Here is a 49,250-nt window from a genome sequence, read left to right on the forward strand (position 1 = left end):
ATTTCGATTTACAGCGCTCTCGCGCGCTGCTCTATTCTCGGTCGGCGTCTGCGGGCGCCGGCGGGGCTCGGGCCCCCGGAGGTACAGACAGGCAGCGGGAACACCCGTTGCCTGCTCTCGTGCTTTTTGCGCTGCAGCGATAGTTGTTGCGGCGCAATGTATTGCTGTCTTTTTTGGAATACTGACAATTTTGATTGACACTGCCCGAAGAGGCGTGTGTTCTTCACACATGGGGAGCGACCAACGGTCGCATAAGACGAAAGGTGACCCCCATGCCGCACATGGACAAAGTCACCAAGCTTGGCTTCACTCTAGAGGCCACCGGCGAGTGCAGCGACGAACAGCAAAGCAGTTCGCTACCGCACCCCGGCGTTATCTTCTCCAACAACGGCAGTCATCATGGTGGGATCGCCGACACGATCTACACCATCGAAGCCGAAGTGATTCCCCGCCTGCTGATCTCGACGCGCGCATCCGCCCCGCGGACGCGGTCGAGCGTGCCGATCCCACAGTTGAAGGTGGCGCCGCGGCTCGAAACCGAGGTGCAGATCCTGACGCAGATCGTGCTGCTCGACGAGGCTCACGCCGCCTATAGCTTCGTGTCCTCGATGCGGGCACGCGGCGTTGGCCTCGAGTCGATCTTCCTCGACCTTCTGGCTCCGACCGCCCGCAATCTCGGCGAGATGTGGACGGCGGATCGCTGCTCCTTCTCCGAGGTCACCCTCGGTCTCTGCCGTCTGCAGCAGGTATTGCGTCAGCTCAGCACCGTCTTCGACGAGGAGCCGGAACCGGTGCCGAGCGTATCGAGCGTCCTCTTGACGCCGAATTCCCGGCGAGCAGCACACCTTCGGCCTGTTGATGCTCGAGGAGTTCTATCGGCGCGGTGGCTGGGACACGGTGCTGTTGATGCCCGGAGGCGAGCGCGAGATCTGCGATGCTGTTTCGCAGGACTGGTTCTCCGCCGCCGGCATATCGGTCAGTTGCAGCTTTTCGCAGGACGCGCTCCGTGCCCTGATCAGCGACATGCGGCGCTCGTCGCGCAATGCCGATATCGCGATCCTGGTCGGGGGACGGGCGTTCGGGGCTGACCAGGAGCTTGCATTAGCCGTCGGCGCAGACGCAACCGCGGTTGACGGACGAGAAGCGATCGTTCAGACACACCGGCTGGTGGGCGAAATGCGCCATGGGTCCGATCGTCGGTCTGGCTAGATCGCGTTGTAAGGGGTTGGCTCGGCCATGGAGGCTTCGGTCTCAGCTCGGCGCCCAAATGAATTCGCCGTCACGGAGACGTGGCTCGAAGCCCTCGACGCTTCGGCCGCTGCCAAGCTGATCGGCGTGGCGGCGGATGTGGCGTTCCTGCTCGACCGCGACGGCGTCATCCGGGATCTCGCCTTCACCGAGGAAGACGCCGGCGAGCCGATCGGCCGCCGCGAGTGGGTCGGCCGTCGCTGGGTCGAGACCGTCACCGTCGAAAGCAAGGTGAAGGTCGAGCAGCTCCTTCAGGACGCGGCGGCGCAGCGCGCCCCCGCCTGGCGCGAGATCAACCAGACCTCCTCGGAAGGCCGCGACATCCCGATCCGCTGCTCGGCAGTGGCCCTCGGCCCCGAGGGGCCGGTGGTCGCCCTCGGCCGCGACCTCCGTCCGACCTGGACCCTGCAGCAGCGCCTCGTCGAGGCGCAGCGCGCCATGGAGCGGGAGTACGCCCGCCTCCGCAACACCGAGACCCGCTACCGGCTGCTGTTCCAGCTCGTCTCCGAGCCGATCCTGATCGTCGAGGCGGCGAGCGGCCGCGTCGTCGAGGCCAATCCGGCCGCCGGACGCCTGCTCGGCACGACGACGCAGAAGCTCGCCGGGCGCGCCGTCGCCGAACTCTTCGAGCCGGCGAGCGCCGCGGTGGTGCAGGCCCTCGTCAACAAGGCCGGCATGGTCGGCCGCGCCGACGACACCCTGGTGCGCGTCGTCGGCAGCGACGCCGACATCCGCATCGGCGTCTCGCTGTTCCGCCACGAGGGCTCGGCGCACCTGCTGATCCGGCTGTCGCATCCCGATGCCGAGCCGCCTGCCGACCCCGCCCAGCTGCGGCGGGCGCAGGCCTACGAGATCGCCATGGGCATGCCCGAGGCGCTCGTCATCGTCGACGACAGCCAGCGCATCCTCGACGCCAACACCTCCTTCCTGGAGCTTGCGGAGCTCGGCTCGCTCGAGCAGGCCCGCGGCCAGCCGCTCGACCGCTGGCTCGGACGGCCCGGCGTCGACGTCCGCATCCTCGCCTCCAACCTGCGCGAGCACGGCTCGCTGCGCGACTTCGCGACGATCGTGCGCGGCGAATATGGCGGCCACGACGAGGTCGAGGTCACCGCCGTGTCGGTGCCGCACCAGCAGCAGCCCTGTGCCGGTCTGATCCTGCGCACCGTCGGCCGCCGCCCGGTGCCGCAGACCCCGGATGGCGGCGAGACGCGGTTGCCTTCGGTCGCCAACATCACCGAGCGTGTCGGCCGCGTGCCGCTGAAGGAGCTGGTCCGCGAGACCAGCGACATGATCGAGCAGATGTGCATTGAGGCGGCGCTGAAGCTCACCTCGGACAACCGCGCCTCCGCCGCCCAGATCCTCGGCCTCAGCCGCCAGAGCCTCTACGCGAAGTTGCGCCGCTACGGCATCGGCGACATCGACGACGACGCCTCCGACAATGACGCCTGAGCGTCGCCAGCGGCCTGCGTCTGCGTCCGTCTTACCGTAATCCCAGCCGTTCCGAGACCCCTTCAGCCGCCGCGTGGTTTTTCGCGCGCGGTGGCCGTTGCGCGTTAGCGCAGCCACCGACCCGTGCAATCTGGAACAGCCGCCCGCTCTTTTTCGCCTGTCAATTCGCCTAGACAGTCAGAAGTGTCGCATCTACTCTCTGCGGCATGAACGCTCCATCCGTCCCCGCCGTCGTCGAGCTTTTGAAGCCGATCACCTGGTTCGCGCCGATGTGGGCGTTCGGGTGCGGGGTGGTGTCCTCTGGCGGCTCCTTCGCCGACCACTGGCCGACGGTGTTCGCTGGCGTGCTGCTCTCCGGCCCGCTCGTCTGTGCCACCAGCCAGGCGGCGAACGACTGGTTCGACCGTCACGTCGACGCCATCAACGAGCCGAACCGGCCGATCCCGTCGGGGCGCATTCCCGGCCGCTGGGGGCTCTACATCGCTCTCCTGTGGACGGCACTGTCGATCGCGGTCGCGATCCCGCTCGGGCCGTTCGTCGTCGCGGCCGCGGTGGTCGGGCTGGCGCTCGCCTGGGCCTACAGCGCGCCCCCCTTCCGCCTCAAGCTGAACGGCTGGTGGGGCAACGCCGCCGTCGGCCTCTGCTACGAGGGCCTGCCCTGGTTCGTCGGCGCCGCCGTGATGTCGGCGACAATGCCGAACGGCTACATCCTGGCGCTCGCTGCGCTCTATTCGGTCGGCGCCCACGGCATCATGACCCTCAACGATTTCAAGGCCGTCGAGGGCGACATCCGCATGGGCATCCGCTCGCTGCCGGTGCAGCTCGGCGTCGACCGCGCCGCCCGCTTCGCCTGCCTCGTCATGGCGGTGCCGCAGATCGTCGTCGTCGCGCTGCTGATCGCCTGGGGCAAGCCGCTGTTCGGCGCCATCGTCGCCATGCTGCTGCTCGCGCAGGTGCTGCTGATGGGCCGCCTGCTCGCCGATCCGAACGGCAAGGCCGCCTGGTACAACGCCACCGGCACCACGCTCTACGTGCTCGGCATGCTCGTCTCAGCCATCGCCATCCGCTCGCTCGGAGCCGCCTGATGTCGGGCGCCACCCTCGGCTGGATCGGCATCGTCCGCCTCGGGCTGGTGCAGACCTCGCTCGGCGCGATCGTCGTGCTCACCACCTCGACATTGAACCGCGTCATGGTGGTGGAACTCGCCCTGCCGGCGATGCTGCCGGGCATCCTCGTCGGCCTGCACTACGGCCTGCAGATGCTCAGGCCGCGCTGGGGCTACGGCTCCGACCAGAGCCGCCGGCGGACGCCGTGGATCATCGCCGGCATGGCGGTGCTCGCCTTCGGCGGGGCGCTCGCCGCCGTCGCCACCGCCCTGATGGGCACCGCGCTCGCCGCCGGCATCGCGCTCGCGGTCGTGGCCTTCCTGCTCATCGGCATCGGCGTCGGCGCCTCCGGCACCTCGCTCCTCGTCATGCTCGCCGAGCGCGTCGAGACGGGTCGGCGGGCGGCCGCCGCGACGATCGTCTGGATCATGATGATCGCCGGCTTTGCGATCACCGCCACCACCGCCGGCCATTTCCTCGACCCGTTCACGCCGGCCCGCCTAGTCGCCGTCACCGGCACCGTCAGCCTCATCGCCTTCGTCGTCACCGTGCTGGCGCTCTGGCGCGTCGAGGCGAGCCTCGCGGCCGCCCCCCGCGCCGCTGCACCGAAGGCACCGGCCGAGCCGTTCCTGCGGACCCTCGCGGCGGTGTGGAGCGAGCCGCAGGCCCGCGCCTTCACCATCTTCATCTTCGTCTCGATGCTCGCCTACAGCGCCCAGGACCTGGTGCTGGAGCCCTTCGCCGGCACCGTCTTCGCCATGACGCCCGGCGAATCGACCCGCCTTGGCGGCCTGCAGAACGGCGGCGTGCTCGCCGGCATGATCCTGGTGGCGATCGTCGGCACCACCCGCCTCGGCCGCAGCGAGACGCTGCTGCGCGGCTTCATCGTCGTCGGTTGCCTCGGCTCGGCCGCGGCGCTGTCCGCCCTGTCGCTGGGCGGCGCCGCCGGCGAGGGCTTCCCCCTGCAGGAAACCGTCTTCGCGCTCGGCTTCTGCAACGGCGTCTTCGCCGTCGCGGCGATCGGTTCGATGATGGCGCTCGCCGGCAGTGGCTCGGGCGGGCGGCAGGGCACCCGCATGGGGCTGTGGGGCGCCGCCCAGGCGGTCGCCTTCGGCCTCGGCGGCTTCCTCGGCACCGTCGCCGTCGACCTCGCCCGCCATCTCGTCGGCTCGCCGGCGATCGCCTACGGCGCGGTGTTCGCGGTCGAGGCGGGGCTGTTCGTGGTCGCCGCCGGGCTGGCGGTGCGGGTCGCGCTGAAATCCGAGGCGGTCGCAAGCCGCCGCTACCGTCCGGCCCCGGCATCGGGGCTCGTCGCCGAATTCGAGGGGGAGATGTCGCGATGAGAGTGCCCGAGTACGACGTCGCCGTCGTCGGCGGCGGCCCCGCCGGCGCCACCGCCGCAGCCGATCTCGCCGAGGCCGGCCGCTCGGTTGTGCTGATCGACCGCGACGGCCGCATCAAGCCCTGCGGCGGCGCCATCCCGCCGCGCCTGCTGCGCGACTTCGACGTGCCGGAGAGCCTGCTCGTCGCCCGCGCCAAGGGCGCCCGCATCTTCTCGCCGAGCGAGCGGTCGGTCGACATGGGCATCGAGAACGGCTTCGTCGGCATGGTCGACCGCGACACCTACGACGAGTGGCTGCGCCAGCGCGCCGTCGCCGCCGGTGCCGTCCGCCGCACCGCCACCTTCGAGCGCCTGGAGCGTGAGCCCGACGGCGGCGTCGTCCTGCACCTGCGCCCGCCCGGCGCTGCGGCCGGCACGACCGAGCCGATCCGCGCCCGCGCCGTCGTCGGCGCCGACGGGGCGAACTCGGGCGTCGCCCGCGAGGCGATGCCGAAGGCCGGCCGGCCGCCCTTCGTGTTCGCCTATCACGAGATCGTCCGCACGCCCTCCGTGACACCGCAGGGCTACGACCCCACCCGCTGCGACATCCACTATCGCGGCGACCTGTCGCCCGACTTCTACGCCTGGGTGTTCCCGCACGGCGACACCGCCAGCATCGGCACCGGCAGCGCCCACAAGGGCTTCGGCCTTCGCCCCGCCGTCGCCGCGCTGCGCGAGGTCTGCGGCCTTGCCGGCGCCGAGACGGTCCGCCGCGAAGGCGCGCCGCTGCCGCTCCGGCCGATGAAGTGCTGGGACGACGGCCGCGCCGTGCTGCTCGCCGGCGACGCCGCCGGCGTCGTCGCGCCGGCCTCCGGCGAGGGCATCTACTACGCCATGCTGTCCGGCCGCCTCGCCGCCGATGCGATCGACGAACGCCTCGCCACCGGCGACGTGCGGGCGCTCGCCACGGCGCGCCGGCGCTTCATGAAGCTGCACGGCCGGGTGTTCTGGATCCTCGGCATCATGCAGTATTTCTGGTATTCCAGCGACAAGCGCCGCGAGCGCTTCGTCAGCCTCTGCCGCGACCCCGACATCCAGCGGCTGACGTGGCAGGCCTACCTGGAGAAGGAACTGGTCCGATCCGACCCGATGGCGCACGTGCGCATCATGATGCGGGACTTCGCCCACCTGTTCGGCGTCGTCTCGCCCTGGGAGAAGCGGGCTTGATCGCTCGCCGTCGCGCTTGAGCGCCGTCCGCACGACGCCTGTCCGCACGCGCGACTGGGTCATCCCGATCGTCGTCGCTGCCATCGCCGCGGCGGCGGTCGCGTCTCTCGGCGGGGCGCTGACCGAGCTCGGCCCCTGGTATCGCGGGCTCGTTCGCCCGTCGATCCAGCCGCCCGACTGGCTGTTCGGCCCGGCTTGGACACTGATCTTCACGCTCTGCGCCGTCTCCGCGGCCACCGCCTGGCGGTTCGCCCGAACCGGCCGGCAGCGGGCAATGGTGGTCGGCCTGTTCGCCATCAACGCCGTCTTCAACGTCCTGTGGACGGTGCTGTTCTTCAAGCTGCACCGGCCCGACTGGGCGGTGATCGAAGTGGTCTTCCTGTGGGCCTCGATCGTCGTGCTGATGGTGGCGCTGCGGCCGATCTCCCGCCTCTCCGCCTGGCTGCTCGTGCCCTATCTCCTGTGGGTGACGTTCGCCGGCATGCTGACGTGGCGGATCAGCGTGCTGAACGGGCCGTTCTGAACCAGGCCCCGCGCCGATGTCGACCTTCACCTACTTCGCCTATGGCTCGAACATGCTGGACGAGCGGTTGCGGCATCTGACGCGCTGCCCGTCCGCGCGCGTCCTCGGCACCGGCTCGGCGGCCGGCTGGCGCCTCGGCTTCGTGAAGCGCGGGGCCGACGGTTCCGGCAAGGCGACGATGCTGCGGTCTGCCCGCGCGAGCGACCGCATCCACGGCGTGCTGTTTACGATCGACCTCGCCGAGCGCGCTGTCCTCGACCGCGTCGAGGGCCCGGGCTACGAGCGCCTCGACGACCTCGCCGTTGATCGCGAGGAAGGCGTCCATACGCAAGCCTCAGTCTACGTCGCGCGCGAAAGCGCCATCGACCCGACGCTCGTCGCCTTCGACTGGTACCGCGCGCTGGTCATCGCCGGCGCCCACCGTCACGGGCTGCCCGCCGACGTCATCGCGGAAATCGCATCGGTGCCGGTGCTCCCCGATCCGAATCCCGCCCGCGAGCAGCGCCTCATCGCCCTCGAGCAACTCGCGGCGGCCGGCTGCACCGGTCTCGTCGACGGCGGCTGACCCCTACGAGGCCAGCCGTGCCCGGCGGGCGAGGAGGAAGGCGCGCACCGCCGCATCGTCGGTGAGCCCGGCCGCCTGCGCGTAGGCGGCCGCCGCGTCGGCACCCCGGCCAGCGGCAGCGAGGAGGTGAGCACGCGCGGCCCAGAAGGGCTGGTAGCCCTCGGCCGCCTCGGCCATGGCATCGAGCAGCGCGAGGCCGTGCAGCGGGCCGAAGGCGTCGCCGTGCGCCACCGCCCGGCCGACGCGGGCGCCGATCGTCGGGCTGAAGTGGACGAGCCCGTCATAGAGCGCCGCCAGCATCGCCGGATCGACAGGCCGGCCTGCGGCGCGGCCGGCGTGCAGCGACTGGATCGCCGCCTCGAGCTGGAAGCGGCCGGGTCGGCGGGCGTTCGCCGCCACCATCAGCTGCGCCTCCGCCTCCTGGATGAGGGGCGCCGTCCAGTCCGCCGGGTCCTGGTCCGACAGCGGCACGTAGGCGCCGGCGGCGTCGCGGCGGGCGGCACGGCGCGCCTCGCAGTGGAGCATCAGCGCGACGAGCCCGCGCGCCTCGGGCTCCGCTGGCAGGAGCGCCACCACCAGCCGGCCGAGAAAGATCGCCTCGTCGGCGAGGCCGGCCGCCGCCACCCCGGCGGCGGGATTGACGCCGTCGTCCCAGCCGGTGCCGAAGGCGGCGTAGATCGCCGACAGCACCGCCTCGAGGCGCGGCGCGAGCTCGTCGCGGCCGGGCACCTCGAAGGGGATGCCGCCGTCGCGCAGCTTCGCCTTCGCCCGCACCAGCCGCTGCCCCATCGCCGCAGGAGAGACGAGGAAACAGCCGGCGACGCGGGCGGCGTCGAGACCGAGCACGGTCTGCAGCATCAGGGGCGTGCGCACCCCCGCCTCGATCGCCGGGTGGGCGCAGGCGAACAGGAGCTTCAACCGGTCGTCGGGGATCTCCGCCATCTCCGCCTCCTGCCGCTCGTCGGCGATCAGTGCCAGCGTGCCGGCCGCCGCGGCCGCGACGCCGCGGTGGCGCCAGTCGTGGCCGAGGCGGCGGCGGGCCGCCGTCAGCAGCCACGCCTCCGGCCGCTCCGGCACGCCGCGCTCCGGCCAGGTCTCGAGCGCGATGCGGAAGGCCTCGGCCAGCGCATCCTCGGCCGCGGCGACGTCGCGGGTGCGCGCCACCAGGAAGGCGAGGAGCCGCCCGTAGGAGGCGCGCGCCGCCTGTTCGGCCGCCGCGCGCGCCGTCTCGGCGAGGTCTTCCGGCGGCGTTTGCGCGGGACCGCTCACCGCTGCGGCGGCGGCAGCACCGGGCGCACCTCCGCCGAGGCATAGGACGCCGCGGGGCTGCGCGCCGCCCAGGCGATCGCCTCGTCGAGCCCGGGCACCTCGATGACGAAAAAGCCGCCGAGCTGCTCCTTGGCTTCGGCGTAGGGGCCGTCCTGAACGTGGCGGGCGCCGTCGCGGACGCGCACGGTGGCGGCTGTGTGCGGCGGCTCGAGGCCGCTGCCGGAGACGACGACACCGGCCTCGTTGAGGGCGCCGATATAGGCCATCCAGGCGCCCCAGTAGGCCGGCGCCTTGGCCGGATCGGCGCGCTCGCCGAACTGCGCTTCGCTCTCGCGGAAAATCAGCATGTACTGCATCGGATCGTCCTCCAGGATGGTGTTCGGAGGCGGGCGAACGCCCGTCTCAACACCATGAGCCGCGACACCGCCCGACTTCGACATCCGTCGAAGGATTCTTCCGAAAATTCCGCGCGCCTACCCCTTGGTGCGCAAGGTGGCGCGGCCGCCGTCGACGCCGATCACCTGGCCGGTGATCCATCCGGCCTCGGGCGACAGCAGGAACGCGGCGAGCGCCGCCACGTCGTCGGCCTCGCCGAGGCGCTGCAGCGGGTGCATCTGGGCGATGGCGGTGGCCATCTGCGCGTTCTCGGTGATCCCGGCCGACAGCGGCGTGCGCGTCAGCGACGGAGCGATGCAGTTGACCCGCAGCTTCGGGGCGAGCTCGGCGGCGAGCGCCCGCGTCAGCCCCTCGACCGCCCCCTTCGCCATCGACACGGAGGCATGGGCGGCAAAGCCCTGCGCCACGGCGACGGTGGAGAACAGCACAATGCCAGGCGTCCCCTCGCCCGCCTTCAGCGCGGCGGCTGCCGCCTGCACGGCATGGAAGGCTCCTGCGGCGTTCAGCGCGAAGTCGCGGGCGACGTCCGCCGCCGTCAGCCGGGCGAGCGGCTTCAGGGTGATCGAGCCGACGCAGTAGGCGAGTCCGGTCAGCGCCGGACCGGCGGCGGCGGCGGCCGGGGCGATGGTCGCCGGATCGAGGACGTCGACGGCGGTCCAGCCGGCGCCGAGTTCGGCGGCCAGCGCCGCGAGCTTCGCGTCGTCGCGGGCGGCGAGATGGACCGGCCGGCCTGCGGCGACGAGACGGCGGGCGAGCGCCGATCCGACGCCCCCGGTTCCGCCGTAGATGAGGATGGGAGCGGACAAGCGAGGTCTCCGGGCGCCGGGGGCACGATTTTCGTCCGCGGTCGGCTCGGCCCCACGGACCGAGAGCTTACGGGGGGAGTGTCGTCGTGGTTCAGCGTGTGTGCGGAGGCGCCGCAGGCGGCGACGTGGCCAGCAGCGACGTGGTCGGCGTCACTGCCGACGCGGTCGGCACCGCGACGGCCGCCGGTCGGTGGACAGCCGCGGCTGTGTGGCGCTGATGGCGCGGCGCAACGCCAACGGCCCGGTCGCGGCAAAGGGCGACCTGCCTCAGAAGACCTGCGCGGCGTGCGGCCGGCCGTTCACGTGGCGGCGCAAGTGGGCGCGCGACTGGGAGAGCGTCCGCTTCTGCTCCGACCGCTGCCGCGGCGCCGGTGCGGCAGACGGCAAGCAGCCGGACAAAACAACACCGGGCCGCGCGAGGCGGCCCGGTGCGGGATAGGCTTCCGGCGGGCCGCACGAGGCGACCCGCTTCGAACGAGCCTCAGGCCGAGGCCCGCGCGGTTACCAGCGCACCATGCCGGCGTCGACGTTGAGCGTCTGGCCGGTGATCCACTTCGCGTCGTCCGAGGCGAGGAAGGAGACCGCCGCGGCGATGTCGGACGGCTGGCCCTTGCCCGGGAAGGCCTGCAGCATCTCGACGAAGCCGAAGGCTTCCGCGTGCGGGCTCGCCATCACGCCCTCGGTCTCGGTCAGGCCGGGCGTCACCGCGTTGACGTTGATGGCGTGCTTGCCGAGCTCGGTCGCGAGCGCGCGGGTGAGGCCGAAGACGCCGCCCTTCGCCGCCACATAGGCCGCCATGTTGGGCGTGCCGGCAAAGATGGTGTTCGACAGGATGTTGACGACGCGGCCACCATGGCCCTGCTTGCGCATCAGGTCGGTCGCCGCCCGCGTCATCAGGAAGGCGCCTGTGAGGTTCACCGACAGGATCTTCTGCCAGTGGGCAAGGTCGACCTCGTCCCAGGCGATGAAGGGCACGATCGAGGCGTTGTTGACGAGGATGTCGAGGTCGCCCGCCGTCTTCATCACCGCCTCGTGCAGGGCCGTCACCTGCGCCGGATCGGAGACGTCGCAGGCGACCGCGAAGGCGCCATTCGGCAGCTCGGCCGCAACGGCCTTCGCGCCGGCTTCGTTGATGTCGCTGACGCAGACGCGCGCGCCGTCGGCGGCCAGCCGCACCGCGATCGCCTTGCCGATGCCCTGGGCCGCGCCGGTGACGATCGCCACCTTGCCGGAGAGTTTGCCGCTCATGTGAAGTCCCCTTGCTCGTTCGTAAGTTTGTTGAAGGCGGGTCAGAGCCCGGAATCGATGGCGGCCATGGCGGCTGCGACGCCGGCGCCGATGTCCGCCTTGTGGCCGAGGGCGTTGAGGGCGCCGCCGAGGGCCGCGAGCGCGATCACCGCGTACATCGGCTGCGCCGTCGGCCCCATGTGGCCGATGCGGATGAGGCGCCCGAGCGTCTCGCCGCGGCCCGACGACACCGTCACGCCGTAGCGGTCGCGCATCGCCGCGCGCAGCGCCGGCTCGTCGACGCCGGCCGGCACCTTCACCGCGGTGGTGGTCGGGGAGGCGATCGCCTCGCGCGCCGCCCAGATCTCGAGCCCCATCGCCTTGACGCCGGCCCGGCAGGCGGCGGCGGTCGCGGCGTGGCGTGCCCACACAGCCTCCGGTCCCTCGCCGAGATAGAGGTCGAGGGCGGCGTCGAGGGCGTACATCTCCGACACCGACGGGGTGAACGGGAACGGATGGTCGGCGCGCCAGGCGTTCTCCCAATCGAGGATCGACAGCATCGACGCGCGCGGGGCGAGCGGATTGGCCTTCATTTTCTCCCAGGCGCGGCGGCTCACCCCCATCAGCGTCAGGCCGGGAGGGCAGCCGAGGCACTTGTTCGGCCCTGTGACGAAGATGTCGGAGGAGGAGGCGACGGGATCGACGTCCATGCCGCCGAACGACGACACCGCATCGACCAGAAGGTAGGCCCCGTGCTTCGCCACGATCGCGCCGATCGCGTCGATCGGGTTGATGGTGCCCGACGGCGTATCGTGGTGGCAGACGGCGACGACCTTGATGTCCGGCCGCTCGGCGAAGGCCTTCTCGACCGAGGCCGGATCGATCGCCTGGTTGTAGGGCACCTCGATCTCGACGAGTTCCTTGCAGTAGCGCTTCGCCCACCAACCGAAGCCCTTGCCGTAGACGCCAGAGGCGAGGTTCAGCACCACGTCGTCCGCGGCTATCAGCGAGGCGGCGGCGGCCTCGAGGCCGAGCACCGGCTCGCCCTGCAGGATCACCGGCACGTCCGGCGTCTTCAGGGCCTTTTGCGCCTTGAGCGCGGTCGCCTCATAGAAGGCCTGGAAGGCCGGGTCATAGTCGTACCAGACGGTGCGCGAGAGGGCCCGCAGCACCGCCGGATAGGCGTCCACCGGCCCCGAGGTGAGGGTGAACACCGGCTCCGAGATCGTCTTCGTCATCGCCCTGCCCCGTCTTTCGTTGTCGCGCGTCGGCCGGCGTGCCGGCCGCGCCAGCTAAACCTTTTGTGGTCAGCTCGTGCCGCCTGCCCCGCCTTAACTTCATCCGTCATCACCCGGCTTGACCGGGTGATCCATCCAGCATCGCAGCGTCGCGATCGTGATGGATGGCCCGGTCAAGCCGGGCCATGACGATGGAGAGGGAAGTGGCACTAACCAAGCGCCACCGCGCCGCCCGCCTGTTGCCCCACTCCCTCCCCTCTCCGTCATCGCCCGGCTCGACCGGGCGATCCATCCCACATCGCAGCGTCGCGGCCCTGATGGATGGCCCGGTCAAGCCGGGCCATGACGGCAGAGAGGGAAGTGGCGGAGAGGAGAGCGCCGGAGGCCGCGTCCTCAGAAGCCCCTCACCCGTAGAACTGAATCCCCGTCTTGTAGGTCTTGAAGTTTTCCATGTCGTGCGAATACATCAGGTCCGCGCCGTGCTTCTCGGCGAGCGCCTTCAGCTTGCGCATCGAGGCGACGCCGGCGACCGGGTCGATGTGGAACGACGCCTGGTTCAACGTCTTGAGGCTCTGCTCGGTGTATGCGGCGTCGATGGTGAAGAGGATCGGCTTGCGGGTGCCGAACTCGACGAGCAGGCTGTAGTTTCCGATGGCGTGGCCGGGCGTGTAGATCAGGTGCACGCCCTTGGCGAGTTCGACGTCGCCGTCGATGCCCTCGAACCGCGAGTTCGCCACCGTCGTGCCGGGCAGCAGCTGGTCGGTCTTGCCGCGCGCCTCGGCCGCCTCGGCCGAGAAGGACAGGTCGGAGTAGCCCAGCACCTCGAAGGGCTCCGGGTTGCAGGCCTGCGCAACCTCCTTGGCGTGGCAGATCTTCTTGGCGTGCGGGAAGTACTTGTTGCCGCCGCAGTGGTCGAAGTGGAAGTGCGAGTTGACGACGACGCCGATGTCCTTCGGCTCCAGCCCGAGCAGCTTGAGGGCGCCGGGAATGGTCTGCTCCGGCGTCTGGATCGGCTTCTCGAAGGCGAGCACCTTCATGACGTGGTCGTAGTCGTAGCCGGTGTCGATGAGGAACCGGCCCTCGGCGTGCTCGATCAGGATCGAGTAGACCGGGAAGCGGATCTCGCCGCCGGGCCCGCGGTTCCAGTAGACGTGGAAGCCGTCGAGCACGAGCGAGCCGCCGTCGAGCAGGTAGACTTTCGTGTCGGCCATGGTCTGCTCCCTCTTGTCAGTTTCGTCGATGTTCTCAGGCGGGCCTCAGCGGGCGCCGCGCACGTAGGGCAGGCCGAGCGCCGCCGGCAGGCTGGCGCGGCGGCCGAAGATGACGAGCACAGCCATCACCGCCGCGAACGGCAGCATCTGGATGACATCGGTCGGGATGTTGACGCCGGCCACCTGCAGCGCCGTCGTCATCGACAGGCAGGCGCCGAAGATCAGCGCGCCAGCGAGCACCCACAGCGGCCGGCCACGGGCGAGCATGGCGAGCACGATGCCAATGAAGCCAGCGCCGCCGGTCATGAACGGGATGAACAGCCCGGCGCCGATGTTGGCCATGAACGCCCCGCCGACGCCCGCCATCACCCCGGTGGCCAGCACTGCCACGGTGCGCGTCGTCACCACGTCGACGCCGGCGACGTCGAGCGCCGCCGGCTTGTCGCCGGCCGCCTGCAGGTCGAGGCCGAGGTTCGTGCGGCGGTAGACGAAGGCCATCACCGCCACCATCGCGATCGCGAGGTAGACGATCGGGTGGCGGTCGAACAGCGCCGGCCCGAGGATCGGGATCTCCGACAGCACCGGGATCGGCAGGCTGCCGGCGGCATCGAGGCGCGGATAGGTGCGGCCGAACTGGAAGTGGTGGAGGAGCGCCGTCAGGCCCTCGACGCCAAGCGTCAGCGCGATGCCGACGACGATCTGGTTGAGGCCGTGGCGCACGCAGAGGAGCGCCATGACGAGGGCGACCGCCGCCCCGCCGGCAGCACCTCCGGCAAAGCCCAGCCACAGCGAGGAGGAATAGAAGGCCGCGACGAAGCCGACATAGGCGCCGGCGAGCATCATCCCCTCGATGCCGATGTTGAGCACGCCCGCCTTCTCCGACACCTGCTCGCCGAGGCCGGCGAGAAGCAGCGGAATGCCGGCGCTGATCGCGCCGAAGACGAGCGAGGTGAGGAAGGCGTCGGTGAGAAGGCCCTGCATGACGGTGCCTCAGGCCTTTCCGGCGGCGCGGCGCTTGTGGTCGACATACTCGACGACGGCGAGCAGGATCAGGATGATCGCCATCAGCACGAGGGTGAAGAAGTGCGGCACGCCGAGCCGCCGCGCCGCGCTCTCGCCGCCGATCGACAGCACCGAGAAGGCGAAGACGTAGGCGATCGCCGCAAAGCCGTTGAGGCGGGCGAGGAAGACGAGCGGCACCACGGCGAGGCCGTAGGCGGGGTTCCAGTCGGCCCGGACGTTGCCATGCACGCCGAGGATCTCGACTGCGCCGGCGAGGCCGGCGAGCGCCGCGGAGATGGCGAACACCGCCACCGTGAGCTTCGCCACCGGCAGGCCGGCGTGGACCGCGGCGCGGGGGTTGGCGCCGACCACCCTGAGCTTCAGCCCGAACGCCGTCTTCGTCATCATCAGGTGGACGGCGATCACCGCCACGAGGCCGATGAGGAGGCCGCTCGAGACCGTCGTGTCGAGGAGGCGCGGCAGCCGGTCGGCGACCGGCAGCGTGCGCGTCTGCGGCACCGTCGTGCCGGGGTCGAGGAAGAGAAGCTTCACCAGCACGTTGGCGAAGGAGACGCCGAGAAAGGTCATCATCAGCGTCGTGATGATCTCGTTGACGCCCTGGTAGGCGCGCAAGAGCGCCGGCACCACCGACCACAGCGCACCCACGACGCCGGCGACGACGAAGCACAGCACCAGCGTCAGCCAGCCCGGCAGCGTGCCGATCAGCGCCGGGGCGAGCGCGCCGGCGGCCACCGCGGCGAGCAGGAACTGGCCGTCGATGCCGAGGTTCCAGATGCCGGCGCGGAAGGCGACGATCAGGCTCGCGGCGAGCAGCAGCAGCGGCGCCATCCGCGTCAGCGTCTGCTGCAGGCCGAGCCCGTTGAACAGCCCGCGCTCCAGCACGAAGCCGTAGTAGGCGAGCGGGTCGACGCCGAGCGCCAGCAGGATCGCGCCGGCGATGACGAGAGCGGCGAGGATCGGCGCGACGGACAGAAGCAGGATGCGGGTGAGCGCGGCGCTGCGCTCGCCGCGGCGGCCGCCATCGGCGCCGCGCGGCGCGGTCTCGGCGGTCTCGACGCTCACGACACCGCTCCGATCATCAGCTCGCCGACGCGCAGGCGGGCACCCTCGTCGTTGCCGACGATGCCGGCGAGGCGGCCGCGCGCCATCACGGCGATGCGGTCGGAGAGTTCGATCAGCTCGTCGAGCTCGGTGGAGATCAGGAGCACGGCGATCCCCTGGCCGGCGATGTCGCGGATGCGCCGGCGCGAGGCGCGGATGTTCTGCACGTCGAGCCCGTAGGTCGGCTTGTTGAAGACGACGACGCGGGCCCCGTCGGCGAGCTCGCGGGCGAGCAGCACCTTCTGGATGTTGCCGCCCGACAGCTTGCCGATCGGCGTCTCGATGCTCGGCGTACGCACGTCGTAGCGCTTGACGAGCTCTTCGGCGTGGGTGGCGATCTCGCCCGGCCGCTCCATGCCGCCCGACCAGTAGGGCGCAGCACCGATGCGCTTCAGGAGGAGGTTGAGCGAGATCGGGAAGGTGCCGACGGTGCCTTCCGACAGGCGGTCGTCAGTGAGGTAGCGCAGGCCCGCGCGGGTGCGGGCGCCGACGTCGAGGCGGTCGACCGGCTTGCCGTCGACCAGCACGCTGCCGGCGGTCGCGGCACGTTGCCCGGCGATCGCCTCGGCGAGCTGCTTCTGGCCGTTGCCGTCGATGCCGGCGATGCCGAGGATCTCGCCCGGTGCGATGTCGAAGGAGACGTCCTCGACGCCGACGATGCCGGCGCCGCCGGAAACGGTGAGGTTACGCACCGACAAGAGCGGCGCGGCCGGGGCCAGCGTGCGGGCGACATGCGGCTCGGCGTCGGGATCGCTCGCGCCGGCGCCGAACATCAGCCGGACGATCTCTTCCGTCGCCGCCGCCTCGTCCAGGGCCCGCAGGCGCTCCGGGGCGATCTCGCCGACCTTGCGGCCGAGGCGGAGCACCGAGATGCGGTCGCCGAAGCGGAAGGCCTCGCCGAGCTTGTGGGTAATGAAGACGACGGCGAGGCCGCGGGCGACGAGGCGGCGCATTAGTGCACCGAGCTCGTCGATGCCCTTCGGCGTCAACATCGAGGTCGCCTCGTCGAGGATCAGCACGCGGCTGTCGCGGAGCAGCGCGCGGACGATCTCGACCTGCTGCTGCTCGCCGAGCGACAGCTCGCCGGTGACGGCCTCGAGGTCGACGGCGAGGCCGAAGCTGTCGGTGATGGCGGCGACCTTGGCGGCGAGGCTCGCCTTGTCCGGGCGCTGCCACCAGGGCGCGCCGAGGATGAGGTTCTCGGCCACGGTCAGCGTCGGCACCAGCATGACGTGCTGGAACACCGTGCCGATGCCGAGCGCGAGCGCATGGCGCGGCGAGGTGATGCGCTGCGGCCGCCCGTCGACGCGGATCTCGCCTTCGTCGGGTTCCTGCAGGCCGGAGAGGATGCCGATCAAAGTCGATTTGCCGGCGCCGTTCTCGCCGAGCAGCACGTGCACCTCGCCCGGGCGGAGCGCGAGATCGACCCGGTCGTTGGCGACGACCCCGGGGAAGCGCTTCGTCACCTCGACGAGCTCGACGAGCGGGACGGCAGGGGCTGCGGCGCTCGCCGCGCGTGCCGTGGCGGCAGGCGTCATGGTCTGCGGTCTTTCCAGTCTCGGGTCGTGATCTGCATCTGCCGCGTGCCCGGATCGGCGGGCCGGCAATGGCTCAAAGGCGCGGCCCCGGCGGGCACGAGGCCCGCCGGGACGCTCAATGGTGGGGTCGGGCGCCGATCAGGGAGCCGCGACGTCCGTCATCATGGCGCGCACCTTGGCGGCGTCGAACTCCGGCGTCACCGTGATCTTGCCGGCGATCATCTCGTCCTTCAGCGCCATCACTTCCGCCCACTTGTCGGCGGGCAGGTTCTTCGTCTCGAGCAGCTTCACCGAGCCGTCGGCGAGGCCGATGGCGTAGCTCTTGGTGCCGAACTTGTCGGCCTTCAGGTCCTCGATCATGGCGACGTAGACCGGCGTCATGTCCCAGACGACCGAGGTCAGGAGGTTGCCCTTGTCGAGCGAGCTCTTGTCACCGATCACGTCGATGAAGAACACCTTCCCGCCGTCGGTCGCCGGGGTGGTCTCGACCGCCTGCAGCATGCCGAAGGACGAGCCGTTGCCCTGGCCGAAGATCACGTCGGCGCCGGCGGCGATGACCGACTCCGTCACGCGCTTGCCGCCCGCGGCGTCGGCATAGGCAGCCGGGCCGATCACGGCGTAGCGGATCTTGACGTCGGGGTTCTCCGCCTTGACGCCCTCGGCGAAGCCGGCCGACTGCGAGTTCCACGACGGGGGCTCACCGGAGACGACGACGCCGACGGTGCCGGTGCGCGTCACCTTGGCGGCGAGACGGCCGGCTAGGTAGGCGCCCTCGTGGCCCGACAGCGTGTAGTCGGCGACGAGGCCGGGCTTCAGGCCCGTGGGCGTGTCGACGATCGCCACCGGGACCTTGGTCTCCTCGGCGATCTCGGGGGCGGCGGTGTTGTAGCCGGAGGCATGCGCGATCATCAGCCCGACGCCGTCGGCGGCGAGCTCGCGCAGCGTCGGCCGCACGTCGCCATAGCCGAGGCCCTCGGCGACGACCACCTCGACGCCGGTCTTCTCGCCGGCCGCCTTGGCGGCGTCGACGCCCTGCTGGTTCCAGCCGAAGTCCGTCCCCTGCTCCGGCGTGAGCACCGCGATCGACTTCACTTCGGCGGCGTTGACCGCGCCGAACGACAACGCCAGCGCGATCGCACTGACGCTCAGCTTCAAGCCCTTCATCCTCATCTCCCACTCCCCTGTCCGCGATGGCGATACCGCATCGGCCGCCATCTAACCAGTCATGACGTCATCGTGTCAAATAATAATTGTTGCAGATCAAGCTTTTGGACTGAATAATGCACAGCAGGTCGCGCGCAGAGGCGCATCCTCAAAGATGAATTGGCTGGCGATGTCTCCTCACCGACTTCTTCTGATCCTTCCACCTTTGGCAATACTGTTATCCTCGACGGCCGGAGCGGCGGAACCGGCGGCCCGCGGCAGCACCGGGCTGTCGCCGCTCACCGTCTCCGTCCGCAACACCGGCAGCGAGCCGATCGCCTGCGGCGCCGCCGTGGCGCACTGGTTCTCCGTCGAGCTCGGCACCGCCGCCGCCGGCGCGGCCGTGACGATCCCCTTGTGGCGCGACCCGGCAACCGGCGCCGTCTTCACTCTCAACCCGTCGCAGGACCGGCTGCCGATCGAGCGGCTGTGGTGCGGCCTCGCCGGCCGCTCCTGGGCGACGCGCTCCGAGATCACCCTGCCCCGCAAGCCGGGCACGGCCGACGACATCGCGCTCGCCTGCACGGCCGAAGCCGAGCGCCTCGCCTGCCGGTGAGGGGCGGCGCGCACCGCGCCCGCCCCCGCCGCGACCCCGATGGCGGCCGTTGTCCTCACTTGCCGGCCTTCTCCTCGACCACCTTGTAGAGGATGTCGTACTCGGCCTTCACGGCCGGGTTGGCGCCGACGACCTCTTCGCCGATCTTGCGGAAGTTGGTCATCATCGCCTGCTGCTGGTCGGCCGGCAGCGCCAGCACGACGCCGCCATTGTCGGTCCACACCTTGTTGGCGCGCGCGAGGTTCTCGACGCCCCACGGGAACACCGACACCTCGGCGGCACGGCCGGCGGCGCGGATCGCCTCCTGCACCTCGGGCGTCTGCGCCTGGAACCACGCCTCGTTGACGAGCGCCACCGACAGGATCTGCGTGAAGTTGAGGTCGGTGACGTTCTTCGCCACGTCGTAGTACTTGAAGGCGGTGAGGATCGGCATGCCGGCGAGCATGCCGTCGATGCCGCCCGACTGCAGCTGCGGCACCACTTCCGACAGCGGCAGCGGCGACGGGATGGCGCCGAGCGATTCCATCGGCTTCATCTGCAGCGGCGAGGCGAAGGTGCGGATCTTCAGGCCCTTGAAGCCCTCGAGGGTGTCGACGGGCTGGCGCGTCAGCGCGATCGTCGGCGAGTTGAAGATCGCCCCGATGACCCGCACGCCCTTGTCGAGGAACATCGTCTCGAGGTGGTCGCGATAGGCCGGGTCGTGGACGACGGCGACGAGGTTCTCCGGCGAGGAGAACAGGCCCGGCACGTCGAAGATCTGGAAGCGCGGATCGACCGGCGTCAGGAAGGCGGTCGGCGAGATGAACGATTCGATGGTGCCGAGCACGACGCCCTCGGCCATCTGCGGGATCGCGCCGAGCTGGCTCGCCGGATAGATCTCCGTCGTCACCGCACCGCCAGCGCGCGTCTGCAGCTCGGCGGCGAACTGCTTCTGCCACTCGTGCTGGACGTCGTTGATGGTGGCGTTGGCGAGCTTCATCACCGACTGCGCGGCGGCGGGCGCGGCCGCCAGCGTCAGCGCGAGGGCCGTGACGGCGAGCCGCCCGAGAGTGGAACGCATCTTCCAGGTCGACATCGCGGAAACCCTCCTCAGGAAACGAGACCGGTGAGCGCCAGCGACAGCGCCGGCCAGTAGGTGATGACGGCGAGCGCCACGATCTGCACCGCCGCATAGGGCAGCACGCCCGCATAGATCTCCTGCAGCGGCAGCTTGAATAGCGACTGCGCCACGAAGACGTTGAGCCCGAACGGCGGGGTGAACATGCCGATCGACAGGTTCACCGTCATGATCACGCCGAAGTGGATGGGATCGATGCCGAGGGCCCGCACGATCGGGATGAGCAGCGGCGTCAAGACCAGGATCGCCGAGGTCGGATCGAGCAGGCAGCCGACGACGAGCAGCAGGATGTTCACGGCGATGAGGAAGCCGACCGGCGTCAGGCCGAGATCCGACACGAAGGCCGTGATCAGCTGCGGCACCTGCTGGGTGGTCAGGATGTAGGAGAACAGACCGGCCGCCGCGACGATGATCAGCACCTGCGCCGTCAGCGCCGCCGCCTCCACCGAGGCCTCGAGGATCTGCCGCCAGCCGAGCGTGCGGTAGACGAGCGATCCCACCACGATCGCATAGGCGCAGGCGAAGCCGCCGGCCTCCGTCGGCGAGAACCAGCCGAGGAAGACGCCGCCGAGCACCAGCACCGGCATCAGGAGCGCGCCCGCCGCCCGCACCGTCGCCGTCAGCGCGGCCGCGGCCGAGAACCGCCCGCCGGCACGGTCGCCGCCGCTGCGGCGGGCGTGCCAGACGACGGCGACGCCCATCAGCAGCGCGATGAACAGCCCCGGCAGGATGCCGGCGATGAACAGCTTCTGGACCGATTCCTCCGCCGCCGCGCCGTAGAGGATCATCGCGATCGAGGGCGGGATGACGATGGCGATCGAGGCGCTGGAGGCGATCAGGCCGGCGGCGTTGCGCCGCGAGTAGCCGGCCCCGAGCAGCCCGCCATAGAGGCTCTTGCCGACGGCGGCGACCGTCGCCGGGCTCGAGCCGGAGACGGCGCCGAGCACGGTGCCGGTACCGAGCACCGTGAGGCCGAGGCTGCCCGGCACGTGGCCGATCAACGACTGCACGAAGACGATCAGCCGGTCGGCGATGCCGCTGCGCTGGATCAGTTCGCCCGCCAGGATGAAGAACGGCACCGCCAGCAGCGCGTAGCTCGACAGCGAGCCGAACATCACCTGCTGCAGCACGATCGGCGGGATCGGCAGCACGAAGACGAGGGTCGCCACCGCGCCGGCGAGGAAGACGACAAAGATCGGCGCCCCGAGAAGGAGCAGCCCGACCGGCAGCAGCGCCAACGTGAAGGTCATCGCGCGCCCTCCGCGTGGCGCGCTTCGCCCCGCACCAGCGCCGTCAGGTCGGCGACGACGAGCGCCGCGGCGACGAGGGCGGTGGCGACGAAGCCGACGAACACACCGGCGTGCGGGATCGCCATCGGCAGTTCGAGCGCCATGCTCCTCTGGTCGAGAGCGGCGATGCGGCCGATGAAGCCGAACGACTGCCAGGCGGCATAGCCGCAGGCGAGTGCGGTCACCGCACCGGTGAGCGCATCGCGCAGGCGCCGCAGCCGCACGGCCCCTGCTCCGGCGAGGAGGTCGAGCGCCAGGTTGCGCCGTTCCGCCGTGACGACAGCGAGGCCGATCATGACGATCCACACCTGCGAGTAGACGAGGAACTCGTCCGAGCCGATCCACTGCACGCCGGCGACATAGCGCGCCGCCGCGTTGACGACGTTGACCGCCACCATCACCAGCAGGATCAACCCAAGCAGCACGCGCAGCACCCGCTCGGCGGCGAGCGCAAGGCGGTGGCCGGCGTGCGGCACGGCACCGTTTCCCGAAAGGGTGGGAGCGGCGGCCATCGCTACTCGCGTCCCTCCAGGGCACGGCGGACGGCGACGAGCCGCTTCGCCCGCTCGGCCTGCAGCTCGGCGACCCGCTCCGGCGTGTAGGAGAACAGCCCCTCGCCCGACTTGATGCCGAGCTTGCCGGCATCGGTCTTCTCGGTGACGAAGGTCGAGACGTCCTTGCGGTCGGCGAGGTCGGCGTTGAGGAAGCTCGACACCGAGCGGTAGATGTCGAGCCCGGCCATGTCGAGGAGCGCCATCGGGCCGATGACGCTGAGCTTGTAGCCGATGCCCCAGGAAACCACCGTGTCGAGCCCCTCGGCGTCGATGACACCGCGCTCGACGAGGTCGATCGCCTCGCGCAGCAGGGCGTAGAGCACGCGGTTCTCGACGAAGCCCGGCACGTCCTTCTTCACCACCACCGGCAGCAGGCCGAGCTGACGGATGAGGGCGACGATCGCCTCCACCGTCGCCGGCGCGGTCTTCTCGCCACCGATCACCTCGATCATCGGGATGATGTGCGGCGGGTTCGACCAGTGCATGCCGACGAGGCGGGCCGGGTTCGACAGGAAGCGCTGCAGCTCGGTGATCGGGATGCCCGAGGTGTCGGAGGCGACGATGGTGTCGGCCGGCACCAGCGGGTCGAGCGCCCGGTAGACCGCCGCCTTCACCTCGAGGTTCTCCGGCACGTTCTCGATGACGAGATCGGCGCCGGCCACCGCCGCGGCGAGGTCGTCGGCGAAGCTCACCTCGCCCTCCCCGCCGTCCGGCACGGCGACGCCGAGGCGGTCGAGCACGCCGCGGGCGAGCGGCAGCATCGCCTTCGCGCGCTCAACCGCCGCCGGCGCCGTGTCGTAGACGCGCACGGCAAGACCGCCGCGGGCGAGGCGGGCCGCCATGCCCGGGCCCATCGTGCCGAGCCCGATGATCGCCACCGTGCGCATCGTCTTGAGCTCCCCTCAGGCCGCGCTGGCGGCCGGCTTGGCGCCGGTCGCGGTCTGGAAGGCCGGACGGGCCTCGATGCCCTTCAGCCAGCGGGCGATGTTGTCGCTCGGACCGCGGGTGATCGGGAAGTCCATGCAGCGCTTCAGGATCGGCGCCAGCGCGATGTCGGCGATGGTGAGCTTGCCGAGCGCCAGGAAGTCCTTGCCCGCGAGGTGCGCGTCGACGAGCGCCAGCTGGTCGGCGAGGTCCTTCTCGGCCGCCGGATAGCCGGGGCTGCGCTCTTCCGGCTTCAGCTTCGATTCCTTGAAGGCGGCGAGGTAGCCCGGGTTGATGGCGGCGAGGACGAAGTCCATCCACCGCTCGACCTCGGTGCGCTCGGCCGGCGTCGCGCCGGTCAGGCCCTCGGCCTTGGTGGCGGCGAGGTAGCGCAGGATGGTGTTCGATTCCCAGATGACGACGTCGCCGTCGACCAGCGTCGGCACCTTCGACGTCGGGTTCAGCGCCTTGTATTCGGCGCTCTGGGTGTTGCCGAACTGCCGGCCGTAGTCCTCGCGCGTGTAGGGCACGCCGATTTCCTCGAGGCAGAACAGGACCTTCTGAACATTGCCGGACGTCTGCCGGCCGAGAAGCTTGATCACGCGGCCTTCTCCTTCTTGTGGGTGCTTGGGGCGTCCGGCGCCGCCACGAGGCGGTGCCGGAAGAGGACGAGGGCGGCGAGACCGGCGCCCCCGAGGATGTTGGCGAAGAGTGCAAAGCTGCTGAGGCCCGCCGGCAGCACCAGGCCGAGCCCGAGCACGACGACGGCGATCCGCACGAGCGGCGACAGGTGGCCGCCGAAGTGGCCGACGGCGGCGACCGAGACGGCCGCGGTGCCGACGAAGGCGGTGGCCGCGGCGATGGCGTCCTCGAGCGGCGTGCCGCGCAGCACCAGCGCCGGCGAGAACGCGAACAGGAACGGGATCAGGTAGGCGACCCAGGCGAGCTTCACCGCCTCGAAGCTCGTCCGCCACAGGTCCGTGCCGGCGATCTTCGCCGCCGTGATGGAAGCCAGCGCCACCGGCGGCGTCAGCATCGACATCATGCCGAAATAGAGGATGAACAGGTGCGCCTGCATCTCCGGGATGCCGACGTCGACGAGGGCCGGCGCAAGCACGGTCGCGAGCACCACGTAGACGGCGACCGTCGGCATGCCCATGCCGAAGACGATCGCCACCAGCGCCACGAAGACCAGCAGCAGGAAGGCGTTGCCGCCGCTCGCCGCGATCGCCGTGCCGGCGAGCGAGAAGCCGAGGCCGGTGAGCGAGACGACGCCGATGATGAGGCCGGCCGCCGCCGTCACCAGCACCAGCGGCGCCGCCGAGAGACCGGTCGCCACCACCGCCTCGACGAGCATGCGCGGGCCGAGACGACGCCCCTCGTAGGAGCGCAGCACCGAGACCACCACGAGGGAGGCGAGCGCCATCAGCACCGCCGCCTGCGGGCGGGTGTCGAAGGCGATGAAGGCGACGAAGAGGACGACGAACGGCACCAGGAAATGCAGCCCGTCGAGGACGGTGCGGCCGAGCGGCGGCAGGTCCTCGCGCGACAGGCCGCGGATGCCGTCGCGGGCGGCGATTCGGTCGACCTGCACGAAGATCGCCGCGAAATAGAGCAGCGCAGGCACCGTCGCGGCGATCAGCACCTCGGTGTACGGCACGCGCAGATAGTCGGCCATGACGAAGGCGGCCGAGCCCATCACCGGCGGCAAGAGCTGGCCACCCGTCGAGGCGGCCGCCTCCACCGCTCCGGCGACGGCCGGGCGGAAGCCGGTGCGCTTCATCATCGGGATGGTGACGATGCCGGTGCCGACGACGTTCGAGACGGCGTTGCCGGAGATCGAGCCGAACAGGGCCGAGGCGCCGACGGCGGCCTTCGCCGAACCGCCGCGATAGCGCCCGAAGACGGCGGTGGCGAGCCCGGTCAGGTAGTCGCCGCCGCCGGTGAGGCGCAGCAACTCGCCGAACAGCACGAACGGGATGACGATCTCCACCGCGACGCGCAGCGGCAGGCCGAGCAGGCCGTTGGGGTCGAGCACGAGATAGATCGGCAGCCGCGACGGTGCGGTCGACGGCATCCCGATCATCGGGCCGACGAGGACGAAACCGACGAAGATCGCGACGACCAGCGCGATCATCGCGCCGACCGTGCGCCACAGGCAGACGAGCAGGCCGACGACCAGCACCGTCGAAAGCGCCACCAGCCAGGTCGGCCGGAGCGCCGCGCGGATCGAGAGCCACGGGTAGGCCCAGGCGATGAACAGGCAGATCGCCAGCAGCACCGCTCCGGCCGCGACCGCGAGCCAGAACACCGACGGTCGGGTGCCGCTCGCGAGCACGACGGCCGCGACCGCCAGCGACAGGCCGGCGGCGACGGCGAGCGGCTGCTCGACGAACAGCGTCAGCCCGGCGAGGCGCGGCAGTTCCAGGAGCCAGGCGAGGGACAGAGCGACGAGCGCTGCCGCGAGGACGGCGGCCAGCAACGGGAGCTTGCCGCCGGCTCCGGCCGGCAGCTCCTCGCGTGGAGCCGTCCTCTCGGCGATCGTCGCCATGGCGCGCTCGTCTCCCGGCCAGCCTCCCGCCTCAGTTCGCGGTCACGCCCAGCGCCGTGGCGGCAGCGGGGTGGTGCGGGATCTGCGGATAGACGCGGCCGAGGCCGTCCGGCTTGATGGCGCCGAGCACCTTCGAGCCAGCGGCGATCTCGGCGCCCTTCTCCTTCAGAAGGGTGGCAACGGCGGCGACGCTCTCGTCCGGCACGCCGGCGCCGACGACCAGCACGTAGTCGTAGGCCATCGTCTCGATCGCGGTCGGCGCGCCGACCACCTTGTCCTCCGGCGTCACCGGGACGAGGTAGGCCTCCGGTGCCACCGCCTGCATGCGGGCGACCGCCTCGGGCGACGCGTCGAACGGCAGCCACTTCACGCCAACGGAGGAATCCGCCTCGACCACCTTGCCGCCGCGCAGCGCGAACAGCGTCGCGTCGACCCGACCGGCGACGAGTTCGTCGACGCCGTTCGCCACACTCGCCACCGGCACCACCGTGACGTCGTCCATCGACAGGCCGCCGTTCGCCAGCGCCCCCTCGACGTAAGGAACGAGGCTCGCCTGGGCGGTGAGGCCGCCGGCGACGCGCTTGCCCTTGAGGTCGGCGATCGTCTCGATGCCGGAATCCTTGCGCACCATCAGCCCCACCGGGCTCGGGAACAGCGCCGCGACGAGGCGGATGTTCTCGAGCTTCAGGCCCTCGAACGGCCCGGTGCCGCGCACCGCGTCGCCGACGTCCGGCGTGACCACGGCGGCGAACTCGAGCTCGCCGGTGTCGACCAGCGGCAGGAAGGCGGTCGGGCCACCGAACGCCTGCACGCTGACCTCGAGGTCTGTGCCGTCGTCGATCGCCTGGCCGAGGGCGGCATTGACGCCGTAGTTCTGGGAGCCCTGCTGGCCGGAGCCGAAGCGGGCGGTGTCGGCCACCGCGGGCGCGGCGGCGAGGGCGAGGCCGAGAGTGGCGGCGGCGAGTGCGCGCAGGATCGTCATCGTCGTGGTTCCCCTTCCCTCAGCGCCGGGGCGCCATTCGGCGTCCTCCGGCGTTTGGTCGTGCGAAAATCAGCCGCTTGCCGTCACTTCGGCAGCGGCTTGTAGGCGATGGCGTCGATCTCGATCTTGGTGCTGATGACCGCGCGCGCCTCGACGGTCGTGCGGGCGAGCACGGCGTTCTTGAAGTGCTCGGCGAACACCTTGTTGTAGCGGCCGAAGTCGCGGGTATCCTGGAGGTAGGTGCACGCGCGCACGACGTCGTCGAGCGTCGCGCCCTCCTCGGCGAGGATGCGCTCGATGGCGAGGATGGTCGCCCGCGTCTCCTCCTCGATGGTGCCGTCGATCATGTTGCCGTCGGCATCCTTCGGCACCTGGCCGGAGACGAAGATGAAGTCGCCGGCGCGCACCGCCGGGTGGAACGGCAGGTTCGGGTTCTTCTTGCCGATGGCGTAGTGGTCTTTCTTGTCGGACACGGTTTGCGGCTCCGTCGTTCGGCAGCGGGCTGAGGCCCGGATCAGAAAACGCTGGTCTCGATGATGTCGACGCCGTTGATGCGGTCGACGAGGTAGATCAGCCCGCGCTCGTCGATGGTGACGTCGTTCGACGACGGCCGGTCGGCGCCGACGGGCGTGTCGGGGATGAAGTGCCCGACCTCCTTCGGCGCGAACGGGTCGGCGATGTCGAACAGGCGCAGGCCGTTGGCGAACCAGGCGAACGGGATGATCGTGCCGCGGAAGCGCTCGGACGGCTGGTGGCAGCCGGTCATCGGCGGCTGCGGCGAGCCGTCGAGGTCGATGCCGTCGACGCGGATCGTCGAGATCGGGATCGGCAGCCGCTCCTCGGTGATGTCGTAGATCCACGCGAACGACGGCGCCGCCGGCCAGAGCTTGGCGACGTCCTCGTCGGCCACCACCATGACGTTGCGGCCCATCAGCGGCTGCCGGATCGGCAGGCAGGTGTGGGTCGGGTGCGGGAAGGCCGGGCTCGTGTTGAGGCTCGAGACGAGCTTCGGGCGCGCCATGTCCTCGATGTCGAGGATGAAGAAGCCGTGGTGCCAGTAGCTGACGTAGAGCCGGTTCCCCATCCGCATCGGGTGGTGGCAGCGCGGCGTCACCCAGTCGTCCCACGGATAGGGCTCGCCGCCGGCCTTCCACTGGCCGGGGATCCACCAGCGACCGACCTCCTCGGGCTTCGCCGGATCGGCGAGGTCGAGGATCATCGCGATGTTGCCGACATAGCCCTCGGCCGTCGGCGAGATGTAGGCGTAGCGGCCGTCGAAGTCGTAGCGGTGGACGCCCCGCCCGCCGGTCACCCACTTCGAGATCAGCTTCGGCGTCGCCGGCTTCGTGACGTCATAGATCGCCAGACCGCCTCCGAAAGCCGGGTCACCGCTCTGGCCGAGCTTCTCATGGTTGACGACCATGATGCCGTCCTTCACCCGCACCTTGTGCGAGTGCCAGCCCTGCGGGAGCTCGACGGTGGTGAGCTTGCGCGGGTTGCGCGGGTCGGACACGTCGACGATCGTCGTGCCGCTCGGCGAGCTCATGTGGCCGATATAGAGGGTCGTGCCGTCGACCCACACCTGCCCGCCGCCGGGGCAGTCGATGTGCGAGACGAGTTGCGTGTTCTTGCACTTCTGCACGGACGGCACCCGGGTACGCGAGGGGACGGGAGGCGGGAGTGCGGACGGCCGGCGGACAACCGGCCGCGCGCGGACAGGGCGGGCGGCCCGCCCTGTCCTCGACGTCGGTCGGTGCCGCTCAGAGGATGCGGACGACGTCGCCCTGGGCGTCGCGGCCCCACTTCTTGTAGAGCGCGAAGGCCTTCTGCGCCGGCTCGTCGCTGGCGACGAACAGGATCGCCGGCTCGGTGGCCGAGCCGTTGACGTGCTCGCACCAGCTCTGGCCGGGCACCGCCAGCGTGTCGAACTGCTTCCAGTCGTAGCGCTTGCCGTCGACGATCGAGTAGCCGCTGCCCTCGAAGGGGGCGACGAGCAGGCTCGCCGTCTGGCGCAGCGGCATCGTCTTCTCGCCCGGCCGCAGCATCTGAGCGAAGAAGGTGATCGTCTTGAACACCGGGCCGCCCGTCGTCGGGTCGGTGTACTCGACCATCAGCGCCTCGTAGGGGTCGCCGTCCCAGTCCTTGTGGCGCTCGAGCACGTCGCGCATCGCATCCCAGCGATAGACGTACATCGGCGACGACAGGCCCGATCCGCGCTTGTGGTCGACGAAGCGGGGCGTCAGGCCGCCGTGGCCGTAGACGCGCGCCGAGTAGTCGGCCGGATAGCGCGCCGTCTGCACCTTCTTCGCCACCACCTCGCCGTCGACCAGCTCGGTGTAGTGGTGGTCGAAGTGGATGGCGTTCAGCGTCTCGATCAGCGGCAGGTCGAGGACCGAGAGGTTGACCGCCTCCTCGTCGCCGACGGTGCCGTGGTTGTGCCAGGTGTCGTTCGGCGTCAGCACCATGTCACCCGGGCCGAAGACGATGTCCTCGCCCTGCACGCCGGTGAAGTTGCCCTTGCCGGTCAGGCCGAAGCGGATGGCGCTCGGCGAGTGCTTGTGCGGCGGCATGATCTCGTTCGGATCATTCAGCCGGTAGGCGGTGTACATCGTCGAGACCGAGGCGCGCTTCGGCGCCAGGCCCGGATTGATGCAGATCACCGAGCGGCGCTCGCTGTCGTCCATCTTGATGAGGTCGGCGGCGCGGCGCAGCACCGGCTCGATGTCCTTGGCATATTCCCACACGAAGGGAACGGCCTTCTGGGTCGCCATGAGCTGGCGGACCTCGTCGTTCTCGACGTCGCTCGCCGTCGCCCAGAACGGGAACAGGTTCTTGGCGGCGAGATCGTCATAGAGCGACTTCAGTGCAGCCTCGCGGTTGCTGCGGTCGCGGAGCGGCTGGACCACGGACATGAGGGACCTCCCGGCTGGGGGCTTCGACGAAGCCCTGACCATAGCGCCGACCATAAGCCGGCTGGTTTCGACCATCAACCCAAAAAATGGCCGGAGCGGTCGCCTCCACCGGCCTTCGTCACACCCTTGGCGGCGGCCCGGCGGCCCCGTTCGTCGGATGCCCAGAACTCCAGCCATTCTGCGGCCCGGAGCCCCGTCCTGCGACGCCGCCCGACGCCCTCCGGCAGGCCCGGGCTGCGGCCGCGACCGATCGCGACCAAACTCTCGACCAATTCCAGCCAGCAGCCCGCCGGCCCGCCGTTCCGCGGCTCAGGCCGCGGCGCGTGCGGCCGTCGCCGGCTCGACCGGGGCCAGCGTCTTGCGGCCGCGGATGAGGTCGGCGGCGCGCTCGGCGATCATCACCACCGGCGCATTGATGTTGCCGGTGACGAGGTCCGGCATCACCGAGGCGTCGACGACACGCAGCCCGCGGACACCGCGGACGCGCAGTTCCTGGTCCACCACCGCCGCCGGATCGTCGTCGGTGCCCATCCGGCAGGTGCCGAGCGGGTGGTGGACGGTGATCGAGGTCTTGCGGATGTGACCGTCGATGTCGGCGTCGCTGGTCTTGGCCGAACCCGGCGCGAACTCGGCGGCGACGAAGGGCTGCAGCGCCGCGTGGGCGGCGATGTCGCGGGCGATCTTGATGCCGGTGCGCAGCGCCGTCCAGTCGGCGGTGGCGGCGAGGAAGTTCTGGTGGATGCGCGGCGCCGCCGACGGGTCGGCCGAGGCCAGCCGGACCGCGCCGCGGCTTTCCGGGTGCAGCAGCACGAGGCGAGTCGCGAAGCCGTCCGGGAACGGCTCCTTGAACGGCTTCATGTAGGGCCAGGCGCCGAGCGGGGCGGCCGTGAACAGGTACTGCAGGTCCGGCAGCGGCTTGTCGGGAGCGCTCTTGATGAAGGCGGTGATGCCGCCCGGCACGTCGGAGGCGAAGCCCTTGCCGAACAGATAGGCGTTCGCCAGCGCCGGCACGATGCGGTCGAAGCGCATCGCCCGGTGGAACGGCCCCGGCTCCTTGCGGCGATACATCAGGATCACCGAGACGTGGTCCTGCAGGTTCTTGCCGACGCCTGGCAGCGCCACGCGCGCCTCGATGCCGTGGGCGGAAAGCTCCGCGGGATCGCCGATGCCAGACAGCATCAGGAGCTGCGGCGAGTTGATGACGCCGCCGGCGAGGATGACCTCGCAGTTCGCCCTGACCCGGTGGGTCTCGCCGGCCCGCACATAGTCGAGGCCGACGCAGCGGTCGCCCTCGAAGACGAGGCCGGTGACCATCGCCTCCACCGTGACGGTGAGGTTCGCGCGCTTCAGTGCCGGCTTCAGGTAAGCGGTGGCGGTGCTCGACCGGCGGCCGTCGCGGATCGACATCTGCAGCCGGCCGAAGCCCTCCTGGTGGGCGCCGTTGTAGTCGTCGGTCCAGCCGTAGCCGAGGCCGCGCCCGGCGGTGGCGAAGGCGTCGACCAGCGGGTCGGCGTACTTGCAGGTCTGCACGCCGATCGGCCCGTCGCCGCCGCGATAGGCGTTGGCGCCGCCTTCCCAGCGCTCCTGCTTGCGGAAGTAGGGCAGCGCGCTCTCGTAGCCCCACTCCTTCAGGCCGTAGTCGGACGCCCAGCGGGCATAGTCGCCGCGGTTGCCACGCACCCACGCCATGGCGTTGGTGGAGGACGAGCCGCCGATCACCTTGCCGCGGGCGCACTCGACGGCGCGGCCATCGACGTTCGCCTCCGGCTCGCAGAAATAGTTCCAGTCGTGCAGGCGGTGCTGCAGGATGCGGCCCCAGCCGAGCGGGATGTGGATCCACGGGTCGCGGTCCCAGCCGCCGGCCTCGAGCAGCAGCACGGTCGCCGTGCCGTCCTCGGACAGCCGGTTCGCCAGCGTGCAGCCGGCCGACCCGGCGCCCACCACCACGTAGTCGTAGCCCGCACCGTCCCGCATCCGCACCCACCCGATCGCACCGTCCGGCGCCGCCCTGGCACCGATCCGAGTGGCCAACTCGACCATTGAGCAACCAAACTTGTCAACCATCATCTCCGAACCGTATAAACGGTTGGAGATTGGTCGAGTCGTGGCGGCGTCCGCCGCAGCCCGGCCAGACCGGCGACGGGACGGGAAGGATCGCATGACGGGGGCGATGCACGAACCACGCGCGACGGCACTGCACGACGCGTCACGACACGCATCGGACGACGCTATCGACGGAGCCGCGGAGGTTTCGATGGAGACCATCCTCGAGACCGTGCGCACCGTGCTCGCCGCCGACGGCGCCGTTCCCTCCGAGCGCGCGCTCGCCGAGCAGCTCGGCGTCAAGCGCCACCGCGTCCGCCTCGCGCTGGAAACGCTGCGCGGCGCCGGCGAGCTCGGCCCGGCCAAGGCCGGCCGGCGCGCCGCGACCCCGCTCTCCCACGACGAGGCGCTCATCCGCGTCACCAACCCGATCGAGGTGATCGAGCTGCGCTTCATGCTGGAGCCGGCGCTCGCCCGCCTCGCCGCGCTGCGCGCCTCGCCCTTCGAGATCCAGCGCATCGTGCTGTCCGCCTCGACGCCACCCGGCACCGGCTACGGCACCGCCGACTTCGCCTTCCACCGGGCGGTCGCCGTTGGTGCCCGCAACGGCCTCGCCGTCGAGCTCTACCGGCTGCTGCGCCAGGTCGGCACCGATGCGCGCGTCCGCGTCGGCGAATCGAGCACGGCCTGCCCGAAGCGCCTCGCCCGCCGCGACGCCGAGCACCGCGCCATCGCCGACGCCATCTCGACGCGCGACCCCGAGGCGGCCGAGCAGGCGATGCGCGCCCATCTCGCCGCCGTGCAGCGGCAGATCATGGAGCGCCTGTCGCCCGGCCTCACCGCCGCCTGACGACGCGCCCGACCGGTCCACCACGGCGCCCGCCGGCAGCCGAGCCCGACTGCATCCCGGAGGCGCGCATCGGCGTGCGCCCGTGACCATCGCGACCAGGCCACCGTCCTTCGCGATCGCCTGCCTTCACCACCGCCTGCTCACCATCGCCTTTCTGGGGACATCCGCGATGCAGCCGCCCGCCGAGGTCGACGTTCTCGTCATCGGCGCCGGAACCGCCGGTTCCGTCGTCGCCGCCCGCCTCTCCGAAGACCCGTCGCGCCGCGTCTGCCTGCTGGAAGCGGGCGACTGGCCGACCGATCCCGACGTCGCCAATCCGGCGATGTGGCCGCTGCTGCAGGGCCGTCCCTACGACTGGGCCTACGAGACGGTGCCGCAGGCCGGCACCGCCGGTCGCGTCCACGCCTGGCCGCGCGGCCGCATGATGGGCGGATCGAGCGGCCTCAACGCCATGGCGCACGTCCGCGGCCATCCCGACGATTTCGACGCCTGGGCCGCGGTCGCCGGCCCGCGCTGGTCGCACGCCGGCCTGCTGCCGGGCTTCCTCCGTTCGGAACGCTTCTCCGGCGGCGCCTCCGAGGCGCATGGCGGCGACGGCCCCTTCGACGTCACGCTGCCGTCCGACGAGGTGAGCCCATTGGTGCGCGCCTACATGGCGGCGGGCGAAGCGCTCGGCGCGCCGAAACTCGGCGATCACAATCTCGGCCCGCTCTGCGGCACGGCGCCGAACTCGCTGAATATCGCCCGCGGCCGGCGCGTCACGTTGGCCGATGCCTATCTCGCCGGCCTGAGTGAGCGAGCGAACCTCACCATCGTCACCGGCGCCCGCGTCGACCGCCTCGCCGTCGCCGGCGGCCGCATCGGTCCGGTGACGGTGCGGCTCGCCGACGGCACGACCTTCACCATCCGCGCCGCGACCGTCGTGCTCTCGACCGGCGCCGTCGCCTCGCCGCTGATGCTGATGCGCTCCGGCATCGGTGACCCGGACGACCTCGCCCGTTTCGGCATCGCCTGCACCGTGCCGCTGCCGGCCGTCGGCCAGAACCTGCACGACCACCTTCTCATTGCCGGCAACGTCTACCGCGCCCACCGTCCGATCCCGGCGACGAAGCTGCAGCACTCGGAATCGCTGATGTATCTGCACAGCGACGACCTCTCCCGCGCCGACGGCAGCCCCGACGTCGTGCTCGGCTGCGTCGTCGTGCCCGCCGTCTCCGAGTGCTTCGAGCGCCCGGTGGCCGGCACCGCCTACACGCTGCTCGCCGGCGCCTGCCATCCGACGAGCCGCGGCTCGATCCGGCTGTCGGGCCCGAACCCGGACGACGCGCCGATCATCGACCCCGCCTATCTCGCCACCGAGGCCGACCGCGCGGGATTCCGCGCGGCCCTGCGCACCGCCCGCGCCGTGGGACACGCGGAGCCGCTCGACGCCTGGCGCGAGGCGGAGCTCCTGCCCGGTCCGGAAACCGACGACGACGCCGCCCTCGACGCCTTCATCGCCCGCGCCGTCATCACCCACCACCACCCGGTCGGCACCTGCAGCATGGGCCGTGACGAGCGCGCCGTCGTCGACGCCGACCTTCGCGTGCGCGGCCTCGACAACCTCTTCGTCGTCGACGCCGCGGTGATCCCGAAGCTGACCGCCGGCCCCGTCAACGCCGCCGTGGTGGCGATCGCGGAGACGTTCGCGGAGTACTTTCCGCGACTCTGAGGCACGCCTGCGGGCCTGCCGATCGCGCAAACCTCTCCTCCGTCATCGCCCGGCTCGACCGGGCGATCCATCCCGAGCGCAAACGCCGCCTTGGTGCCGGGGATGGATGGCCCGGTCGAGCCGGGCCATGACGACTTGGCGGGGGCGTGCAAGCGCCCTTCCCTCGCCGCCGCAACCGGTTAGGCTCGCCTGCGCGATCCCGCGCCGGACGGCCCGATGTTCTCCCTCCGCCAGCTCCAGTATTTCGTCGCCGTCGCCGAGAACGGCTCGCTGACGCGGGCGGCTCACCAGCTGTCGATGTCGCTGTCGACGCTGACGGAGGCGGTGCACGCGCTCGAGCAGGATCTCGGGCTGAAGCTCGTGGAGCGCCATCCGCGCGGGGTGCAGCTGACCCTGAAGGGCCAGCAGTTCCTCCGCCACGCCACCAAGATCCTCGCCGACGTCGCCGACGCCCGCCGCACGGTGGCCGAGGAGGGCACCGCGCTCTCCGGCACGCTGCAGATCGGTGTCACGGCGCTCGTCGCCGGCTACGTCTTCTCAGACCTCCTCGCCCGCTACCGCCGCGCCCATCCGGCCGTCGCCGTCTCGGCGGTGGAGGACGGGCGCGACTATCTCGAGCACCTCCTCGTCAACGGCGAGCTCGATGTCGCCGTCGTCGTGCAGCCGCGGGCACGGCCGGCGCGGGAAACGCAGGCGCTCGAGACGGAGGTGATGGAGGTATCGCCCTACCGTTTGTGGCTGCCGCTCGGCCACCGGCTCGCCGAGGAGGCGGAGGTGTCGCTGTCGGCGATCGCCCGCGAGCGCCAGATCGTGCTCACCGTCGACGAGATCGAGGCCACCGCCGACGCCCACTGGCGTGCCCATGGCCAGCGCCCGCCGGTCGCGTTCCGCACCCGCTCGGTGGAGGCCGTGCGCTCGCTCGTCGCCACCGGCGCCGGCGTCGCCATCCTGCCGGACCTCGTCTACCGGCCGTGGTCGCTGGAGGGCGACCGCATCGAGGCCCGCCCGATCGCGGAGGCGTTGCCCACCGTGGAGGTCGGCCTCGCCTGGCGCCGCGGCGCTCCGCTTCCCCGCACGGCGCGGGATTTCGTGGCGGTGGCGCGGGCGCTCAGGGCGGCGCGGGCGCGAGGGTGACCGGCGAGCGGTGCAACACCTTGCGCAGCGACCCCGGCGAGTTATATTTCAGTATAACTTGGAGGCGAATATGTTGACCTCGACCCTGCGGACCGTCGGTGGTTCCGTCATGATGACGATCCCGAAGGCCATCCTGGAAGGCCTCGGCCTCGCGGCCAACGAGAAGGTCGCGCTTCACATCGAGCACGGCAAGCTCGTCGTCGAGCCCCGGCCCCGGCCGCGCTACGCTCTCGCGGACCTGATCGCGCAGTGCGACCCGACGGCGCCCGAGGACAGCGAACAGCGAGACTGGGACAAGGCGCAACCGGTCGGCCGGGAAGTACTGTAGTGGACCGCGGCGACATCTGGCATGTCGACCTCGATCCCACCAAGGGGCGGGAACAGGCGAAACCGCGCTATGTCCTGATCCTGACGCCGCGAGAGTTCAATGCCCTCGGCACCCCCATCGTCGCGCCGATCACGAGCGGTGGGGATTTCGCCCGGGACCGAGGCTTTGCGGTTTCCCTGACGGGCGCCGGGACGAACGCCACGGGCGTCGTTCTCTGCCACCAGCTTCGCGCCCTCGACATCAAGGCGCGCAACGGCCGCTTCTCCGAGAGGGTACCGGATTACATCATCGACGAGGTGCTCGCCCGCGTTCAGACCTTGTTCGAGTGAAGGTCGGTGCGCCCCTCTGCGGGAGCGGGCAAGAGGTCTTGCATGTTCAATTTTTTGTAGTTACATAAAATGTGCCGGCGGGGGCGTCCGTGGATGACTACTACGAATGGGATGAACAGAAGCGTCAGAGCAACATTCGTAAGCACGGAGTGGATTTCGGGGCTGCCGTCGGCTTCGATTGGGAAACGGCTTTGGTGCTGCAGGATGAGCGCTTCACCTACACCGAGGCACGTTCCGTTGCGATTGGATGGCTCGAGGGCCGCCTGCACGTCCTGGTGTTTCAGGACCGGCGCGAGCGCATTCGCCTGATCAGCCTGCGCCGAACGACGCCACAGGAAGGAAGACTTTATGCCGCGTGGGCCAGGGCGAACCAGGAAGGGCGTGATTTCCCCTGAGCAAGCAGACGTGTGGCGCAAATTGGCGGAAATGGCAGAGATCGATGCCACGCTGTCGGAATCGGAACCCGGAATTCCCGACGATGACAGCCCGGAACTGACTTCCGCCGACGTCACCCGTGCCCGCCCCGCGTCCGAGGCAGTGCCCCACATCGTGGAAGCCTGGCGTCGGTCGCGCGGGCGCCCGAAGTCCGACGCTCCGAAGACCCAGGTCACGCTTCGGCTGTCGCAGGAGGTGCTGGAGCACTTCAAGGCTGGCGAACCCGGCTGGCAGACCCGGATCGACGACACCTTGAAAAAGGTCATCCGGAGCTAGCCGAACCACCGACTTCGGTTTTTCCGAAGGCACTTTCCAGATTTTCGCGAGTGCGGCGAACGGCGGGGCGGCCGCATACTGTTCCTCAGTGCCGCCAGCGTATTCGGACGACCCGAACGGGCGCCCGCGGGCGGTGGGGAACGGATGGGCGGCGGGCGCCGCAGCGCCTCCCGCCGAGGGAGTGCTCCATGACGAAAGCGCTGATCGCCTCGACGGCGGTGGCGGCCCTGCTGTTTGCGCAGGTGCCGGCCCGAGCCGAAATCACAGCCGTCGGTCCCGGCGAGGGGGCCGTCGATATCGTCGCCTGGCCGGGTTACATCGAGCGCGGCGAGACCGACAAGGGTTTCGACTGGGTCACCGAGTTCGAGGGCAAGACCGGCTGCAAGGTCAGGGTGAAGACCGCCGGCACCTCCGACGAGATGGTCGCGCTGATGAACGAGGGCGGCTTCGACCTCGTCACCGCCTCCGGCGACGCGTCGCTGCGTCTCATCGCCGGCAAGCGCGTGCAGCCGGTCAACGTCTCGCTGATCCCGAGCTGGGGCACGGTGGACGAGCGCCTGCAGAACGCCCCCTGGCACACCGCTGCCGGTGTTCACTATGGCGTGCCCTACCAGTGGGGCGCCAACGTGCTGATGTACAACACCGACGTCTTCAAGACGGCGCCGGATTCCTGGTCGGTCGTGTTCGAGGAGCAGACGCTGCCGGACGGCAAGTCCAACAAGGGCCGCATCCAGGCCTTCGACGGGCCGATCTACATTGCCGATGCGGCGCTCTACCTGATGAACACCAAGCCCGAGCTCGGCATCAAGGACCCCTACGAGCTCAACGAAGACCAGTACAAGGCGGCGCTCGAGCTGCTGCGCACCCAGCGCGGCCTCGTCTCCCGCTACTGGCACGACGTGATGATCCAGGTCGACGACTTCACCAACGAGGGTGTCGTCGCCTCCTCGTCGTGGCCCTTCCAGGTCAACCTCCTGAAGAGCCAGGGCAAGCCGATCGCCTCGGTCGTGCCGGCGAGCGGCGCCACCGGCTGGGCCGACACCACCATGATGGCCGCCGACGCGCCGCACCCGAACTGCGCCTATCTCTGGATGGAGCATTCGCTCAGCCCGAAGGTGCAGGGCGACCTCGCCGCCTGGTTCGGCTCGGTTCCGGCCGTGCCGGCCGCCTGCAAGGGCAACGCGCTGCTCGGCGACGAAGGCTGCACGACCAACGGCTTCGACAACTTCGACAAGATCCACTTTTGGCGCACGCCGGTGGCGAAGTGCGAGACCCAGTCCGCCGGCTGCGTGCCCTATTATCGCTGGGTGACGGACTACATCGCCATCCTCGGCGGGCGGTAGTGCCACGCGTCCTCCCCCTGCCAGGGGGGAGGACAGCCGCGCCGCAGGCGCGGCAGGTGGGGGCCTGTCAATCCAAACGCGAACCTGAGTTCGGATTGACGGGCCCCACCCTGACCGCTGCGCGGTCTGTCCCTCCCCCTGGCAGGGGAGGGACGGTATCCGGCAGCCATTCCGGAATTCCCCAACCATGACCACCGCCGTCCGGTTCGAGCGCGTCGTCCGCCACTTCGGCTCCGTCAGGGCCGTCGACGGCGTCGACCTCGAGATCGCCGCCGGCGAGTTCTTCGCCATGCTCGGCCCCTCCGGCTCCGGCAAGACGACGTGCCTCAGGCTCGTCGCCGGCTTCGAGCAGCCGAGTTCGGGGCACATCGAGATCTTCGACGAGACGGTGGAAGGCGTGCCGCCCTACCGGCGCGCCGTCAACACGGTGTTCCAGGACTACGCGCTGTTCCCGCACCTCTCGGTGCTCGACAACGTCGCCTACGGGCTGATGGTGAAGGGCGTCGGCAAGGCGGAGCGACACGCGCAGGCCGCCGAGGCGCTCGCCCTCGTCAAGCTCGCGAACCTCGGTGGGCGGCGCCCGTCGCAGCTCTCCGGCGGCCAGCGCCAGCGCGTCGCGCTTGCCCGTGCCCTCGTCAACCGGCCGAAGGTGCTGCTGCTGGACGAGCCGCTCGGCGCGCTGGACCTGAAGCTGCGCGAGGAGATGCAGGTCGAGTTGAAGGCGCTGCAGCGCAGCCTCGGCCTCACCTTCGTCTTCGTCACCCACGACCAGGGCGAGGCACTGTCGATGGCCGACCGCGTCGCCGTCTTCAACGATGGGAAAATCGTCCAGGTCGGCTCGCCGGAGGATGTCTACGAGCGCCCGGCGAACCGCTTCGTCGCCGAGTTCGTCGGCGGCTCCAACGTGCTGACGGCCGCCGAGGCCGCAGGCTTCGGTGGCCCCGATCGCCTGTGCTCGCTCCGCCCGGAGGCGATCGCCCTCGTCGCCAGTGACACCGCCGGCGCGGTGCCGGTGACCGTCGTCGACGTGCAGTACCACGGCGCCAGCCGCCGCACCGTCGTGGCGCTGTCCTCTGGTCGCCGCCTCGCCGTCGTCGCGCCGTCGGGCGCCGGGGCCGCACTGTCGCCCGGCGCTGAGGCTGCGATCGTCGTGCCGGCCGAGCGGCTCTGGCCGATGGAGGGCGCATGAACGCGGCGGCCGCCACGATCGCGCCCCGCGGCGGCCTCACCGGCCGCCTCGCCGACGGGCTGTGGCGGCACCCGCGCGTCCACCTGCTGCTGCTTTTGATCCCGCCACTGCTCTGGCTTGGCGTCGTCTATCTCGGCAGCCTGTTCGCGATGCTCGCCCAGAGCTTCTTCTCGATCGACGAGTTCACCGGCCAGATCGACCGCACGCTGACGCTGTCGACCTACGCGCAGCTGCTGCAGCTCGCGAACCTCGACATCATCGCCCGGACGGTGCTGATGGCGGCCGCCGTGACCATCGCCTGCGCGCTGATCGCGCTGCCCGTCGCCTACTACGCCGCCGTCTACGCCCGCGGCCGCATGAAGGCGGCGTTCTACTTCCTGGTGATGATGCCGCTGTGGTCGGCCTATCTCGTCAAGGTCTACGCCTGGAAGCTCCTGCTCTCGAAGGAAGGCGTCGTCGGCTGGGTGTTCGACGCGGTCGGCCTCGGCTTCGTGCTCGACGCGATCCTGGCGATCCCGGTGATCGGCGGGCCGTCGCTGTCGACGAGCTATCTCGGCACCTTCCTCGTCTTCACCTACGTCTGGCTGCCCTACATGATCCTGCCGGTGCAGGCAGCACTCGAGCGGGTGCCGAAGAGCCTCGTCGAGGCCGCCGCCGACCTCGGTGCGAGCCCGGGCAAGACCTTCCGCTCGGTGATCCTGCCGCTCGCCCTGCCCGGCCTTGCCGCCGGCTCGATCTTCACCTTCTCCCTCACCCTCGGCGACTTCATCATCCCGCAGATCATCGGCGGCTCGACGATCTTCATCGGCCAGGCCGTGCTGATCCACCAGGGCACCGCCGGCAACATCCCGCTCGCCGCCGCCTTCACCGTCGTGCCGATCGTCGTGATGGGGCTCTACCTCTGGGGCGCCAAGAAGCTCGGAGCCTTCGATGCGCTCTGACCGTCGCCCACCCTTCCTGCTGTCGCTCGGCGCCTTCGCGGGGCTCCTGTTCCTGCACGTGCCGCTCGGCTTCGTCATCCTCTATGCCTTCACCACCGAGGAGAAGACCTACGAGTTCCCGCCGCCGGGGCTGACGCTGAAGTGGTTCGCGGTGGCCTTCGAGCGCACCGACATCTGGGCGGCGATCCAGCTGTCGCTGCAGGTGGCGGCGATGTCGACGGTGCTCGCCCTCATCCTCGGCACGCTGATCGCGGCGGCGCTCGCGAACCACCGCTTCTTCGGGCGCGAGACGCTGTCGCTCTTGGTCATCCTGCCGATCGCGCTGCCCGGCATCGTCACCGGCATCGCGCTGCGCTCGGCCTTCAACATCATGGACGTGCCGTTCTCGACGTGGACGATCGTGCTCGGCCACGCCACCTTCTGCATCGTCGTCGTCTACAACAACGCCGTCGCGCGCTTCCGAAGGCTGTCCGGCTCGCTGGTCGAGGCGTCGATGGACCTCGGCGCCGACGGCTTCCAGACCTTCCGCTACGTCATCCTGCCGAACCTCGCGACCGCGCTGATGGCCGGCGGCATGCTCGCCTTCGCGCTGTCGTTCGACGAGGTGATCGTCACCACCTTCACCGCCGGCCAGCAGGCGACGCTGCCGATCTGGATGCTGAACGAGCTGATCCGCCCGCGCCAGCGGCCGGTCACCAACGTCGTCGCCGTGTTCATCATCCTCGTCACCTTCCTGCCGATCCTCGCCGCCTACTACCTCACCCGGGACGAAGAGCCCGGCCGCGGCGCGGGACACTGAGAGACACCGAACCGACCCCGAGGAGGCAACCCCATGACCGCATCCGCGTCCGCCACGCCGGCCCTCGCGCTCCCCTCGAAGATGCTGATCGGCGGCGAGTTCGTCGCCGGCACCGAGGCCGAGGAGACCGTCCTCGATCCGAAGACCGGCGGCACGATCCTGAAGCTGCCCGAGGCCTCGGCCGAGCAGATCGACGCCGCCGTCGCCGCCGCCGGCGAGGCCTTCACCTCCTGGTCGCGCACCACGCCGTCCGAGCGCGCCGGCCTGCTCCTGAAGCTCGCCGACCGCATCGAGGCGGAGGCCGAGACGTTTGCGACGCTGGAGGCGCTCAACTGCGGCAAGCCGCGCCATTCCGTGCTCGGCGACGAGATCCCGGCGGTGGCGGACTGCTTCCGCTTCTTCGCCGGCGCCTGTCGCGTGCTGCCCGGCAGCGCCGCCGGCGAGTACATGGCCGGCTACACCTCGATGATCCGCCGCGACCCGATCGGCGTCGTCGCCTCGATCGCGCCGTGGAACTATCCGCTGATGATGGGCGCCTGGAAGCTCGCCCCGGCGCTCGCCGGCGGCAACACCGTGGTGCTGAAGCCGTCCGAGCAGACGCCGCTGACGACCCTGAAGCTCGCCGAACTGATCGCGGAGATCTTCCCGAAGGGCGTCGTCAACGTCGTCTGCGGCCGCGGCGGCAGCGTCGGCCAGACGCTGATCTCGCACCCGAAGGTGTCGATGATCTCCCTCACCGGCGACATCGCCACCGGCAAGAAGGTGCTGACGGAAGCCGCCAAGACGGTGAAGCGCACCCACCTCGAGCTCGGCGGCAAGGCGCCGGTCATCGTCTTCGACGACGCCGACCTCGAGGCGGTGGTGGAAGGCGTGAAGATCTTCGGCTTCTACAATGCCGGCCAGGACTGCACCGCCGCCTGCCGCATCTACGCGGCCGACCGCCTCTACGACCGCCTCGTCGCCGACCTCACCTCGGCCGTCTCCTCGATCCGCTTCGGCCAGGCGGACGACGCCAACAACGAGATGGGCCCGCTGATCTCGCCGCGCCAGCGCGACCGCGTCGCCTCCTTCGTGGCGCGCGCCGGCGAGCAGAAGCACATCGAGGTGACGACCGGCGGCAAGCCGGGCGAGGGCAACGGCTTCTTCTTCCAGCCGACGGTGGTGGCGGGCGCGCTGCAGTCCGACGAGATCGTCCGGCGCGAGGTGTTCGGCCCGGTCGTCTCGGTGACGCGCTTCTCGGATGTCGACGACGCGGTCGCCTGGGCGAACGATTCCGACTACGGCCTCGCGTCCTCGGTGTGGACGCGCGACGTCGGCCGCGCCATGGGCACGGCGGCGCGCCTGCAGTACGGCTGCACCTGGATCAACTGCCACTTCGCCCTCGTCAACGAGATGCCGCACGGCGGCCTGAAGCAGTCCGGCTACGGCAAGGACCTCTCGCTCTACGCGCTCGAGGACTACACGGTCGTGCGGCACGTGATGGCGAAGCTGGGGTAAGGGCGGGGGTCGGCAGGGGGCAGGGGCAATCGGCAGTCGGACTTTCCCGCCGATGCGGGCACCCACCCTCCCCCTGTGGGAGGGTCGGGCCGCGTAAGCGGACCGGGGAGGGCCGTCGGCGGCGACAGCCGACGACGGTGCGACGGTTCGACAATCTCTGACGCCGTACCGCCGCGCCTTGCGCGGCGGCCCCCTCCGGTCGGCTGCGCCGACCACCTCCCCCACGAGGGGGGAGGGGACGGACACGTCGGGCGTCGGGCGGAAAACCGCGTCGCATTTGCTGCCGCCGTCCGCCAAACTCTTCCACCTCAACTGAAAACACCGCCATCTCCGCCGGAAACACCGCCACCCCCGCACGGTCTCCCGCCGGGGTTTTGGCCATTGTCTCCCCCTCCGGTGGAGGGGACGGGGCGCCGATCGGCGCAATCCGTATGGTGGCGGCGGATGTACGCTCCGCCGCAGGGTGCCTTGCGGCACCCGCGCCTTTCGGCGCCCCGTATCTGCGGTGTTGCCTGGGTCCCGGTGCTCCCCCTGGCGGTCCCGCGGGCCGGCGCGCTTTCCTCGCCTAAGTCGCCGCAGGCGCTACTCCCTGGCGTCACTGTTTCCAGTGACGCTGCCTCCGCCCTCGCGGAGGCCCGGGACGCCGCTCGTGGTGGCGGCGGGAGGCTTTACCCACGATCCCCCCGGGGAAGGAGTTTGCGCGTCTTCTCCAGCCGCGGGTCACCGCCGTCCACCCCGCGGGCACCGGTACGCCTCCGGCTGCGCCCCTCCGAGTGGACGACAGGAGTGTGGATGGGGATGATATCCGTGTCAAGGGTTTTATTCCTATCTCGGGGCTGGGTGGGAGCGGCAGTAGGCAGTGGGCAGCAGGCAGCAGGCAGTTGATTGGCCGTGGGCAGTGGGGAGCTGAGCGCGGTCGTCATGGGGGACACGCCACGCCGGCCGGTCCCCCTCTCCCGCCTGGCGGCGGGAGAGGGTGGCGCGCAGCGCCGGGTGAGGGCCGCTCCGCAGGAGCGGAAGCCGCGGGCGCCGAGTTCGCTGCTTCCGCGCCGCTTGCGCGGCGCAGCCCTCATCCCCCTGCCGGGACCTTCTCCCGCTCGCGCGGGAGAAGGGGTGTGTGGCGAGGCGGTGCCGCAGTCTCTGAATGCCCTGCCACCGCGCTTTGCGCGCAGCTCGCGCCATCATCAGGGGACGGCGGCCTGCATGAAGGCGTCAATCGAAAGTTCGCGAACGGCGCCCGTCAGCATCGCCACGTCGAACCCCTCCGCCACTACTTCCAGCATCGAGTCCTGGAAGGGAAAGACGAAGTGGCGACAGTCCGCGAAAATTCTGTCTGAATGACTGGAGTGCACGCTGTTGATGGCGTTCAGTTCGGCGATCCAGGCGGAGTTCAGCACCTCCCCGACCGTCGACCACAACAGCCCGCGACCGTACAGCCGGTGTCCGCGCAAGACTTCCTCGTTGGGATGACCGAATTTGAAGATCCTGCAGCGTCGGAAGGTGATGACGGCGCAGCGATGCCTGTCGCGTTCGTCGATCGTGACGGGTTCCTGCAAGCTCTCCTGCTCGCCCAGATACGCGCAGATGTAGGCGACGACGAGTGTCAGGTCGTCCGCCAGGACGACCGGGCAAGGCGCGCCGGCGCTCGGACTTGGCAACTCGGCGGCGATGACCCTCTCGGCGCTGCTCATTGGCAAACTTTCCATGTCGGCTGGATCGCGACGTGACGTTGCCACATCCATCACCGCCTCGCCGCCCCCCGTCGCTATTGCAGTGCACGCGGAAGCGAGGGAAGCTCGGCTCGACCGTCATTCCGGTGAGCCGGGCGAAGCCGAGCGCCGAAGAGGGATGACCGTTCGCGCCTTTCGCCCGCCCGCGCGGGCCCACCCGGGGGACACCTTCGATGCCGATCCGCAGCCTCGCCCTCGCCGCAGCGTTCGCGACCAGCCTCGCCACCACCCTCGCCCTGCCGGCGCTCGCGGCCGACCCGATCAAGGTCGGCGCGGTGCTGCCGTTCTCCGGCGGCCTCGAGCTGTTCGGCGGGCAGGCGAAGCTCGGGCTCGACCTTGCGGCCGCCGAGATCAATGCGGCCGGCGGCATCCTCGGCCGTCCCGTCGAGATCCTCTACGAGGACGACAAGACCGACCCGAAGGCCGCCGTCGAGGCGACGCGCAAGCTGATCCAGCGCGACGACGTGCTGGCGCTGGTCGGCCCGATCACCTCCAACAACCGCGACGCCATGGCGCCGACGCTGGAGCGGGCGAAGACGCCGCTCCTCTATGCCACCAACTACGAGGGCGGCGCCTGCAGCCGCTACATCTTCTCCTTCAACACCGTGCCGAACCAGGAGCTCGCCAAGCTGCTGCCCTACATGAACAAGGAGTTCGGCAGCACGTACTTCATGTTCGGCGCGGACTATGTCTGGCCGCAGAAGATGTTCGAGACGGCGAAGGGCATCGTCTCGGGGCTGGGTGGCGAGACGCTCGGCGAGGAGTTCACGCCCTGGGGCGTCAAGGAGTTCGCGCCCGTCGTGCGCCGCATCGCCGATACCAAGGCGAAGGTGCTCGTTTTCGCGCTGCCCGGCGGCGACGGCATCACCTTCATCAAGCAGGCCGAGGACTTCGGCCTGCTGAAGGACACGACCGTCGCCTTCCTCGGCTTCGCCGAGACCTATCTCGGCGCCTTTGGGCCGGGGAAGGGCCAGAACATGTTCGTCGCCGTGCCGATGGTGGCAGGCTCCGACGACCCGAAGGTCAAGGCCTTCGTCGACAAGATCAAGGCGTCCGGGGGCACCACCGTCTCGCACTATGTCTTCACCCACTACAACGCCCTGATGGCGATGAAGGCGGCGATCGAGAAGGCCGGCAGCGTCGACAAGGAGAAGATAATCGACGCCATGGAGGGCCTCGTCCTCGACAGCCCGACCGGGCCGGTGACGATCGGCAAGGACCACCACGTGACGATGAACATGTTCCTGGCGAAGACCGAGGGCGACGGCCTCGTCACCGTCGAGGCGCTCGGCGAGATCGCTCCCGAGCCCGGCTGCCCGCAGTAACGGCGGCGCCCCAGAACACGGGAGACCCATCATGCTCGACCGCGTCGGCGAGAAGGGGCTGATCGACCAGCTCCGCGACATGCTGCCGATCGCCATCGGCGACGTGCCGATCGGCCACCGCCGCACCGGCCTCGTCATCGTCGACGAGGTCAACGGCTTCGCCACCGTCGGCCGCGGCCCGCTGGCGCCGCCGGTGGAGAACCCGCAGGTCACGCAGATGATCACCGAGACGGACCAGCTGGCGCGCCAGTACTCCGCGCGCGGCTGGCCGATCCTCTGCTTCCTCGACACCCACGAGCCGGACCGGCCGGAGCCGCCCTACCCGCCCCACTGCATCCGCGGCACCGGCGACGAAAACCTCGTGCCGGAGCTCGAGTGGCTCAACTTCGAGCCGCACGCGACGATGATCCGCAAGGACTGCATCAACAACTTCGTCGGCTCGATCCGCCCGGACGGCTCGAACGCCTTCGTCGAGTGGATCAACGTCCACAAGCTGCAGGAGATCGTCGTCGTCGGCATCTGCACCGACATCTGCGTCATGGACCTCGTGCTCACCGCCCTGTCGGCGCGCAACCACCGCCTGTTCACGCATCTCGAGGACATCATCGTCCACGCCGACGGCTGCTCGACCTACCACCTGCCGAAGGACGTGGCGCTGGAGATCGGCCTGCCCGGCCACGCCGCCCACCCGCAGGACGTCACCCACTACATGGGCCTCTACTTCATGGCCTCGCGCGGCGCGGTGCTGGCGGATCGCCTGATCCTGCCGGAGGGGTGAGCGCTGCCGTGCCCGCCGACGGGCGACCGCCGCTGCTCGCACTTTCCACCGTCACGCGGCGCTTCGGCGGGCTCGCGGCGGTCGACGGCGTCGACCTCGCGCTGCGCCAGGGGGCGCTGCTCTGCCTGATCGGGCCGAACGGCTGCGGCAAGACCACGCTGTTCAACCTGATCACCGGCGAGCTTGCGCCCACCTCCGGCGAGATCCGCTTCGATGGCTCCCGCATCGGCGGCCTCAGGCCCTTCGAAGTCGCCCGCCGCGGCATCCTGCGCAAGTTCCAGATTCCCGGCGTCTACGCCGACCTCTCCGTCGCCGAGAACCTCCGCATCGCCGCGCACTCGCGGAGGCTGCGCGGCGCCGGCGACGTGGACGCGCGCACGACGCCCGACGCCCTCCTCGACCTCGTCCGCCTCTCCCACCGCCGCGCCGTCCTCGCCTCGGACCTCCCCCACGGCGAGCGGCAGTGGCTGGAGATCGCCATGGTGGTCGCAGCCTCCCCCCGCCTGATGCTGCTCGACGAGCCGACCACCGGCATGACGGCGGCCGAGACGCGCGCCACCGTCGCCCTCGTTCGCGACCTGCACGCCGAGACCGGCGTGGCGGCGATCGTCATCGAGCACGACATGGCCTTCGTCGCCGAACTCGACGCCCCCTGCGCCTTCATGCTGCGCGGCCGCATCGCGATCGAGGGCTCGTTCGAGGAGGTCCGCGCCGCCCCCCTCGTCCGCGACGCCTATCTCGGCGCGGCGGTGTAGGCCCTTCCTTCTCCCGCCAAGGCGGGAGAAGGGCCTGCCCCGGACTTGATCCGGGGTGGCCGAAGGGTGGATGACGGAGGCACACGGGCAGAAGCGGCGCGGAACGATCTTTGCGCGCCCGCTCGACAAGGAGCACACACGATGGCCAAGGCGTTCGCGTCGACCGGCGACATGGCGGAGAAGACCGTCTCCTTCACTGAGGTCGGCCCCGGCCTCTACGCCTATACGGCGGAGGGCGACCCGAACACCGGCGTCATCGTCGGCGACGACGCCGTCATGGTGGTCGACGCCCAGGCGACGCCGGCGATGGCGAAGCGGGTGATCGAGAAGATCCGCACCGTCACCGACAAGCCGGTGAAGTACGTGGTGCTGTCGCACTACCACGCGGTGCGCGTGCTCGGCGCCTCGGCCTATGGGGCGAGCGAGATCGTCGCCTCCGACACCTGCCGGGCGATGATCCACGAGCGCGGCCAGGAGGACTGGGATTCAGAGTTCGGCCGCTTCCCGCGGCTGTTCCAGGCGGCCGAGACGATCCCCGGCCTCACCTGGCCGACGCTGACCTTCTCCGGCCGCATGACGCTCTACCTCGGCAAGCGACGGGTCGACCTCCTGCACCTCGGCCGCGCCCACACCGCCGGCGACATCGTCGCCTGGGTGCCGGATGCCGCGGTGATGTTCTCCGGCGACATCGTCGAGTACCGCTCCGCCTGCTATTGCGGCGACGGCCACTTCCGTGACTGGCCGGGCACGCTCGACGCCATCGCCGCGATGCGGCCCGCCGCCCTCTCCCCCGGCCGCGGCGACGCGCTTGTGGGCGAACAGAAGGTGGCCGAGGCGATCGCGCTCACCCGCGACTTCCTCGCCTCGACCTTTGATCCCGTGGCCAAGGTCGCCGCCCGCGGCGGCTCCCTGAAGGAGGCGTGGGACGCCTGCCGTGCCGCCTGCGACGACAAGTTCGCCGAGTACGCCATCTACGAGCACTGCCTGCCCTTCAACGTCGCCCGCGCCTACGACGAGGCGCTCGGCATCGACACCCCGCGCATCTGGACCGCCGAGCGCGACCGGGCGATGTGGGCGGCGCTGCAGGGGTGACGAGGCCCGCCGCAGCGCGCCGGACCGTCACCAAATTGGTATCCGACATTCTCTAGAATGGACCTACCGCGCCGACCACTTGCCCTCTCTGATGGCGAAATGGCGCGCGTTTCCCAGGGGACGGGGGAGCGGGCGCGTGTGCCCGTGGCCGCCGTGCCCCGGGTCCCGGCGCGCCCCGGCGCGCCTTTCGGAGGGGAGGTTCCGACACCATGACGACCGTTCGCGCCACGCTGATCGCCACCACCGCCCTCGGCCTCGTGCTGTCGGGCGGCTTCACGGCCGCTCAGGCCGAGACGCTGCGCCTGCTCACCTGGGGCGGCTATGCCCCCGACAAGGTGATCGAGCTCTTTGAAGCCAAGTATCCCGACATCGACGTCGAGGTGACGCTGTCGAACAACGAGGAGATGATCTCAAAGCTGCGCGCCACCGGTGGCGCCGGCTACGATCTCGCCCAGCCGAGCCACGACCGCATCTTCGCGGTGCAGGAAGAGTACGGCATCTACAAGCCGCTCGACCTGTCGAAGATCGACACGTCGGTGATGAGCGAGAAGCTGCTCGACGGCGTCAAGGCCAACACCACCATCGACGGCCAGGTCTACGCCGTGCCGCACCAGTGGGGCACGTCCGGCCTGATGGCCGACAAGTCGAAGGCGCCGGACATCAAGAGCTGGGCCGATCTCTGCGATCCGCAGTACAAGGGCAAGACCTCGATGCGGCTCCGCCGCACCATCCTGCTCGGCACCGCCTTCGCCATGGGCGAGAACCCCTTCGAAGCCTATTCCGACCTCGCCAAGTACCAGGCGCTGCTCGACAAGGTCGCCGACAAGCTGATCGCCTGCAAGGACAACATCAAGGTCTACTGGCAGGGCGGTGACGACCTCGCGAACCTGATGCTCTCCGGCGAGATCGTCGCTTCCGAGACGTGGGATTCCACCGCCTTCAAGCTCTACAACCAGAACAACAACATCGTCTTCGTGCCGCCGGAGACCGGCGCGCTCGCCTGGATCGACACCTTCGCGATCCCGTCGGGCGGCGAGAACGATGACGCCGCCTACAAGTGGATCAACTTCGTCCTGCAGCCCGAGATCGTCACGATGATGTCGGCGAGCACCGGGGCGATTGCGGCGGTGAAGAACGGCGGCGACCTGCTGCCGGAAGAGGCGAAGGCTGCGGTCGCCGCCGCCTTCACGCCGGCCGACATCGACAACCTCAAGTTCTTCGCCAACATCCCGCCGGGGGTGGAGGACATGGAAGGCAAGACGCTCGAGAAGATCAAGGCGGCGACGGGCGGCTGATCGCGCCTTTTCTTCGCGGCGCCGCATCGGCGCTGGTAACGTCGACCGGGAGGGAGCCTCCGGG

The 49,250-nt window shown here is 70.3% G+C and carries 48 protein-coding genes; 26 read left to right on the plus strand and 22 right to left on the minus strand.

What is annotated here, in order from left to right:
- The first annotated feature begins 858 nt into the window (after window positions 1–858).
- The 7 genes from RUR49_RS22660 (at window position 859) to RUR49_RS22690 (ending at window position 7,439) form a co-directional block, all read left to right on the plus strand.
- Window positions 859–1,209, plus strand: a complete 351-nt coding sequence (locus RUR49_RS22660; protein ID WP_409148703.1) for a hypothetical protein — start codon at window positions 859–861, stop codon at window positions 1,207–1,209.
- A 27-nt stretch (window positions 1,210–1,236) separates the two neighbouring features.
- Complete coding sequence (ppsR, locus tag RUR49_RS22665; RefSeq protein ID WP_409148704.1) at window positions 1,237–2,697, plus strand: transcriptional regulator PpsR; 1,461 nt, start codon at window positions 1,237–1,239, stop codon at window positions 2,695–2,697.
- 206 nt (window positions 2,698–2,903) lie between these two features.
- The gene (gene chlG, locus RUR49_RS22670; RefSeq protein ID WP_409148705.1) at window positions 2,904–3,782 is read left to right on the plus strand and encodes a chlorophyll synthase ChlG; all 879 of its coding nucleotides are present in this window, start codon (window positions 2,904–2,906) and stop codon (window positions 3,780–3,782) included.
- Window positions 3,782–5,146: a BCD family MFS transporter gene (locus tag RUR49_RS22675; protein WP_409148706.1), complete on the plus strand. Its 1,365-nt coding sequence runs from the start codon at window positions 3,782–3,784 to the stop codon at window positions 5,144–5,146. Before chlG ends, RUR49_RS22675 begins: the two co-directional genes overlap by 1 nt.
- On the plus strand, window positions 5,143–6,351 hold the full coding sequence (locus RUR49_RS22680) for a geranylgeranyl diphosphate reductase (protein ID WP_409148707.1): 1,209 nt from the start codon (window positions 5,143–5,145) through the stop codon (window positions 6,349–6,351). The genes RUR49_RS22675 and RUR49_RS22680 overlap by 4 nt, the downstream gene beginning before the upstream one ends.
- A 16-nt stretch (window positions 6,352–6,367) precedes the next feature.
- A complete protein-coding gene (locus RUR49_RS22685) occupies window positions 6,368–6,874 on the plus strand; it encodes a TspO/MBR family protein (RefSeq protein WP_409148708.1) in 507 nt (168 codons plus the stop codon).
- Window positions 6,875–6,890: 16 nt separating this feature from the next.
- Window positions 6,891–7,439, plus strand: a complete 549-nt coding sequence (locus RUR49_RS22690; RefSeq protein WP_409148709.1) for a gamma-glutamylcyclotransferase family protein — start codon at window positions 6,891–6,893, stop codon at window positions 7,437–7,439.
- 3 nt (window positions 7,440–7,442) lie between these two features.
- Here RUR49_RS22690 and RUR49_RS22695 read toward each other — a convergent pair whose 3' ends face one another.
- The 3 genes from RUR49_RS22695 to RUR49_RS22705 all read right to left on the minus strand — a co-directional run bounded on the left by RUR49_RS22695 (window position 7,443) and on the right by RUR49_RS22705 (window position 9,910).
- Window positions 7,443–8,708: an RNA polymerase sigma factor gene (locus RUR49_RS22695; protein WP_409148710.1), complete on the minus strand. Its 1,266-nt coding sequence runs from the start codon at window positions 8,706–8,708 to the stop codon at window positions 7,443–7,445.
- Window positions 8,705–9,064 carry a YciI family protein gene (locus RUR49_RS22700; RefSeq protein ID WP_409148711.1) on the minus strand — a complete coding sequence of 120 codons (360 nt, stop codon included), beginning with the start codon at window positions 9,062–9,064 and terminating at the stop codon, window positions 8,705–8,707. The genes RUR49_RS22695 and RUR49_RS22700 overlap by 4 nt, the downstream gene beginning before the upstream one ends.
- A 117-nt stretch (window positions 9,065–9,181) precedes the next feature.
- A complete protein-coding gene (locus RUR49_RS22705) occupies window positions 9,182–9,910 on the minus strand; it encodes an SDR family NAD(P)-dependent oxidoreductase (RefSeq protein WP_409148712.1) in 729 nt (242 codons plus the stop codon).
- A gap of 217 nt (window positions 9,911–10,127) precedes the next feature.
- On the opposite strand from RUR49_RS22705, the gene RUR49_RS22710 reads away from it, so the two are divergent.
- Window positions 10,128–10,349, plus strand: coding sequence for a DUF2256 domain-containing protein (locus RUR49_RS22710; protein WP_409148767.1), 222 nt, complete (start codon window positions 10,128–10,130; stop codon window positions 10,347–10,349).
- A 62-nt stretch (window positions 10,350–10,411) separates the two neighbouring features.
- Here the strand turns inward: RUR49_RS22710 and RUR49_RS22715 are convergent, their stop codons facing one another.
- The 7 genes from RUR49_RS22715 to RUR49_RS22745 all read right to left on the minus strand — a co-directional run bounded on the left by RUR49_RS22715 (window position 10,412) and on the right by RUR49_RS22745 (window position 18,412).
- Entirely contained in the window at window positions 10,412–11,158 is a 747-nt protein-coding gene (locus tag RUR49_RS22715; protein ID WP_409148713.1) for an SDR family NAD(P)-dependent oxidoreductase, read from the minus strand.
- A 41-nt stretch (window positions 11,159–11,199) separates the two neighbouring features.
- Entirely contained in the window at window positions 11,200–12,375 is a 1,176-nt protein-coding gene (ppaT, locus tag RUR49_RS22720) for a pyridoxamine--pyruvate transaminase (protein WP_409148714.1), read from the minus strand.
- Between the two features lie 404 nt (window positions 12,376–12,779).
- Window positions 12,780–13,586: an N-acyl homoserine lactonase family protein gene (locus RUR49_RS22725; RefSeq protein WP_409148715.1), complete on the minus strand. Its 807-nt coding sequence runs from the start codon at window positions 13,584–13,586 to the stop codon at window positions 12,780–12,782.
- Between the two features lie 45 nt (window positions 13,587–13,631).
- Window positions 13,632–14,567 carry an ABC transporter permease gene (locus tag RUR49_RS22730; RefSeq protein ID WP_409148716.1) on the minus strand — a complete coding sequence of 312 codons (936 nt, stop codon included), beginning with the start codon at window positions 14,565–14,567 and terminating at the stop codon, window positions 13,632–13,634.
- A 9-nt stretch (window positions 14,568–14,576) separates the two neighbouring features.
- Window positions 14,577–15,671, minus strand: a complete 1,095-nt coding sequence (locus RUR49_RS22735) for an ABC transporter permease (protein ID WP_409148717.1) — start codon at window positions 15,669–15,671, stop codon at window positions 14,577–14,579.
- Window positions 15,668–17,248, minus strand: coding sequence for an ABC transporter ATP-binding protein (locus RUR49_RS22740; protein ID WP_409148718.1), 1,581 nt, complete (start codon window positions 17,246–17,248; stop codon window positions 15,668–15,670). The genes RUR49_RS22735 and RUR49_RS22740 overlap by 4 nt, the downstream gene beginning before the upstream one ends.
- Before the next feature lie 138 nt (window positions 17,249–17,386).
- On the minus strand, window positions 17,387–18,412 hold the full coding sequence (locus RUR49_RS22745; RefSeq protein WP_409148719.1) for a BMP family protein: 1,026 nt from the start codon (window positions 18,410–18,412) through the stop codon (window positions 17,387–17,389).
- Between the two features lie 205 nt (window positions 18,413–18,617).
- On the opposite strand from RUR49_RS22745, the gene RUR49_RS22750 reads away from it, so the two are divergent.
- Window positions 18,618–19,007, plus strand: coding sequence for a hypothetical protein (locus RUR49_RS22750; protein ID WP_409148720.1), 390 nt, complete (start codon window positions 18,618–18,620; stop codon window positions 19,005–19,007).
- 55 nt (window positions 19,008–19,062) lie between these two features.
- Here RUR49_RS22750 and RUR49_RS22755 read toward each other — a convergent pair whose 3' ends face one another.
- The 11 genes from RUR49_RS22755 to RUR49_RS22805 all read right to left on the minus strand — a co-directional run bounded on the left by RUR49_RS22755 (window position 19,063) and on the right by RUR49_RS22805 (window position 31,310).
- The gene (locus RUR49_RS22755; protein WP_409148721.1) at window positions 19,063–20,082 is read right to left on the minus strand and encodes a TRAP transporter substrate-binding protein; all 1,020 of its coding nucleotides are present in this window, start codon (window positions 20,080–20,082) and stop codon (window positions 19,063–19,065) included.
- 14 nt (window positions 20,083–20,096) lie between these two features.
- Window positions 20,097–21,374: a TRAP transporter large permease gene (locus RUR49_RS22760; RefSeq protein ID WP_409148722.1), complete on the minus strand. Its 1,278-nt coding sequence runs from the start codon at window positions 21,372–21,374 to the stop codon at window positions 20,097–20,099.
- Window positions 21,371–21,925 carry a TRAP transporter small permease gene (locus tag RUR49_RS22765; RefSeq protein WP_409148723.1) on the minus strand — a complete coding sequence of 185 codons (555 nt, stop codon included), beginning with the start codon at window positions 21,923–21,925 and terminating at the stop codon, window positions 21,371–21,373. Before RUR49_RS22765 ends, RUR49_RS22760 begins: the two co-directional genes overlap by 4 nt.
- A 2-nt stretch (window positions 21,926–21,927) precedes the next feature.
- The gene (fhmpcd1, locus tag RUR49_RS22770; protein ID WP_409148724.1) at window positions 21,928–22,854 is read right to left on the minus strand and encodes a 5-formyl-3-hydroxy-2-methylpyridine 4-carboxylate 5-dehydrogenase; all 927 of its coding nucleotides are present in this window, start codon (window positions 22,852–22,854) and stop codon (window positions 21,928–21,930) included.
- Between the two features lie 15 nt (window positions 22,855–22,869).
- Entirely contained in the window at window positions 22,870–23,493 is a 624-nt protein-coding gene (locus tag RUR49_RS22775) for a glutathione S-transferase family protein (protein ID WP_409148725.1), read from the minus strand.
- A complete protein-coding gene (locus RUR49_RS22780) occupies window positions 23,490–25,442 on the minus strand; it encodes a TRAP transporter permease (protein ID WP_409148726.1) in 1,953 nt (650 codons plus the stop codon). The genes RUR49_RS22775 and RUR49_RS22780 overlap by 4 nt, the downstream gene beginning before the upstream one ends.
- A 31-nt stretch (window positions 25,443–25,473) precedes the next feature.
- Entirely contained in the window at window positions 25,474–26,424 is a 951-nt protein-coding gene (locus RUR49_RS22785; protein WP_409148727.1) for a TAXI family TRAP transporter solute-binding subunit, read from the minus strand.
- A gap of 83 nt (window positions 26,425–26,507) precedes the next feature.
- Window positions 26,508–26,897 carry a RidA family protein gene (locus RUR49_RS22790; RefSeq protein WP_409148728.1) on the minus strand — a complete coding sequence of 130 codons (390 nt, stop codon included), beginning with the start codon at window positions 26,895–26,897 and terminating at the stop codon, window positions 26,508–26,510.
- A 41-nt stretch (window positions 26,898–26,938) separates the two neighbouring features.
- Window positions 26,939–28,066, minus strand: coding sequence for an LVIVD repeat-containing protein (locus RUR49_RS22795; RefSeq protein ID WP_409148729.1), 1,128 nt, complete (start codon window positions 28,064–28,066; stop codon window positions 26,939–26,941).
- A gap of 118 nt (window positions 28,067–28,184) precedes the next feature.
- A complete protein-coding gene (locus RUR49_RS22800; protein WP_409148730.1) occupies window positions 28,185–29,336 on the minus strand; it encodes a cupin domain-containing protein in 1,152 nt (383 codons plus the stop codon).
- A 309-nt stretch (window positions 29,337–29,645) separates the two neighbouring features.
- On the minus strand, window positions 29,646–31,310 hold the full coding sequence (locus RUR49_RS22805; RefSeq protein ID WP_409148731.1) for a GMC family oxidoreductase: 1,665 nt from the start codon (window positions 31,308–31,310) through the stop codon (window positions 29,646–29,648).
- Window positions 31,311–31,590: 280 nt separating this feature from the next.
- On the opposite strand from RUR49_RS22805, the gene RUR49_RS22810 reads away from it, so the two are divergent.
- From RUR49_RS22810 to RUR49_RS22865, 12 genes are all read left to right on the plus strand, one after another.
- Window positions 31,591–32,229, plus strand: a complete 639-nt coding sequence (locus RUR49_RS22810) for a FadR/GntR family transcriptional regulator (protein ID WP_409148732.1) — start codon at window positions 31,591–31,593, stop codon at window positions 32,227–32,229.
- Window positions 32,230–32,311: 82 nt separating this feature from the next.
- Window positions 32,312–33,940, plus strand: coding sequence for a GMC family oxidoreductase (locus RUR49_RS22815; RefSeq protein WP_409148733.1), 1,629 nt, complete (start codon window positions 32,312–32,314; stop codon window positions 33,938–33,940).
- Between the two features lie 216 nt (window positions 33,941–34,156).
- The gene (locus tag RUR49_RS22820; protein WP_409148734.1) at window positions 34,157–35,074 is read left to right on the plus strand and encodes a LysR substrate-binding domain-containing protein; all 918 of its coding nucleotides are present in this window, start codon (window positions 34,157–34,159) and stop codon (window positions 35,072–35,074) included.
- Between the two features lie 70 nt (window positions 35,075–35,144).
- Complete coding sequence (locus RUR49_RS22825) at window positions 35,145–35,402, plus strand: AbrB/MazE/SpoVT family DNA-binding domain-containing protein (protein ID WP_409148735.1); 258 nt, start codon at window positions 35,145–35,147, stop codon at window positions 35,400–35,402.
- On the plus strand, window positions 35,402–35,731 hold the full coding sequence (locus RUR49_RS22830) for a type II toxin-antitoxin system PemK/MazF family toxin (RefSeq protein WP_409148736.1): 330 nt from the start codon (window positions 35,402–35,404) through the stop codon (window positions 35,729–35,731). The genes RUR49_RS22825 and RUR49_RS22830 overlap by 1 nt, the downstream gene beginning before the upstream one ends.
- 89 nt (window positions 35,732–35,820) lie before the next feature.
- The gene (locus RUR49_RS22835) at window positions 35,821–36,126 is read left to right on the plus strand and encodes a BrnT family toxin (protein ID WP_409148737.1); all 306 of its coding nucleotides are present in this window, start codon (window positions 35,821–35,823) and stop codon (window positions 36,124–36,126) included.
- A 31-nt stretch (window positions 36,127–36,157) separates the two neighbouring features.
- The gene (locus RUR49_RS22840; RefSeq protein WP_409148738.1) at window positions 36,158–36,442 is read left to right on the plus strand and encodes a BrnA antitoxin family protein; all 285 of its coding nucleotides are present in this window, start codon (window positions 36,158–36,160) and stop codon (window positions 36,440–36,442) included.
- A 188-nt stretch (window positions 36,443–36,630) separates the two neighbouring features.
- Entirely contained in the window at window positions 36,631–37,785 is a 1,155-nt protein-coding gene (locus tag RUR49_RS22845) for an ABC transporter substrate-binding protein (protein WP_409148739.1), read from the plus strand.
- A 187-nt stretch (window positions 37,786–37,972) separates the two neighbouring features.
- Window positions 37,973–38,974 (plus strand): ABC transporter ATP-binding protein, encoded by a 1,002-nt coding sequence (locus tag RUR49_RS22850; RefSeq protein WP_409148740.1) that lies wholly within the window; start codon window positions 37,973–37,975, stop codon window positions 38,972–38,974.
- The gene (locus RUR49_RS22855) at window positions 38,971–39,915 is read left to right on the plus strand and encodes an ABC transporter permease (protein WP_409148741.1); all 945 of its coding nucleotides are present in this window, start codon (window positions 38,971–38,973) and stop codon (window positions 39,913–39,915) included. The genes RUR49_RS22850 and RUR49_RS22855 overlap by 4 nt, the downstream gene beginning before the upstream one ends.
- Window positions 39,905–40,714, plus strand: coding sequence for an ABC transporter permease (locus RUR49_RS22860; protein ID WP_409148742.1), 810 nt, complete (start codon window positions 39,905–39,907; stop codon window positions 40,712–40,714). Before RUR49_RS22855 ends, RUR49_RS22860 begins: the two co-directional genes overlap by 11 nt.
- Window positions 40,715–40,747: 33 nt before the next feature.
- Entirely contained in the window at window positions 40,748–42,211 is a 1,464-nt protein-coding gene (locus RUR49_RS22865; protein ID WP_409148743.1) for a gamma-aminobutyraldehyde dehydrogenase, read from the plus strand.
- 1,184 nt (window positions 42,212–43,395) lie between these two features.
- Here RUR49_RS22865 and RUR49_RS22870 read toward each other — a convergent pair.
- Complete coding sequence (locus tag RUR49_RS22870) at window positions 43,396–43,902, minus strand: hypothetical protein (RefSeq protein ID WP_409148744.1); 507 nt, start codon at window positions 43,900–43,902, stop codon at window positions 43,396–43,398.
- Window positions 43,903–44,114: 212 nt separating this feature from the next.
- Here RUR49_RS22870 and RUR49_RS22875 point away from each other — a divergent pair, with 212 nt between their 5' ends.
- The 5 genes from RUR49_RS22875 (at window position 44,115) to RUR49_RS22895 (ending at window position 49,186) form a co-directional block, all read left to right on the plus strand.
- The gene (locus RUR49_RS22875) at window positions 44,115–45,266 is read left to right on the plus strand and encodes a substrate-binding protein (protein WP_409148745.1); all 1,152 of its coding nucleotides are present in this window, start codon (window positions 44,115–44,117) and stop codon (window positions 45,264–45,266) included.
- Between the two features lie 31 nt (window positions 45,267–45,297).
- Entirely contained in the window at window positions 45,298–46,044 is a 747-nt protein-coding gene (locus RUR49_RS22880) for an isochorismatase family protein (protein WP_409148746.1), read from the plus strand.
- Window positions 46,041–46,799 (plus strand): ABC transporter ATP-binding protein, encoded by a 759-nt coding sequence (locus RUR49_RS22885; RefSeq protein WP_409148747.1) that lies wholly within the window; start codon window positions 46,041–46,043, stop codon window positions 46,797–46,799. Before RUR49_RS22880 ends, RUR49_RS22885 begins: the two co-directional genes overlap by 4 nt.
- Before the next feature lie 141 nt (window positions 46,800–46,940).
- A complete protein-coding gene (locus RUR49_RS22890; RefSeq protein ID WP_409148748.1) occupies window positions 46,941–47,891 on the plus strand; it encodes an MBL fold metallo-hydrolase in 951 nt (316 codons plus the stop codon).
- 209 nt (window positions 47,892–48,100) lie between these two features.
- Window positions 48,101–49,186, plus strand: a complete 1,086-nt coding sequence (locus tag RUR49_RS22895) for an extracellular solute-binding protein (protein WP_409148749.1) — start codon at window positions 48,101–48,103, stop codon at window positions 49,184–49,186.
- Window positions 49,187–49,250: the final 64 nt, after the last annotated feature.

It is taken from the genome of Pseudoxanthobacter sp. M-2, assembly GCF_046156265.1.
Classification (GTDB): Bacteria; Pseudomonadota; Alphaproteobacteria; order Rhizobiales; family Segnochrobactraceae; genus CAMDHY01.

What these genes read in the sequence shown, in the direction of transcription:
- RUR49_RS22850 (WP_409148740.1), top strand. Translation starts at nt 37,973, where the DNA reads ATGACCACCGCCGTCCGGTTCGAGCGCGTCGTCCGCCACTTCGGCTCC.
- RUR49_RS22690 (WP_409148709.1), top strand. Translation starts at nt 6,891, where the DNA reads ATGTCGACCTTCACCTACTTCGCCTATGGCTCGAACATGCTGGACGAG.
- RUR49_RS22825 (WP_409148735.1), top strand. Translation starts at nt 35,145, where the DNA reads ATGTTGACCTCGACCCTGCGGACCGTCGGTGGTTCCGTCATGATGACG.
- chlG (WP_409148705.1), top strand. Translation starts at nt 2,904, where the DNA reads ATGAACGCTCCATCCGTCCCCGCCGTCGTCGAGCTTTTGAAGCCGATC.
- RUR49_RS22785 (WP_409148727.1), bottom strand. Translation starts at nt 26,424, where the DNA reads ATGACGATCCTGCGCGCACTCGCCGCCGCCACTCTCGGCCTCGCCCTC.
- RUR49_RS22860 (WP_409148742.1), top strand. Translation starts at nt 39,905, where the DNA reads ATGCGCTCTGACCGTCGCCCACCCTTCCTGCTGTCGCTCGGCGCCTTC.
- RUR49_RS22710 (WP_409148767.1), top strand. Translation starts at nt 10,128, where the DNA reads ATGGCGCGGCGCAACGCCAACGGCCCGGTCGCGGCAAAGGGCGACCTG.
- RUR49_RS22865 (WP_409148743.1), top strand. Translation starts at nt 40,748, where the DNA reads ATGACCGCATCCGCGTCCGCCACGCCGGCCCTCGCGCTCCCCTCGAAG.
- RUR49_RS22780 (WP_409148726.1), bottom strand. Translation starts at nt 25,442, where the DNA reads ATGGCGACGATCGCCGAGAGGACGGCTCCACGCGAGGAGCTGCCGGCC.
- RUR49_RS22725 (WP_409148715.1), bottom strand. Translation starts at nt 13,586, where the DNA reads ATGGCCGACACGAAAGTCTACCTGCTCGACGGCGGCTCGCTCGTGCTC.
- RUR49_RS22715 (WP_409148713.1), bottom strand. Translation starts at nt 11,158, where the DNA reads ATGAGCGGCAAACTCTCCGGCAAGGTGGCGATCGTCACCGGCGCGGCC.
- RUR49_RS22895 (WP_409148749.1), top strand. Translation starts at nt 48,101, where the DNA reads ATGACGACCGTTCGCGCCACGCTGATCGCCACCACCGCCCTCGGCCTC.
- RUR49_RS22755 (WP_409148721.1), bottom strand. Translation starts at nt 20,082, where the DNA reads ATGTCGACCTGGAAGATGCGTTCCACTCTCGGGCGGCTCGCCGTCACG.
- ppaT (WP_409148714.1), bottom strand. Translation starts at nt 12,375, where the DNA reads ATGACGAAGACGATCTCGGAGCCGGTGTTCACCCTCACCTCGGGGCCG.
- RUR49_RS22880 (WP_409148746.1), top strand. Translation starts at nt 45,298, where the DNA reads ATGCTCGACCGCGTCGGCGAGAAGGGGCTGATCGACCAGCTCCGCGAC.
- RUR49_RS22820 (WP_409148734.1), top strand. Translation starts at nt 34,157, where the DNA reads ATGTTCTCCCTCCGCCAGCTCCAGTATTTCGTCGCCGTCGCCGAGAAC.
- RUR49_RS22700 (WP_409148711.1), bottom strand. Translation starts at nt 9,064, where the DNA reads ATGCAGTACATGCTGATTTTCCGCGAGAGCGAAGCGCAGTTCGGCGAG.
- RUR49_RS22675 (WP_409148706.1), top strand. Translation starts at nt 3,782, where the DNA reads ATGTCGGGCGCCACCCTCGGCTGGATCGGCATCGTCCGCCTCGGGCTG.
- RUR49_RS22740 (WP_409148718.1), bottom strand. Translation starts at nt 17,248, where the DNA reads ATGACGCCTGCCGCCACGGCACGCGCGGCGAGCGCCGCAGCCCCTGCC.
- RUR49_RS22730 (WP_409148716.1), bottom strand. Translation starts at nt 14,567, where the DNA reads ATGCAGGGCCTTCTCACCGACGCCTTCCTCACCTCGCTCGTCTTCGGC.
- ppsR (WP_409148704.1), top strand. Translation starts at nt 1,237, where the DNA reads ATGGAGGCTTCGGTCTCAGCTCGGCGCCCAAATGAATTCGCCGTCACG.
- RUR49_RS22870 (WP_409148744.1), bottom strand. Translation starts at nt 43,902, where the DNA reads ATGAGCAGCGCCGAGAGGGTCATCGCCGCCGAGTTGCCAAGTCCGAGC.
- RUR49_RS22805 (WP_409148731.1), bottom strand. Translation starts at nt 31,310, where the DNA reads ATGCGGGACGGTGCGGGCTACGACTACGTGGTGGTGGGCGCCGGGTCG.
- RUR49_RS22875 (WP_409148745.1), top strand. Translation starts at nt 44,115, where the DNA reads ATGCCGATCCGCAGCCTCGCCCTCGCCGCAGCGTTCGCGACCAGCCTC.
- RUR49_RS22855 (WP_409148741.1), top strand. Translation starts at nt 38,971, where the DNA reads ATGAACGCGGCGGCCGCCACGATCGCGCCCCGCGGCGGCCTCACCGGC.
- RUR49_RS22765 (WP_409148723.1), bottom strand. Translation starts at nt 21,925, where the DNA reads ATGGCCGCCGCTCCCACCCTTTCGGGAAACGGTGCCGTGCCGCACGCC.
- RUR49_RS22800 (WP_409148730.1), bottom strand. Translation starts at nt 29,336, where the DNA reads ATGTCCGTGGTCCAGCCGCTCCGCGACCGCAGCAACCGCGAGGCTGCA.
- RUR49_RS22840 (WP_409148738.1), top strand. Translation starts at nt 36,158, where the DNA reads ATGGCAGAGATCGATGCCACGCTGTCGGAATCGGAACCCGGAATTCCC.
- RUR49_RS22845 (WP_409148739.1), top strand. Translation starts at nt 36,631, where the DNA reads ATGACGAAAGCGCTGATCGCCTCGACGGCGGTGGCGGCCCTGCTGTTT.
- RUR49_RS22760 (WP_409148722.1), bottom strand. Translation starts at nt 21,374, where the DNA reads ATGACCTTCACGTTGGCGCTGCTGCCGGTCGGGCTGCTCCTTCTCGGG.
- RUR49_RS22680 (WP_409148707.1), top strand. Translation starts at nt 5,143, where the DNA reads ATGAGAGTGCCCGAGTACGACGTCGCCGTCGTCGGCGGCGGCCCCGCC.
- fhmpcd1 (WP_409148724.1), bottom strand. Translation starts at nt 22,854, where the DNA reads ATGCGCACGGTGGCGATCATCGGGCTCGGCACGATGGGCCCGGGCATG.
- RUR49_RS22660 (WP_409148703.1), top strand. Translation starts at nt 859, where the DNA reads ATGCTCGAGGAGTTCTATCGGCGCGGTGGCTGGGACACGGTGCTGTTG.
- RUR49_RS22890 (WP_409148748.1), top strand. Translation starts at nt 46,941, where the DNA reads ATGGCCAAGGCGTTCGCGTCGACCGGCGACATGGCGGAGAAGACCGTC.
- RUR49_RS22810 (WP_409148732.1), top strand. Translation starts at nt 31,591, where the DNA reads ATGGAGACCATCCTCGAGACCGTGCGCACCGTGCTCGCCGCCGACGGC.
- RUR49_RS22745 (WP_409148719.1), bottom strand. Translation starts at nt 18,412, where the DNA reads ATGAAGGGCTTGAAGCTGAGCGTCAGTGCGATCGCGCTGGCGTTGTCG.